This is a genomic window from Frankia sp. AgB1.9 (genome assembly GCF_016786355.1).
In the GTDB taxonomy this organism is placed as follows: Bacteria; Actinomycetota; Actinomycetes; order Frankiales; family Frankiaceae; genus Pseudofrankia.
Genome location: NZ_JADWYX010000001.1, coordinates 112,322 through 169,992 on the forward strand (window position 1 = coordinate 112,322; position 57,671 = coordinate 169,992).

Genomic DNA, 57,671 nt, shown 5'->3' on the forward strand with positions numbered 1-57,671 from the left:
GTGACCGACGGGGCAGTGAAACGCGGTCACAGGGAAGCTGGCGCCACACCGGCATGAACCCCGTGGTGCCGGCCTCTGGCCCCTCACTCGACCCCGGGCCGTTTCGGGGCTCTCCGTGGTGCTCAGGGGATTTGCGCCGGTCGTGGCGCTGACCCGTTCGGTGTCGCCAACCGGTCCGTCGAACAGTCCCAGCTGTGCCAAGACGGTCACGCGGCCTCGCCGAGATGCTCGTCGACGGCGGGCTCGAACTCGGGGAACGACGTCTGCACCGTCACGGTCTTGGTGGCCTTCGCCGCGGTGGCGGCCAGGTGGCGCAGGTCGCGGGGATGAACCCGCCGGGCGCAGCACGGGCCGATCGTCAGCGCGATCGACCTGTACGCGGTGAGCGGGTGCGAGCAGATCCGGCACCTGGGGCGGCCGTCTGGGGGTTCGGCGGTGGCAACGGCGGTTCGCATTGGGATCACTCCTGTGTTGCCGCGTGCGCGGCGGGGATTGGGGGCTCGCCGGCGAGGCGGGCGAGCTTGGCCCGGTGGGCCTCGGCGCGTGTAAGGCGGCGACGGGAGGCAGAGACGACCAGGGCGGCGACACGTTCCGTGATGGCGGTGCCGACGCCGGGCGGTAGCTCCGAGACGGTCCCTGCGGGCACCCGATGCGGTATCCCCAACGGCGCCGAGAACTGCCGCCGACCGGGAACTTGCCGGGCTTGCCGACCCTCCGGAGAATCCCTCGTGTAAGGGCTCTCAAGGGCGTTTTTCCAAGGGGTCGGCAAGCCCGGCAAGTTCCCCGATTCGCGCAGGTCAGGCAGCATCCGCGTGACCCACCATGTCGTCCGCAGCGAGGCGGTAGCGGACTCCGACCCACACCCGGTACTGCTTGCCGGGTGTCGTCAGGTACACGCCGCCGCCTCGGGTAACGAGTCCTGCGAGCAGGTCGCGCCGTGTCGTCCGGGCCTGCGTGACTAGCTCCGCCCGGGTCCGATCGTGACCCTCGAAGCGGGGGACGAACAGCTCCTTTGACCACTCCGTGTGACCGTTGGTCTTCAGCCACGAGTTGAAGTGGTCAAGCAGGTCCCTCGATTCCACCGCGGCGCCGGGCTCCGCGACCAGACACTCGTTCCAGAAGCCCATGACCCGGTCCGACTGCGATCTCCAGTGGTAGGTGTCCAGCTCCACGGACTTGGGCAGGGCCATCGCCGATGCTGACGGCTCCTCCCCGGCGGAGTTCGCATCTTCGATGGCCTGGAGCGACTGGTAGCACCGGAGAGCGCCAGCGACTGCCCAGGTGACGGCCGCGTCATGCTGCCCGCTCCCGTTGCCAGCCACCCGACCCTTCAGCGTCGGATCACCGCGCCGGTCGTTCGGACCGACCAGCGCCAGGCCCGGCTTCCGGAACGTGAATGGGAAAACCACCAAGGCGAGACGCCGCCACGTGCCGTGGTCCACCTCGGTGATGACCGGGGTGTAGTTCGTCGTCGCGAAGATCGAATGACTCGCGCGGAAGGTCATGTTGTTCTCGTGGGTTCGCCGAGCCGTGATCTGGCCGACGTCCTGGACCCGCTTCAGCGCCGTCACGTCGATCGACCGACCCTCGGCGACCTCCTCGAAGATGACCAGCCGACGGCCGCGAAGGTCCGCCTGCTCCGTCGAGTGCTCTGTCTTCGAGCCGGTCAGCAGCTTCTGCGACGCGACCGAGGCGTAGTCGCCGAGCGCCGGCAACAAACCGTCGGTGAACAGCAGGCTCTTACCGTTCTCGCCCCCGCCACGCAGGATCGGCATGATCCCGTCGGTGGTGGTGTGGCCGGTGATGGCCTGGCCCACCCGGACCTGCATCCACTTCATGACATCGGTCGGGAGCACCTGGAGTACCCGGTCCCAGTCGGGATGGGTGTAGCCTGGCCGGTACGAACCGCTGGTCATCTTCGTCATGAGCAGGTCGGGATCGTGCGGCAGCGCCTTGCCGGAAGGCAGATCGACCACGCCCGCCGGAGTGTTGAGCAGGTCGGGGTCTGCGTCCAGCTGCGCCTCTTTCACCAGCAGCATCCCGCGCGCCAGCTTCACCACAGCCTCGATGCGCCCGCGGCCGAGAAACGACCGCCACCCGTCCAGCGCGTTCTGGTTGCCGCCCTGACCCCGGTCGGTACGTATCCCGTTGAGCGCTTCCTCGAACCGGGTAACGACGTAGCCGCGGACCGCCTCTATGACCACGGCGTCGGGTACCGGCTCCCAGAGCTTCCCAGTCCATGCGAGCCAGTCAAGGCCCTTCGTCCATCGGAACGACTCCTCAAGCAGGTCCGCAGTGACGGTCTCAGCCATGTAGGCGTCCGAGAAGGAGCCGTCGGCGGTGTCCGTGTTCGGTTCGGTGGTCGTGCCTGCCGCGCGTAGCTCGTCGAGGGAGCCACCGGCTCCGAAGTAGTCGTCTGCGCCCTTGACCGTCTGGCCGTTCACCGTGCCGGGCACGATCAGGTAGGTGACCCGCCGGACGCCCTTCGGGCCTTTCAGCCACCGACCGAAGCGGACCATCGCGCGCAGCACGTTCATGTTTGTTGTGGCGTCGTGGTCAAAGCAGATGACGACATCGCGACCTCGAAGCGGGACGTCCTCCCAGTCTCCAAGGGTGCCGAGTTGGGAACGCCAGTTATAGACGCCCGACACGGCGAGCGTGCATGCGCCCCGCGATGTTAGCGAGTCGGCTTTCTTGATCCCCTCGACGACCCAAAGCTCGACATTGGGATCGGCGACCCGGTTCCGGTTGCGGGGATGGCAGTCGATCCGGCTGGCCTGTCCGCGTGCCGAGGCATACTTCCGGGGTTTGCCGTCCTTTCCGACGACTGGGGTGCGCGGCTTCCAGCTGTGGGTGACCAGTTCGCCCGTGGGCCCGAAGACCGGGATGAGCAAGCCCGGGAAGTAGCGGTCCTCCTCATACGCCCACTTAGGGATGTTGAGCCGGGCCAGCTTGCGACGCTCGCGGTCGTCACCCGGTGTTGGCCGCCCGACGGAGGCATAGCCGCGTTCGGCGGCAACGGCGGCGTCGATGGCCGACTGCTCGACCAGTTCGCGCCGGTGCCCGTCAAGGAGGAACGGGGCTCCTGGTGGCTGCCTCGCCCTGCTCGCGGTTGGGGACTCGTCGATCAGGGTCACGCGGTCGCCTCCCGGGCACGCGGCGGACGGGGCCGGCGCTCGATGACGGTTGCGCCCAACCGGTCGGTCAACAGGTCGATGGCCTCGGCCTCGGTCGGCGTCGGCTTGCTGACGACGACGCCCAACCCGGCATCTCGCAACTGGCGGACCACGCCAACCGCGGCCTCGGCCGGGCCGGTCAGGCAACCGCGCAGCACCCGGCGGACGATGTCCACTGCGTCGGGGGCGGATTCGACGGTTGCGTTGCCGCCGTCGAGGTGGACCAAGACCAGGGCGCGCCCATCGGTGCAGGCATGCGGGTCGACCAGCGGTGACCCGGTCGCCCACGACGGGGTCACGGTCAGCTCGGCGCGACAGTGCGCGCAGATGTGTGACCGGGCGCCGGTCGGCGGTTCCGGTGGATCGACCACCATCTTCTTGGGTAGCATCAAGGAACTCCTGTGGACAGTGGAGCTTGTTCTGGGGGTCCGGGGTGGTGCCCGGGGTTGTCCTGGTGAGGGACGGTGTTCGGCGGCGGGTCGGGATGGCGATCCCGACCTTTCGCATGTCCAAGGGGTTTTTCAGCCGCTCGCGGCGGCGGGCTTGCGGGTGCGCGGGCGGCCACGACTGGCCAGCCCGCCGCGACGGCCCGAAGCGGCCATCCACTTGGCGCGGACCCGCGCGGCGAGCAACGTCCGGGTCTCCTCGGGCAGCTCACTCAGCGGGTCGAGGCAATCCACCCAGTAGCGGAGGGTCCCAGGCGCGTCGGCCATGCTGATCTCGGTCACAGGGCCACCCTGCGCCGAGATCGCGACAAACGGTCTTCGATTGTCATGATCCGCTCAGCCGGAGAAAGGCCAGGTCGCGGCGAATGTCGCGACGCTTCGAGTGCGGCCCGGTCCCGTAAGCGCTCTTGGGCCATGCGGGCAGGCCGAGGATGTCCCGCTCGGCCTGTAGCGCCTCAGCGGGTGGGGACAGCCGGCCGCCGGCCTCAATCCTGAAGTCGGCCGCATCGACACCGGGCCACCGGGCGAGGACCTGGCGGACAGCCTCACGGCGCCGCTCGGCGTCCAGCTGTTGCGCGCCCGGTGTTCGCTGTGAGACCCCGGCGTAGGGCGCCTGCGGAACCGGCGAGCCGGCGACCCAGTCTTCAACGGCGATGATCCACCGGTCGAGGGCCTGGCGGGTATGCCCGCGCAGCCCCGGCCGGATCCGGCTCTCCCCGGTTCCGGCTGCCCACACCGGGTCCACCGGCTGGAGCAAGTCGGCGAGCACCGCCGGGGACTCGTCCCACGGCATCCGGTCGGCACGCAGCACCGCGAAGGCGATGGTCGCCAAGTCGCCCGGCCACAGAGGGGTGGGCAGCACCCCGGCCGCGGCGAGCTTCACCCCGACGACGGTGGCCAAGTCGCGGAGGCGGACCGCCTGACGAACGGCCCACCACCACACGCCGAAGTTGACCCAGCGGTCGAGGTCCAACCAGTCCGTCATCGCGGCGGCCTCGGCCGGGGTCGTGCCGACGCCGCTGCCGAACACGCGGTAGGCCAGTTCGAGCGCCTCGACGTCGTCGAGCGCGGCCAGCGGCCCCGGGTCGCCCAACTGGTCGGCGGCATCTCGAATCGCGTCCTTGGTCGCGGGCTCGCCGATCCACCCGGCCACCGACGCGGCACCTGCCGAGGTGGTCACGGGCGCCTCTTTCTCGGGTCGCCCGACCGGCCGCTGCGGGGGCCGCGGTTCGACTTCTTCGGCGTGTCCTCCTGCGCGAACAGGAGGCCGTCCGACGTCGTGAAGCCGTTGCGGACCATCGCGGCCTCAAAACCCACGCGCCCGCCGAAGCCGGCGAAGGCGTTCCGCGTCGCGGTCAACGCGGCCGGGCTGAGACCTCGGCCCAAGCCGAGGCGGCCCTCAACAGCCAGAGCCATGTTGGCGAACGCCCGAACGTTCTCCATCCCGAAGTCCATGAGCTGGTTACAGCCGGTCTCCGTCGCCTCGTACTCCAGCCGGACACCGGCGAACGTTTCGAGAGCGCTGCTCCGGTGCCACACGTAGTCGACCGGGCGGGCAGACCAGGTGTTGCCGTCCCGCTCCGCAAGCGCCGCATGGTGCCGTGCGGCCAGGTCGACGATGAGCAGATCCGACGCGTACACACCGGAGGCGCTCGGCATGGTGTCCGGCCGGGCAAGCCACGCATGCGTCATGGTCTCCGTTTCGACCATCTCGACTGCGCCGCGCATGCGAACGGGGCCGACCCACGCGTGTAGGGCGCCTGCCTGCATCGTCCATCGGCTGTCGCCGGTGAGCCGCAGCATCAGAGCCCAGGCGAGAGGGGTGTAGAGCGAGCACATCCCGACGCCGTCGGACTCGGTGATGTCGGTGATGACCTGGTGGGTGGCCTCGGCGATGGCGGCCTGCGTGGCCGGGTCGTCGATGTCGACGCGAGGCTTCGTGACGTCGAGCTGGTCGTCGAAGGCGGTGGTCATCGTCACGCCGCCGGGTTCTTCGCGACGTCCTCGATCCCGAGCAGGGCCAGCAGAGGCCGCGTCGGGATCAGCCAGCGATCACCGCTGTGAATGGTCCGCGTCGGCCAGGACCCGTCGCGGATCATCTGTCGCGCCTTGGTGAGGCCCATGTCCATGATCGACGCGCCGATCTCGGCGTCGATCAGAGCGGGCAGCGCCAGCAACTGGGCTTCGGTCCAGACCCCCTTGCGGGCCCGGATCTCCACCACGCTTAGCCGGCCGCTGGGCGCCACCTCGCGGGTCCGGAGGTCGGTGTTCGCTGCCACCAACCGCGCTGTGTCCATCGAACGCACCTCTTCGATCATCCGTCGCACCGTGCGTGCGTCATACGCAGAGTACCGCGTAGAGTCGGTTTAGATCCGGTGGGGGGTGGCCCAGGCCCAAAAGGGATCGGCGAGGGGCCTTACTGTGTCCGCATGACGCAGCCTGGATGGGCGGAGAGGCAGGTACGAGTGATCGCAGGTGAGGTGCGGCGGCACCGCCAACGGCTCAAACTCAGCGCCCAGCAGCTGGCCGATCGGACCGCGGAACTTGGGCACCCGCTGAGCCGGGACGTGCTCACCAACCTGGAGAACGGCCGCCGACCGGCAGTGAGCACGGCCGATCTGGTCGTGCTCGGCGCGGCACTTGAAGTCGCACCGGTGCAGCTGCTCTTCCCCGTCGGTCGGGTCGAGACCGTCGAGGCGCTACCTGGTCGGACCGTGCCCCCGTGGGACGCGCTGCGCTGGTTTTCCGGCGAGCGGGACGTCGAAGGACTCCCCGATCGACCGGTGGTCACCGCGCCGGAATTGTGGCGTCTCCACGCTGCTCACGTCGGCAACGTCGTGTCGGCGCGGGTCGGCGTGGACAGGGCCGTCGCCGCCATGGCCCGTACGGAGGCGGACCGTGCGGAGGCGGAGCAGGCCAAGGCCCAGCCGGGCTGGGAAGAGGAAGACGAGCCGTCGGCGCTGAGGCTGGCCCGGATGGGCATGACGCAAAAGGTCGATCTACAGGTGTGGCAACAGGCTGTGAGCCGACTGGATTTGGCTGAGCAGGCGCTTCGCGCCTTCCGTGGCGATCTGCGGCGACTAGGTTTCATCGCCCCGCAGCTCCATCCGAACCTGGCGGACATCGACGAGCCTTCCGAAGGCCAGGGTGGCGCGCGGTGAAGCCGACGATCAAGCATCTGTGCGGCTGCCGTGACCCGGAGACCAAACGCGGCTACGCCCGTGGCACCTGCCCGAAGCTGTCCCAGCGGGGACACGGGTACTGGGAGTGGAGAGTCCGGGTACCCAAGGAACTGGTCGCCCTCGTCGGCAAGCCAGAGGTGAAGGGGCGGGAGAAAGGCAAGAAGGCTGCCGTGTCGGCGGCCGAGAAGGCGATCAGCGAGATCCGCGCGGGCCGTCAGCATGTCGCCGGTCTCACCGTCGGCCAGTATCTCGACGAATGGCTCGAAGCGAAACGTCGCCTACGGCCGACGGCCCGCCGCGGATACGAGTCGAACATCCGGCTGTACCTGCGCCCGCTGATCGGTGAGGTGCCGCTCGCCGGGCTTCGCAAGAGTCACCTCGACGCGATGTATCGGCGGATCGAAGCTGGCAACGCGACCCGCCGCCGACCGGTCGGCCCGTCGACTATGGAGAAGATCCACGGCACGCTGCGCGCGGCGCTGAACGACGCGCGAGACAACCGGATGATCGAGTTCAACCCCTGCGCCGGTGTCGAGCTGCCAGAACGGACCTCGGCCGATGTCGACCCCTGGGACGCCACCGACGTCGGACGGTTCCTTGACGAGGCGGCCGACGACAGGCTTGGTGCTCTCTATGAGCTGGTCGCCATTCACGGGTTGAGGCGCGGTGAGGCATGTGGGGTCCGGTGGGATGACCTCGTCGTCGACCCGCGCACCGTAGGCGACGAGGACGGCCCATCCGGGCTGCTGTGGGTCCGCCAGCAGATCACCGACTCGGGTGGCGTGCTCGGCGTGTGGGCACCGAAGACCCCGGCGAGTCAGGCGAAGGTCGACATGGACCCGACCACGCTCGGGTCGCTCATGGCCTGGCGGCTCACCCAAGAACAGGAACGCGAGGATGTCGGGCGCTCTTGGAATAACGGCGTGCTACCCGACGAGTCGGGCAAGGACGTCCAGTTGTCCGGGCTGATCTTCACCCGGCCGGACGGCCGGCACCTGGCGCCCGAGTACGTGACGGCCCACATGTGGCACCTGGCGAAGCGGGTGGGGCTGTGCGCGTGGCTGGTGCGTGATGCGGAGCCCGGGGCGACGTCGGTCGTCGTCGGAAAGCGGCACGCCGAACCGGAAGGTGTCTGGACGCTCTACATCGACCGTGAGCCGATCGGCGCGGTGACCGTGACGGGGTGCGTGAGGCGCCGCGGTGCCGGTGCTGTGCTCACCCTCGCCGAACCGCTACCGGACGGACTGCCAGTTGGCGCCGAACTCGGCCGGGACCTGCTCTCGCGCCGGCGGCTTCACGATCTTCGCCATTCGTCGGCCTCTATCCAGCTGGCGGCGGGCGTGGACATCACGACGATCAGCAAGAGGCATCGTCACTCTTCGCCACACATCACGGGCACCCTCTACGCCCATCTGCTGCGCCCAGCGGGTCAGGCAGCGGCTCGGAAGGCGTCGGCGGCGGTGCCTCGCCGCGCGCGGTGTGCCCAGCCTGTGCCCAGCAAGGGCGCCGTGAGCGGTTCGGCAGGGTTGGACAGCGCGCCCGGTAGTGCAAACATGCAGGTCACAGACCTGTGAACGGGTGGGCCGCCAGGGATTCGAACCCTGAACCCGCCGGTTAAAAGCCGGCTGCTCTGCCAATTGAGCTAACGGCCCGCTGGCTGATCGTACCCGGGCGCGCCGGCCTGCCGGTGGCTTCACCGTGTGCCTGGAGCCGGGTGACGCTGATCAAGATCGGTAGCCGGGTCGTGCCCGGCCGGGGCGGGGTTGACACCACGATCTGTGCCCGGCGAGTCACCCGCGTGGGGCGGATCCGGTTAGTACATGGAGCCGGGGGCACCGACCGGGGTGAACCGATGCGGAGGGAGCGACCCATGACCGCGACCGGAGATACCGGATACAACCTAGCCAGAGGAACCTGGCGGATACCTCGCAGCCGCGGCGCGATGGCCGGTCTGCTGCTGATGGCGCTGGGCGCATGGGGTGCGCTCATCCCGTTCATCGGACCTGCGTTCCACTTCGGGTTCGGCGGTAGCCAGACGTGGTCGTGGACGGCCGCTCGGTTCTGGCTCGAGGTACTGCCTGGCATCGCCTGCTTCGTCGGTGGCGTCATGCTGACGTTCAGCGCCAACCGCGGTGCGACGATGCTTGGCGCGTGGCTGGCCATGGCGGCCGGCGCCTGGTTCATCATCGGCCCGACTGTGGCTGGACCGCTGCACCTGGGGGACCTGGGCTACCCGATGGGCGGGACCACCCGGATCACCTGGACCTGGCTGCTGTTCTTCTACGGGCTCGGGGCGGTGATCCTCTCCGTCGCCTCGATGGCTCACGGCCGGCTCAGTGTGCGCAGCCTGCGGGACGTCGAGCACGCCACGATGCGCGCGCGCAGCAAGCAGCTGGCGCGGCAAGGCGGTGGGCTGTTCGGCGGCGGCGGCGGCGGCGGCCGTGGCCGCGGCGACCGGGAGCGGGAGCCGGCGCGGCAGAACTCCGGCCGGGATGACCGCCTGGACCGCGCCGAGCGCGACTCCCGGGACCGCGACTCCCGGGACCATGCGCCTTACCCGACCGATACCGCTCACGCGGACCGTGCTGGAGGCCCGACCGCACTGCCGGTCGACAGCCGGAGTCGGGGGGACGTCCACGGGTCGGAGCAGGGCCTTCGGGACGAGAATGCCGGCCGGCGCGGGGAGACGACGACCACCGTCTACCCGAGCGAGACCGAGAGCGTGCGGTCGAGTTCGACGGAGACCCAGCGCGGTCGGCATGAGGCCGGGCACGAGGGGTTCAGCGAGAAGATCGGGCACTTCGAGAACGCGATCGGCCGCACGCTTGCCAAGCACGGCATCGGTGGCAGCAAGCAGGACCGCCGGTAGCTTCAGCCGGTTGAGCCGCGGAACCGCATCGTCGGCGGCGGCCAGGGGTTTGTCCCCTGGTCGCCGCCATTCTGATCAGCGGCAGGCCGATTTGGCTGATTTGGGCCCGGAGGTCACAGGACGCCCTTAACGTTGCCGAAGTGGTCGCCGGCGGGGGTGGCCGGGGCGAAGTGGGGGCGACGTGACCACACCCGTGCGGGAAGGGCGCGGCGGGTGGCCGTCGGACGGCCGCGGCGGCACGATCAGCGCCGACGGCACCGGATTCGGCCCTTACTACGGCGTCGGCGCGGGGCAGCGAGCCCCGGACGGCAGCGCGGCCGATGACATCGCGGCGGTGAAGGGCGGCGTCAAGGCGATCCAACGGGCGTTGAACTGGCACCAGGCCACGAGCAAGCCCATCCCGACCGACGGCGTCTTCTCCCAGACGACCCGCAGCGCGCTGATCGCCTTCCAGCAGCAGAAACAGCCCACCATCAACCGGGACATGTACATCCCGGCAAACGAGCGCAGCCCGCTCGGGCTGGTGCACAAGGAGACGTCCTACGCGCTGTTCATGCCGATCGCCGACCGTTACGCGATCAAGTACACCGTTCCACGCGGTCTCCTGCGCGGCATCACGACGATCGAGAGCAACTGGGACCCGGGCGCGATCGGCTACTACACAAACTCCGACTTCGGGCTGTGCCAGTGGAACACCACGTTGCCCGACATCACCAAGGACAACGCCCTCGACCCATTCTGGGCGCTCGACTCGACCGCGCACATGATGCGCACCCGGATCGACGCGACAGACTGGGGCAAGAACTGGATCTACGTGATCGCCGCGCACAACGTGCCGACCTGGGCGCTGCAGTGGGCCCAGGGAAAGCTCGTCCCCGGCAGCGCCGACGATCAGCCCAAGCTCGACCGTATGACCGGCTACGTCACCAACGTGCTCGCCCGCACCTGGTAGAGCGGGCGGTCGCGGCTGGCGTCAGAGGCGGGCGCTGAGGTTGTCGAGCACGGCGGTCCAGAGCTTGCGGACACCAATCGGGGCGAACCGGCGCTCGAAGAAGCCGCCGACGCCGCCCGCGCCGGTCCAGGTCGTCATCACCGTGACGTGGCTGCCGTCGCCTTCGGGCCGCACCCGCCAGACCGTCCGCAGCGTCGAGTTCTGGTCGGCCTCGACGAGGGACTGGGCGTCGGGCGCCGAGACTTCCGCCGCGACGTCGCGGATGCGCTTCTTCGTCGCGTGCAGCCGGTAGCTGATCCGGGTGCCGGGACCCTTGCCGCCGGCGAGCACCTGGTAGTCGGTGATGTTCTCCGGCCACAGCTGCGCCCGGGTTCCGGCGTAGTCGCCGGCCAGGTCGAGCACCCGGTCGGGCGGTGCTGGCAGCGATCGCTGGGTCACCACGTTGATCTGCCCCATTGGTCCCGTCCTCTGTTCGTCGGGCCTTTGATCGGTTCCTCCGGCTCTTGGCAGACGTTAGTCAGCGGCCACGAAGAGCGCGCGGACGGTGGTGGTCGACAGTCCGCCTCGCCGTCGCAACGTGATTGAGAGAATGCGGAGAGTGATTGAGGCGGCTATGGTGCCGGCATGGACTCCGGCGGCGAGCGGCTGATCGACAGCGACGCCGAGGAAGATCCAGGCTACGACCCCGAGCCACCCAGCCAGGCCGAATACAGCGAGGCCGAATACAGCCAGGTCGAACCCGGCCAAGCCGAATACGCCGACGACGGTCACGACCAGGCCGACTACGACTACACGCCCGGGTACGACCGCGGCGTCGACACGGCGGAACCGGGCAGGACCCGGCGCCGGGTGCTACGCCGGCGCCCTCGGCGGTCGGGTGTCGGCGCCCGCCGGACCGCGGTGAACCTGCTGATCGGCTGCACCGGGGCCGACCATCGGGCGGTCACCGAACGGGACCGGTCGAGATACGCCAGCGCGGGCGCGCTGATGCTGTTGACCGCGAGTCTCGCCGCCTACGCGGGGGCTTCGGTCGCGGCGTTCGGCTTCGGCACGTCGACGCTGGCCGCACTGCCGTATGGCTTGTTCTACGCGGCCTTCATCTTCTTCATCGATCGATCGGTGCTGCTGACGATCCGGCCGCTGCGGCTCGCCGGGAAAGGCGACAAGGAGCGCATTCGGCCGCGTCGGCTGTTGCCGACCGGCGTCGTCCGGATCCTGATCGCGATCATCGGAGCGATCCTGGTCGGCGAGTCGCTGCTGCTGCGTTTCTTCGACGCCTCGATCGAGCCGCGGGTCGCCGAGCTGCGCCAGCAGGAGCTCGCTGGCGTGATGTCGTCCTGGGATGCCGGCCAGCGAACCACCGAGGCGGGTCTCGTCGCCGCCCTCGATGACCAGCGGAACCAGCTGGCCTCCGCCGAGAACCTGGTGACCTCGAAGACCGGCGAGGTCGACTGCCAGCTGACCGGTGGCGACGGCTGCCTGGGCGGCCGCGGGCCGATCTACCAGGTCAAGCTCGGCGAGCTGCAGGCCGCGGCCGCGCAGATACCGGGCCTGCGCACCGCGCGCGACGCCGCACAGAACCGGCTGGACTCCTTCCGGGTGACCAGGGACCAGCGCCGCGCGCAGTACGCCGACACGGAATGGCGCTCGATCGGGAACGCCAACGACCTCCTGATGCGCGAGAAGGGATTCTGGCGGCTCACCGCGGCGGACAACTCCGTCAAGGTGTGGCGAATACTGATCAGCCTGCTGATTCTCGGTATCGATCTGGCGCCGCTGCTGTTCAAGCGCAACCTCGACCGCACCGCGTATGCCCGGCTGGAGCGCGGCGCGCTCTGGGAGGGTGAGACCAACGAGGAGGTCGACGCCTTCCAGCTCGATCGCAATGCGAGGGCTCGGCGAGGCAAGGCCGGTGAGGTCGCCGAGCGCATGGCCGCGCGGTACGAGGAGTACGCCGTCGCCCGCGAGGAGCTGAGGCTCGCGGCCTCGCTGGACGAGGACGCGGGGGCCGCCGCGCTGCGGCGCGACGAACGCCGGCTCGGCAACGACAGGCAGGCCGCGGACCTGCGCCGGGCCTACCGGTTGCCCGCGCCCCTCGCCACGCCGCCGCCCCGCGGCGCGGCCACAGATGGTACTGGCTCGCATACCCCGGGTTAATCACCGGCATGCCGGGCATCGACCTCCCGGTCGTCTCCTGAGGCCACACCAGACAGGGAGGCAACATGACGAGGTCGCAACGGTCGACGACGACCGGCAGGATGCCTCCAGACGCCGCGGAGCGCGCGTTCCCGGACGATCGTCTCGACGGCACGACGACGGTGGTAACCGAGAAGACATCGGCGCATCCCGCGTCCGGTGATGTCGTAAGTACCGGGGAGAACCGGTCGGACGTCGGAGCGATGGGTACCGCGAAACGGCGCCATTTCGCCGGTACCACGAACCGCCACGGACTGCATGACGACGAGCCATCGTCCGTTGACAAGCGGACAGTCGTGACAGCGCCGCACACGGACGGCCAGTTCGACGACGGCTTGGACGTCTATCCGGAAGGCTCCGCCCGTTCGACGAGATCCGGGCACGACACCTTCCGGGACGACCGCCACGAGGCACGCGGCGACCGGGATCCTCGGGGCGTCGGCGGCGGCATCGACACCTTCCCGGAGACCTCACGTACGGTCCGGCCCGTCTCGACGACGTCCTCGGTGACCGGCTCGACCGGACGTAACTGGTCCGACGAACCGATCATCACGCGGGCCGGTGAGACTCCCGCCAGCGTCCGTGCGGCCGCGGCACCGCCGGCCACCGCGCAGACAACCGCCTCGCGCACGATGACCGCCGACCGGACCGCCACCGCTGGTCCAGGCACTCTCCCCGGCGGTCGGAAGGGCCGCCGGGGCGCCGGGGCGCTGGTGTCCGAGGTCGCGAGCGACATGTCGATGCTGGTGCGCCAGGAGATCGACCTCGCCAAGGCGGAGGTCCGTCAGTCGGCGGTCCGGGCCGGCAAGGGCGCCGGAATGTTCGGTGGCGCCGCCGGTGCGGGCGTTTTCGCGGTTCTCTTCCTGCTGCTCGCGGCTATGTTCGGCCTTTCGGAGGTAATGGCGCTCGGTTGGGCCGCTCTGATCGTCGCCGCGCTCCTCATCGTGTCGGCCGCGGTCTTTGCGCTTCTGGGCCGGGCGAACGTGAAAAAGGCACATGCCAAGCCGGAACAGACCGTCGAGACGCTGAAGGAGGACATGCAGTGGGCGCACGGCCTGAGGAAATAAGGTCAGAAATCGAGGAGACCCGCGACCGGATCACTGCCGAGATCGACGAGCTGACCGCGCGGTACAGCCCGGGCCGGGTCGCCAGTCGAAAGGCGAATGGAGCACGTGACGCGGCGACATCGATGCGAGCGAAGGTCGGCTCCGGCGCGACGGGCATGAAGCAGCGCCTGGCCCTGCGCTCCAGCAGCCATCACGAGCATTCCAGCACCTGCGGCCATCTCGGCGAGGGGCAGGCCGGCACGGGCCAGGCGCTCGACGTCGGCGCGAGCCAGGCCGCGGCCGAGCGGCGCGGCGAGGCACAGCGCCGGGAGCGCGGCGGCCGGTTGCGCCGACACCGGCAGCACGATGACCAGCCACCCGCGCCTTATCCGGCTGATACGGCGCGGCGGGCCGACTCCTCCTCGTACGACACCGCTTCGAGGCCCGGCTCGGCAGACTTCCGGCCACCGAAACGGCAGGCCGAGGCCGGGGGCCCATCTCATGATCCGTCCGCCTACCGGGCCGACGACCACGTGACGTACGCCCGAGTGCGCAAGCACCTGTCGTCGTTCCCCCGAGGACATCACGGCCACGGTCACCGGCCAGCCGACGAGCAGCGATCTGACGAGCAGCGATCTGACGAGCGGCGGTCGAGCGCTGCGGCCGGCGGGTCGCGGCCGGGCGGCGGGCGTGGGCGCAAGCGCGACCTCGGCCTCGCGGGCGCCTCGATCGTGATCGGTGCGCTCGGCGCCCGGACGGTGCGTCACCCGGGTCGCCGCGAGAGGGACCTGCTGGAGGCGGCGAACAGCAAGCGGCCGTACGCGTCGTCCGGCCCGGCCGACAGCGAGGCGCACGGCGGCTCGCGGGCCGGCGCGATGTCCGGGCTGACGTCGGCTGCGGCGCGGGCGGCCCTGAAGAAGAAGCCGGCCGCGAAGAAGGAGTCGGCTTCGAAGAAGGCGACAGCCTCGAAGAAGGAGCGTCGCGAGACAGCGTCCTGAGACGAGATCGCGTCCTCAGGCAGCACGGCCACGATTCGACCAGGCGACCCACTCGCCGCCGGTTCCGCGGGAACGGAACCGGCGGCGAGTTTTGTCTCTGCCCGGCGAAGCGCCGTCAGACCGCAGCCAGGGACCTGCGGTCAGCTCGCAGCGTCACGCCGGTTTCGGCATCGAACAGGTGCAGCCGGGCGGCGGTGACGTAGAACGGCAGCCGACTGCCGGCGCTGACCTCGGTCCGGGCGTCGAGCGCCGCTGTGAACCGGTGTCGGTCCGGGTCCGTGGGTAGTCCGTCATCTGCCGTGGTCAGCGCGTGCGCGGCCTGGGCCGCGGCCCCGCTCACCGCGCCGGTGACCATCTCCCCATGCACGAGCGTCTCGGTCCCGAGCCGTTCGACCAGGTCGACGTCGACCTCGAGGGTGAGCGCCGCGCCGTCCGGTGGCCGGGTCTCCACGTCGTGGGGCCGCACGCCGACCAGCACCTCCGGCGTAGTGGCGGCGGTGACCGCGGCCGCGAGCTCGGCCGGCAGCACCAGCGTCTGGCCGCCGACCCGCAGCGCCGTCTGCCCGTCCGCCGTGGTCAGCGTGCCGGGAATCAGGTTGGTGGCTGGGCTGCCGATGAAGGCGGCGACGAAGACGTTCGCCGGCTGGGAGAACAGCTCATCGGGCGTGCCGAGCTGCTGGAGCCGGCCCTCGTGCAGCACCGCGATCCGATCGGCCATGGTCATGGCCTCGATCTGGTCGTGGGTGACGTAGAGCGTCGTAATCCCAAGGTTGCGCTGGATACGACCGATCTGTGCGCGTACCTGGGTGCGCAGCTTGGCGTCCAGGTTCGACAGGGGTTCGTCCATCAGGAAGGCCCGGGGTTCCCGCACGATCGCCCGCCCCATCGCGACCCGCTGGCGTTGCCCGCCGGACAGTGCCTTCGGTCGACGGTCGAGCAGCTCGGTGAGGCCGAGGATCTTCGCGGCGCGTTCGACCCGCTCGTCGCGCTCCTTGCGGGAGACGCCGGCCAGCCGCAACCCGAACGCCATGTTGTTGCGCACGGTCATGTGTGGGTACAGCGCGTAGCTCTGGAAGACCATCGCCAGGTCACGCTCCGCCGGCGGGACCCTGGTGACGTCCTCGCCGCCGACGAGGACCTGGCCGGAGGTCGGGCTCAGCAGGCCGGCGACGATCCGCAGCGCGGTGGTCTTGCCGCTGCCGGAAGGTCCGACGAGCACCAGGAACTCGCCGTCCTCGACGGACAGGCTGATGTGGTCGAGGACCGGGCCGACGCCGTAGGTCAGCGAGACGTCACGAAGCTCGATCGTGGACATGGGCTCCCTCTTCCCTTCCACCCCCGGCGGGCTCGGCGCCGGGCGCGCATGCGAACGATGCGCCGGGGTCCGGCGCGGCCCGTCAGCAGGCCGCGCTGGTCAGACCGATGGCTGGACGGTGAGGGAGGGAGTCCCCAGTCGTCCCGGTCTGACGGCGTGCCGCAAAGGGTGACACGGCGGGTCCGGCCGCGTCCAGACGATGACGGGATGTGCGTTAGGTAGTCGACCGACGCCTGAAAGTGCGCGAGACATCTCTGGGCAACTGGCCCTTGACACCAGCGCAACCACGCATCACAGTTCCGAAGCCATGAGAGCGCTCACACGCGATCAGTGCGGTGGGCGTGAAGCCAGAGGGAGGGCTTCATGAGGGCACAACGCGGTCGCTTAGCGGCCATGACCGGGGCATTCCTGGTCACGGCGCTGGTGGCGACGGCCTGTGGCGGCAGCAGCGACAACGGAGCAGGAGGCGGCAACAAGAGCACGACACTCGTCGTCAACGACTTCAGCACGTTCGGCTACAAGGACGCCGGTCTGTACGCGGCGTTCGAGGCCAGCCATCCGGGCGTCAAGATCGTCGAAAACATCAGCGAGTACAACACCCACCACAACAACCTGGTCAAGCACCTCGCGGCCGGGTCTGGCGCGGGCGACGTCGAGGCCGTGGACGAGGGCTTCATGGCCCAGTTCAAGGCGACCCCGGACCAGTTCGCGAACCTGAACGACTACGGCCTCGGCAGCCGCAAGGCCGACTACGGCAGCTACAAGTGGACCATGGGCGAGTCGACCGACGGCAAGTCGCTGTTCGGCCTCGGTACCGATGTCGGCGGCCTGGCCATGTGCTACAACACCCAGCTCTTCCAGAAGGCCGGCCTGCCCACCGACCCGGCCGCGGTCGCCGCGCTGTGGCCGACCTGGGACGCCTACTTCCAGACCGGCCAGAAGTTCAAGGCCGCCAACACCGGCGCGACCTGGTTCGACACCGGAACCAACGTCTACAACGCCCAGGTCTTCCAGCTCAAGGAGAGCTACTACAAGCCGGGAACCGACGACGTCGAGGTCGGCACCAACCCGGGCGTGAAGGCCGCGTTCGACTCGACCGCGGCGGCGATCCAGGGCGGCCTTTCCGGCGGCCTGGTCTCCTTCTCGGACGACTGGACCAAGGCGATCGCGAACGGCGCGTTCGCCACCCTGACCTGCCCCGCCTGGATGATGGCGAACATCCAGCAGGCCAAGCCCGGCGAGGGCATCTGGAATGTCGCCGCGGTCCCGGGCAAGGGCGGTAACTGGGGCGGCTCGTGGCTGACGGTCCCGGCGCAGAGCAAGAACAAGAAGCTCGCCGCCGAGCTGGTCGACTTCCTGACCAAGCCGGAGAACCAGGTCAAGGTCTTCAAGTCGATCGGCAACGTGCCGTCGACCGTCGCGGGCGTCAACGACCCGACGGTCCAGAGCTTCACCAACCCGTACTTCCTCAACGCGCCGACCGGCAAGATCTTCGGCGAGTCCGCGCTCTCTCTGACCCCGCAGTACCAGGGGCCCAAGCACGGCGCCATCCGGGCGGCGATCGAGGCGCAGATCCAGAACATGGAGCAGAAGCACACCGATCCGGCGGCCGCCTGGACAGCCGCCGTCTCGGACGCCGAACGGGCCGCACGCTGACCCGCTGACCGCCTGACCCGGGCCGCCGATCCCCGCCGGCCGGCCGCGCGCACCCCGCCCCTGGTGCGCGCGGCCCCCGGCGCGGGGCGTCAGCCCACACGATTTCCGCACCACCGACCCACCCCGGGAAAGCCCGTCGCGCGGAGCCCCCAGACCGGAGGAATCCCGGTGACCACCCTCGTAACCCCGGCGTCCACCGCGGACGTCGTGCCACCCCGGCGCCGCCCGAGCGCGGTCCGATCCGGAATCCGGCGAGTGACCGGCGTGACGGCCCCGTACGGATTCGTCGCCCCCTTCTTCCTGCTCTTCGCGGTGTTCGGCCTCTTCCCGATGCTCTACACGTTCTGGGTCTCACTGCACGACCGCAGCATGCTCAGCTCGCACAGCGGGAAGATGATCGGGCTGCGCAACTACACCGAGCTGATGGCCGACCCGTACTTCTGGCACGCGGTCCGCAACACGTTCCTGTTGATGTTCATGTGCACGATTCCCCAGCTGGTGCTTGCACTGGTGCTGGCGCACACGCTGAACTCCAGAATCCGGGGCCGGACGTTGTTCCGGATGGGTGTCCTGCTGCCGAACGTCACCTCGATCGTCGCGGTGACGCTCGTGTTCGGGCAGCTCTTCAGCTTCCACTACGGCCTGTTCAACTGGGCGCTGCACACGGTCGGCCTGCCGCGGATCAACTGGGAGGCCGGCACCTGGAGCTCGAAGATCGCCATTTCCTCGATGGTGATCTGGCGCTGGACCGGCTACAACGCGCTGATCTACCTGGCCGCGATGCAGGCGATCCCGAAGGAGCAGTTCGAGGCGGCCGCGATCGACGGCGCCGGTACCTGGCGCCAGCTGTGGCACGTCACGCTGCCGGCGCTGCGCCCGACGATCGCCTTCACCGGTCTGGTCTCGATCATCGGCCAGATCCAGCTGTTCACCGAGCCGCTGCTGTTCGAGACGACGCCCGGCAGCGTCACCGGTGGCACCAGCCGGCAGTTCCAGACGCTGGCGCTCTTCATGTACGAGGAGGGCTTCCACCTCTATCACTTCGGCTACGCCTCGGCGGTCGCCTGGCTGATGTTCCTGCTGACGGTGCTGCTCGCCGGCGGCGCCTATCTGATCACCCGTGGCGGAGCGCTGGTCGGCGGCGCCCGGCAGGCCGGCCGCGGCCGCCGCGTCCGGCGCGTACGGGCGGACGACACCCCGGGAGGGACTCGATGAGCGTCGCGACCCAGGAGCCCGTCGGCGCCTCGGTGCCCCCGACCGGCCCGCCGGGGCCGGTCGCCCGCGGCGCGCGCCGCCGCCGCAACGCCGACCCGAGCGCGCGGCGCCCCGGCCTGCTGCGTTACCCGTTCCTGATCGTCATCCTGCTGATCTCGGTCTTCCCGGTCTACTGGACGTTCCTGGTCCCGTCACGGACGAACGCGGACGTCGCGAAGGTCCCGCCGCCGTTGACCCCGGGCCCGCACTTCTTCGAGAACCTGCGGCGGGTCTTCAACACGGTCGGGTTCGGGAAGGCGCTGACCAACTCGCTCCTGGTCGCCACGTCCATCACGCTGTGCACGCTGCTGTTCTGTTCGCTGGCCGGGTTCGCGTTCGCGAAGCTGCGGTTCCGCGGCCGTAACGCGCTGCTGCTCATCGTGATCGGAACGATGATGGTGCCGGTTCAGCTCGGCGTCATCCCGCTCTACATCGAGATGCACAAGTTCGGCTGGACCAACCACCTGATCTCCGTGATCGTCCCGACCGCGGTGACCGCCTTCGGCGTGGTCTTCATGCGTCAGTACACCGAGCAGGCGATTCCGGACGAGCTGCTCGAGGCCGGCCGGATGGACGGCTGCTCGACGCTCGGCCTCTACTGGCACGTCGTCCTGCCCGGGCTGCGCCCGGCGATGGCCGTGCTCGGCCTGCTCACCTTCATGCAGGCCTGGAACGACTTTATGTGGCCGCTGATCGCGTTGAGCCCGCAGAACCCCACGGTCCAGGTCGCGCTCAGCAGCCTGTCCGCGGGCTACTACCGCGACAACACGCTCGTCCTCGCGGGCACGGCGATCGGGACGCTTCCCGTGATCGTCGTCTTCATCGTGTTCGGCCGTCAGATCATCAGTGGAATCATGGAAGGCGCGGTCAAGGGATGACGATCAGTACTGCCTCGGCGATCGGGGCGGCGGGTACGCCCGAGACCGACGAGCTCGCCGCCCGGATCGTGACCGGCCTGCCCGGGGACTTCGTCTGGGGCGCGGCCACCTCGGCGTACCAGATCGAGGGCGCCACCACGGAGGATGGCCGCGGCCCGAGCATCTGGGACACCTTCGCCCGCACCCCGGGCAAGACCCGCAACGGGGAGAGCGGCGCGGTCGCCGTCGACCACTACCACCGGTATCGCGAGGACATCGCGCTGATGGCCGACCTCGGCCTCGCGGCCTACCGGTTCTCGGTGGCCTGGCCGCGGGTCATGCCGACCGGGTCCGGGGCTGTCAACCGGGCCGGGCTCGGCTTCTACGACCGGCTGGTTGACGAACTGCTCGCCGCCGGCCTCGATCCCTGGCTCACCCTCTACCACTGGGACCTGCCACAGCCGTTGCAGGACCTGGGCGGCTGGGCCAGCCGGGAGACGTCCCACCGGTTCGCCGACTATGCCGACCATGTGGCGACCGCGCTGGGCGACCGGGTGAAGCACTGGTCCACGCTCAACGAGCCCTGGTGCTCCGCGTTCGAGGGTCATCTGACCGGTCGGCACGCGCCCGGCGTCCAGAGCGCGCATGCGGCCGTCCGGTCGGTACACCATCTGCTGCTCGGGCACGCTCTCGGCGTCGAGGCCCTGCGCGCCCGCGGGGTCGGCGACGTCGGCATCACCCTGAACCTCATCCCGGCCGAGTCGCCCGAGGACTCGCCTGTGGCGCGGGACCTGGTCCGGCTCGTAGACGGCCAGACGATCCGGCTCTGGCTCGACCCGCTGCTGCGCGGCAGCTACCCCGAGGACGTCGTCGCGGACCTCGCCAAGGTGGGCGCCGAACTGCCGATCGAGCCCGGCGATCTCCTGCGCATCGGCGCGCCGCTCGACTGGATCGGCGTCAACTACTACGCCCCGCACATCGTCGTCCCGGGACCGGATCCCGACCCGGAACCGATGCCGTTCGTCGGCGGCGCCGACCTGACCAGGGTGAAGTCGACCGACGATGTGACCGCGCTGGGCTGGCCGATCCGGCCGCGAAGCTTCGCCGCACTGCTGCGTCGGCTCGACGCCGACTATCCGGGCACCTCCTGGTACATACACGAGAACGGCGCCGCCTTTCTCGACGAGCCGGTGGCCGACGGCGACGTGCCCGACCCGGGGCGGCTGCGCTACGTGGCCCAGCACCTGGACGTCGTGCGGGAAGTCGTCGGAGACGGGGTGGATGTCCGGGGATACTTCGTGTGGTCGCTGCTGGACAACTACGAGTGGTCTGAGGGATACAAAATGCGGTTCGGCGTGATCCACGTCGACTTCGAGACCCTGGTCCGCACTCCGAAGTCGAGCGCACTGTGGTACTCCCGCCTGATCCGCGACCACCGCGCCGCAAACGGGACAGCGTGAGCCCGGAAACCGGCGTACGAAGGCGGCCTCGGGCCGGGTCGCGGCGGCCGCGACGAAGGGGGGATCGATGAGCGGGGCGATCGGCCTGGCCGATCCGAGCGGGACCTCCGGCGAGTCGCGCGGCGCCGGCCCGGCTCCGCGCCGGGCGCCGACGCTGGAGGAGGTCGCGGAGCTCGCCGGGGTCTCGCGGGCGACCGTCTCGCGGGTGGTCAACGGGTCGTCCCGGGTGTCGCCGGAGGCCCTGGCCTCGGTCACCGCGGCGATCGCCCAGCTCGGCTATGTGCCGAACCGGGCCGCCCGCAGCCTGGTCACCCGCCGGACCGACACCCTCGTGCTGATCGTCCACGAACGGCCGGACACCGTGTTCTCCGACCCGTTCTTCGCGAGCGTGCTGCGCGGCGTCAACCGGGCGCTGAGCCCCACCGATCTGCAGCTCGTCCTGCTGCAGGCGCAGGGGGAGGCCCAGCGGGACCGGGCGCTGCGCTACGTCGGCAACGGTCACGTCGACGGCGTGCTGCTCATCTCGCTGCACGGCGACGACATCATGCCCAACGCGATCGCGGCGGCCGGAGTGCCGCTCGTGATGGCCGGGCGGCTGCTGACCGGCCGGATGGTCGACTACGTCGACGCGGACAACGTCGGTGGCGCCCGCGACGCCGTCGGCCACCTGCTAGCCACCGGCCGCCGCCGGATCGCGACCGTTGCCGGCCCGCCGGACATGAGCGTCGGCGTCGACCGGCTGCGCGGCTACACCGAGGCGGTGCGCGCCGCCGGTGGTGACGCGGCGGCGGGGTGGGTCGTCGTCGGCGACTTCACCGAGGCCAGCGGGCAGGCCGCGACCGAGCGGCTGCTGGCCGAGCACCCGGACCTGGACGCCGTCTTCGCGGCGTCGGACCTGATGGCGCTGGGCGCGCTGCGCGCGCTGCGGGCGGCCGGGCGGCGGGTGCCGGACGACGTGGCGGTCGTCGGCTTCGATGACGCGGCGCTGGCCGCCTACGCCGACCCGCCGCTGACCACCGTCCGCCAGCAGGTCGAGTTGATGGGCCAGGAGATGGTCCAGCTCCTGCTGGCCCGCATCGCGGACCCGGACGGCGAACCCAGAGAGCTGATCCTGCCCACCGAGCTCGTCATCCGAGCCTCGGCTTGACCTTCTCGTTCAAGAGGAGGTGTCAGGATGCGCGACAGGTGCTGGGGGTCTGGCGCGGCCCGGTGACGCTGTGATTCGAGACAGCCTTCTCGTCCAGTCCACTAAAGCCCGAAGAAATCGATATTTATCACGTCGCGTACGCCGCATCCTCCTTTCGTTTGAATAGGAGAAACATCATGCAGAACGACACTGTCGAAGACATAAAGGCTATCTAGCGGCCGTTTCAGAAATCGCTTAGCCAGAGGGCGACCATCCTCCGAGTAGACTCTGGACTGGCCACCACGACAATCACGGTCAATCAAATGTATCGCAAATATGTCATTGCCGTCCCGATGTATACCCTCTGGAGTCGGAAACCCCATCGCGCCGGGTCGCGCGGTGATTCGAAATTGATGAACCTCCACTCTCCAGAATCGCCTTGTCGGGAAAACCGCGCGGACAACTGCAGCGTCGGTTGCAATAAGAAGCAACAAGGACGGGTTCTGTCGGACCGTCGGTTCCAGTTCGTCAAAATATCGCCTGACATCACCTGCATAGGAATTGTATCTCCTAGCCTGCACGAAAGGTGCAGAAGGCGCATCCGCGAGCTTACCTTCGATATCCAGAAAAAATCGCCCGTACCGCCGCCGGCGAAAGTCTGCGCCTTTCGCGAGATAGCGGTCGACTGGGAGATCTCTGAAGCTCGCAGCAAGTTCCCTCCAGTAGTTTGATGCTAGCAGGGCCTCACCATAGAAGGAGCCGCGGACAAATTCGAAACCAGAGTCGCTGACCCTTCCGGCGACCTCCACTACGGAAGCGGGCGCGATATCCGGATAAAACAAGGGTGGGTTGACCTCTAGCCATCCCCTCGGCTGTTCATAGACCAGTTCTAATCCGGCAGTCAAAACTATCAATCTTCACCTCCGTCCGTATCTCTCTAAAATTCTCAGCCTAGAGCCGCTTTAAGGAAGGTCGCTGCCACAACAGGCACCGACGAAGGATGGATCTTTAGAAACAAGTTCGGTTCAACAAGTTCGAGTTCCGCGACGAGAGGAGTCTTGTCGGGTCCGTCTATGAGATCGACTCGCGCATAAAGAGGAACCTCCGCGTCTGGGACTGCCGACAGCGCTTTCTCGGCAGTCGCTATCTCGTGGGCGCTCGGTGCCCATGGTTCGACACCTGGATGAGCCTCTCGAGAGTGATCATCATATTTTCCGTTTGGCGTCAGCACAGCTTGTTTACGGACCGCGTGAAGAAAAACGCCCCGAAGAAAGACTAGCGCGCGTTCTCCGGTCGAGTCAATCTCGTGAATATAAGGTTGTACGAGAGCCGTTAGATTACGCATGTGGAGGTCGCGAATGTGAGATTCAGCTGCCGTCTTGTCTGATGGCACATAACGCGCGGCAAGTTGCGATCCGGCGCCGACCGCCGGCTTAACTACGTACTCATAATTTCCAGGGAGTACTATACGGTCGCCGGGAGCGAGATAACTTGTTGGTACGACTGGCACTGAGCGGCTAGCAAGGTCTTCGAGATAGCGTTTGTCTGCGTTCCACCTCAGTAGCGCCACGGAATTCTCAAGTCTCGAAACACATGCGCACCTAGAAGCCCATGTCAAAAATTCACGCAGTCGCCAGCTGTAGTCCCACGTAGATCGGACTATTGCCAGGTCAAAGCCCGACCAGTCAATCGATGGATCATCCCATGCTGCGACGTGGACCTCGTACGCATGATGCCGCATTTCTTCGCTCAGTAGCGGCATATCTACGTCTTCGTCGACGCCTTGGTAGGAATGAGTGGTTACGAGTGCAATTCTTGGCCCGCCGTCGCGCATGTAGTCCTCAGCCCTTGTCGGATTGGCGAACAGGTCGGCTCGTCATAGCCGTACTTAGCCTCAACTTTACTCCAGGCAGGCAGCTTCCGTGGAGCGGGTGCGCAATCGCTCAATAAACGGTCTTATGCGGCCACGCTGCCGATCATGTTCAATTCTCTTGAGCAAAATTATGGCCTTATAGCGAGGGTGACCGGTACATTGCTCTCATCGACTAATTCATGGGCCGCTATTCAGTCGCCACTGTTGGCGCCAACCGAGGACCGCTAGCGGCTACTCGAGGTTATCTTTGTCATGGCGGTAGGAGAATAGATAAACACCGCCGCCTCCCGCAGCGGCGACTGATCGTGCCGTCGGATGCCATGTACAGCTATGCAGCGGCTGCGCGACGCGAAGAACGGCAGAGCATTTACGTGATTGTATGTCCCAAATGCGCAACATCCAGTCGGAGCCAGCGGAAGCAAGAAAAAGCCCGTCTGGAGAAAAGGCGCAGGATCTTACCCAGTCGGTGTGACCCTCCAGAGTATCGATGGCCTCGCCGGTGTCGGCATCCCATATCTGCAGAGTTCCGTCGGCGCTTGCCGAGGCAAGGATGTGGCCATCGGGGGAAAAGGCGCAGCTTGAAACCCAGTCCGTATGTTTCTCGAGCGTGAACAGGCGCCGATGTGTAAGGGTATCCCAAATTCGAAGAGAGCCGTCTGCTCCTCCGGAAGCGAGGCGAGTCCCATCGGAGGAGAAGGTGCACGCCCAAGTGCCCCCCGCGTGCCCCTCCAACGAGGCGTCCGTAGCCCAGGTGTCTGTGGCTCGAACTCGAACCTTTTGATCCGTACCACAGGAGAGAAGAAATCGACCATCTGAAGAGAAGGTCGCGTTCCAGGTTCCTCCCGCGTGCCCTTCAAGATCGGCGACTATCTCCGCCGTAACAGGATTCCAGACGCGCAGGGCTCCGCTGCTGTATCCGACAGCTAATAGACCTCTCGGAGAGAATCCGCACCCCTGCGCGCTGCCGCTAGCCCAGTCGAGCATCCTGAGTCTACGACCGGACTGAACATCCCATATCGATACGATGCCGGCATCGTCGGTGGATGCGATGGTTTTGCCATCTGGCGAGAATGCACAGCTGCGTGCTGCTGTGGCGATCTTCGCCGAACCGGTCATGATGATCTGGGATGTCTGGGTTGCCACGTCCCAGATACGCACGGTCTTGTCCGCACTAGCGGACGCCACGGACTGTCCATCTGACGAGAAGGTGCATTGCCGAACGAACCCCTCGTGCCCCTGCAGGACAGCAACAAGCTCCTGTGAATCGACGCGCCACAAGCGGATCGATTTGTCGTCGCCGGCGGTTGCTAAAAGTTCACCGCCGGGGCCAAATGTGCAGTCGTTCACAACGCCATTGTGCCCTGTCAAACTACCGGTGAGTTGCCAGGCCGATGTATTCCACAAATTTACGCTGCCGTCACCGCAAGCTGAAGCGAGACGTTCACCATTGGGCGAGAATGCACACCCCCAGACCGCCGTGGCGTGGTCACCTAGAGCAGCGACGAGGTCGCCGGTTTCGGAATTCCAAATACGAACGTTTCGGTCGGCACCACCCGACGCCAAGAATCGCGAATCTGGCGAGAAGACACATTGGTAGACGCCTCCAGCGTGTCCGCTCAATGGCTCCCTCGATTCTTCCAAGGAAAAATCCCAGATTCGAACCAGGCCGTCGGATCCCGCCGAGGCGAGATATCGACCGTTAGGTGAGAATGCGCAGCTCCAAACGCCACCACGGTGTGCCTGCAGGAAGGTGGGACTCGTGTTCTCCGTGATGTTCCATAGGCGGACCAATCCGTCGCCGCCTGCGAACGCGAGCAACTCGCCATCTGGCGAGAAGACGCATGTTCTCACTCCGCCTGTGTATCCATCTCTGGCCGCAACCTCCCGGTGGGCCGCCAGATCCCAGAGACGTACCGACCCGTCTTCCCCAGCAGATGCGAGTAGGCGATCTTTCGAAGAAAAGTCGCAAGCATAGATGCCGCCTGCGTGCCATTCCTGACGGATGGACGGGTCGAACTCCAACCTGTCCGGCAAAGGCCAGATATTCTCGATCTTGGGATTCGGCAACTGCCTGCTGTAAGATAATACGGCCTGCTCGAGGCCATCTACCGAGGACAGTCGGCTTGCTAGCGTTGCTCCGAGGCCCGTGGATGGTGTCATTGGATTGAGCAGTGCAGCGTTGGATTTGAGAGATCGACGCAGGGTATTGGCGAGGCCGTTTTGCACAGTGGCAAGGTCGGCCTCTGCCGGGACAGGCGAACCGAAATGTGCAGTCTTGGCTTCGACCCATTTGAGATCGCAAACCAGTTGCGCCAATTCGTCGATCTGGCCAGACTCCTTGAGGTGGTAAGAAAGGTGTCGCCAAAAATATTCGGCGCTAGCTGGCAGTTCCCACCACGGGAATGTATCGGTTTCAGGATTAGGTGTTCGTCTGATGACTTTGCGCGCGGCATCCAAGAGCGCGGCGTTCGCCGTCGCGCGGCGTTCTTGGGATGTGCAGTGCCGGAGGTATGTGCGTACGACGTCATGCAGGTGGATGGCCGGTGCGCCCGCCTCCCATCGTCCGAAGGCGAGGCTGAGCCGTACTATCTTGGCGCGCAGGCGTTCTGCCTCGATGGCAGTTAGACCACCTGTCTCGGCCCAGAGTAGTACCAAAACATCGCGTGGAATGTAGGTATCTTCGCTGAAGATTGCTAAGTCGAGATAGCGCTCGCGCTCCGTTGTGGTTAATAGTCGGAGGCTCGCATCGACAGTCGCGGCAACTGCGTGGGCTCTGCTTTCAGGGTCATCTAGATCAAGTGCTGTTGGCCCACTTGTCGTGAGTTCGGTTATCGACCATTGGGCGGCGTCGGCAGGTTCGGCGCCGTCCTTGATATATTCAACAAGCGCGCGGTTGACTAGCCCGAGAAGCACCGGCCAGCGCCCAGTCAAATGTACTAGTTCCTCAACTGATCCGTCTGGCAGGCCGTCGATTCCGGCAATAATGAGGTTGGTCGCCTGGTCGGCCGTCATCGCGTCTACAAGGATTGGTAGATTCCCTCGGGGCACAACATTGCGATTCCGGGTCGTGATCAGGCGGCGGCATTGCGCGCCACCGATAAGAAACGGCTGAAGCTGTTCGTATGACCAGACATCGTCGACTACCAATAGTATTGGGGGGCGGGTATCAAGGAGCTCTCCGAGACGCGCTCCAGCGACGATCGGATCTGATGAGATCATCTGTTCACCCGAGAGGATCTCAAACATACTGCCGATTACCGCGGCGAGATCTGCGCCCTTTCGTTGCTCACCTATAGTTGCCCACAGAAGGCCGCCGGGAAATCTCCTCTTCACCTCGTGGTCTTGACAGATCATAGCAGCCAGAGTGGTCTTTCCGAAGCCTCCGGCGCCCTCCAGGGACGCTGTAATGGCGACGGCTGAGGAGTCGTCCGCGAGTACTCTTGTCAATACGCTCTGGGCCAATGCGGGTCTTCGAACTAATTGTCCAGGAACTACGGGCGACATCCATGGACGGCGGTCGGTGCCTCCGGTATCTGAAATCGGCAGAGCGGACTGAGTTACCCGGACCTCATTTAGGGCGTGGAGAATTCCTGCTTCTAGAGCATCTGCATTGGCGAACGTCTGAAGAATCACGTTTGAATCGCGGAGTTGCTGGCGAAAGGCTTCAACTCTGTCTCTGTCTCTATCGACAAGACGAGGAGGAAATGGGGCGTCATCGTCTAGAAGGAAGATTAACCTGGGGATCCCGGCGGTCGTTGCTGTACTAAACTCTAGTTCTACATAGGAGATCGAGTCGACGGTATCTGGAACGATAGATCCGTACCGAAACCCGATGATTCCAATAAAGATTTGAGACTTCCGGACGAGTTCTTCACAGTAGCTGGCCGGAGTTCCGTCCCGTGCCGAGAAGTACGCCATATCCACCGGCCTGTGGCCGGCGCGTAGGATCGCCTCGGAAGCTGCTTGGATGAACGTTCGGTCCTGCGGAAATGAGGCCGTGTCCGAAGCGTGGCTGATGAAAACGTCACTCACACCAGGCGAGCCTAGTAGGCTCCGTCTCCTCTGGAGGCTGATCGGACCAAGTCGCGGGACGATTCTGAAAATTCCAGGTGAGTCGCCGCCTTTCTGGAACCGCTGGCGCGGCCGGCTGCGCCCTGTTCCATCTTCTGGCTGGCATGATTGCGGCAACCGGCGCTCTGGATGGATGTCTCGTCATCCTGCTCGTGTGCATCGGCGGCCTAGAAGGCTTGGTCGGGCGAAGCCGTCAAGGATGGGTCAAGTTCGTGGCCTGTGGGTCAGGCCGCGAGGCCTGCCTGTCGGAGGAGTCGGTCGAGCGCGGAGTCGTAGGTGTCGGCGGCCTGACGTAGTGCGGGGGGATCATCGGTGCGGGCGAGGTCGTCGAGGCCGGTGGTGATGACCCTGTGGTGGAGGCGGGTCAGGAACATCGCGTGGCGTCGGCCGTGGAGGGTGACCTGGTAGCGATGGCTGCCGGGGATGCGTTCGATGATTCCGTGGAGGCGTAGGCGGCGGAGGTCGTAGCTCATCTGTCCGCTGGTGATGGTGCTCGGGTGGCGGCCGAGCAGTAGCGCGAGGTGCTCGTGCAGGTCTCGGTTGGTGAAACCGTCGGGTAGCAGGCGGAAGACGAGGATCGCGGTCAGGAGCGCGTCGACGCGGGGGTCGGTGAACCGCATCCCGGCGACGCGCCGGCCGGTGGTGGTGATGACCGGATCGGTGATCGCTGTCAGTGCGGTGTGGCCGTTGATCGGGTCGTGGCTGATGGTCTGGACGTCGAGGAGACGCCGGTTGGCCTTGAAGCCGACCTGTCGGAGCGCGGGCAGGTTGATCAGCCGTTTCCCGATGCCGAAGTCACGGGTGTCGTTGATGGTCGTTTCGGTGCGCAGGGCCTGGTTCTCCTTGTGGCACTGCTTGATCGTGGCGTGCTTGTAGTCGACGTGCAGGCTCGGGACGACATTCGCGGTAATCACGCGGGTGCGGAACCGGCCCGGGGTGGGCCGTTTCCCGCCGCGGCGTAATTCCCGGTCGAAGATGAGGCTGACCTGGTCGGGGCGGCCGAGGTCGAGGTTGTCGCGGATGACCTGCTCGAAGAACACCCGCCCGGACAGGGGCCGGTCGAGGGTGTGGGTCAGGAAGAACGGTCCGAAGTCGGCGTCGACGCAGTAGACGTAGAACTGGTTGACCAGACCGGTCGTCTTCACGATCCACGGGTAGGTCTTTCCCTCGCGGTCGCGGCGCTTCTCGGTCCGGAACAGCGGGACCTTCTCCTGCGCACGGCCGATGAACAGCACCCGTTCGTCGCCGGTCAACCGGGCGAGGTGTTCGTGCATCACGTCGTCCTTGCGCTGGCCTCGGGCGAAGTCGACGATCGGGATCTCCCGGTCGGCGGCGAACCGGCGGATCGCGGTGACGAACCGGTCCGTGATCGCCCCGAGCGGGGCAGTCGAGGCAACCCGCATCCCGAGCTGGCGGTTCAGATAACCGACGATCCCCTGGGCGAACTGGAGTTGCGGGATGTAGACGTTCAGGTACATCCGGTCGATGCACTCGACCTCGAAGCGCACATGGTCAGACAGGACATCGGCGACAGTGCGCGGTAGCGTCATCGTCAGTTCCGGTCCGGGACGGTCAGCCCTCGGGCCACCGCCGCCGATCAGCGCGGCACCACAACGGGTTCATCGTCAACCCGTCACACCGCCCGGCCGGAGCCCACGATCACAGCCAGACCACAGACACATGCCTCGTCGGGCTGGGGCGAAGCCCCGTTAGTGCTACAGCCGTCGTCTTGTGATCAGTTGGGTTGGTTGCCTCGTAGGCGGTAGTGGTCGCCCGGTCTTGGCATCGACTTGGTGACGACGCCGCTACCAGGTCCGGTCTCCTAGGCGTGGTTCTGGCAGCATTTACGGAGCGACGCTGATCCAGGAGCAGGGCCTCTGGTCAGGGTTCGCTTCGCGTTGCGAGGCATTGGTATCCCCCCAAGGGGCCTTGTGTCGGGACCAGGTGAGGTGTGTTGGTCGCTCTGCGGGCCGTACAGCCGTACGGGATTGATTACCTTGAGTAGTTTCTCGTGGCGGGCGCGGGGGTGGCGCAGAACGGGCGTGTGGGGGTGGTGGGCACTAGCCTTTCGGGACGTGCTGCCAGTGACGAACGACGCGGGACCGGACTCGGCGCAGGCGATTGAACACGTTCCGTGTCGATATCGGGCGCGCGCCTGGTGGGATGGACGGCTGGTCGCCGAGTCGACGGCCGCCGTCCGGGTGAGCGAGCCCGGACGGTCGCCCGAGCTGTACTTCCCGACGGCAGACGTCCGGTTCGAGCTGGTCGGAGCGGCGGGCGGCCAGGCCGTCTGCCCGGTCAAGGGCACGGCCCGGCTGTGGACGCTCGACGGGAAGTCGCCGGCGCCGCGGCCCGAATGGCAGGACCCGGAGCAGGCCGGCGGCGACGGGCTGGTCGACGGCCAGGCTGCGGTGTGGAGCTTCACCGAACCGGCGCCCGGCCTGGACTGGCTCGCGGATCTGGTCGCCTTCGACCATGACAGGGTGCGCGTCGAGATCGTCGACCTCGTCGCGGGTGAGGACCCCCGCGAGGCGTCAGTGAAGCAGTTCCCGAACTGGGGCGACGCCGCCGACCTCATCGACATGATGGACCTGCGGATCGTCGGCGAGCGCCGCCAGGTGAGCGCCATCCGGCCGTTCGCGGCCCGGTCGGTCGTCGAGGCGAGCCAGATCCTCGGCCAGGCGATCGTCGCCGCGATGCGGCACACCGGTGGCCGTCGCGTCGTGTCGGCGCAGCTGGTGATGTACCGGGTCGCCGACACCAGGATTCCCCTTGAGTTCGACCTCGAGGACCTCAGCTCCGGCCGGACGTTCAGCGCGGTGCTGGTGCATGTCAGCCAGGAGGGCAGGCGCCGGGCCAGCGTCAACATGCTGCTCGACGTCACTGCGGCCGACGTCTTCCGGTACGAGGAGCCGACCCCGCCGGTCGCAGGACCGTACGACGCGGTTCCCTATGACATGTCGGTCACCGGCCGTGATCTGCGCGTCGTGGACGCGGCGTACAACAACGACTCGAACGCGCCGGTCGGCCCACCGACCCTCGACGCCTGGGTGAAGTTCCGCGAGGTACCGGCCGACCCGGCCCTGCACGCCGGCCTGCTCGCCCAGTTCACCGGACACATGTCGCTCGCCGCCGCGATGCGCCCGCACGCCGGCTTCGGCCAGGACCAGGCCCACCGCACCCTGTCGATGGGCATCAGCGCGATCGGGATAGCGCTGCACGCCGACATCCGGGCCGACCAGTGGATGCGCTACCACCACCACTCGACGTTCGTCGGCGACGGGATGGCGCACGCGGAAAACCGGGTCTACACCGAGGCGGGCGTCCTGGTCGCGTCGTTCACCGTTGATGCGACCCTGCGGGGCCTTGAGGCCAAGTTCCATCACAGCGACAAGACCGCCATCTGATGGCGTTCGCGACCGTCGACGGCCTGCGGGTCGCCTACGAGCTGGTCGGCGCCGAGAACGACGGGCCCTTGTGGGTGATCACGACGGGTGGGCGGTTCACCAAGGAAACCCCCGGGGTGGCCGATCTGGCCGCGGCGCTGGCCGGCGACGGCGACCGGGCCCTCGTCTGGGACAAGCCCAACTCGGGCGCGTCCGACGTGTGCTTCGCCGGGGCGAGTGAGCCCGAGCTGCATGCCGACACGCTCGCCGGGCTGCTGACCCACCTCGACCTCGGGCCCGCGGTGCTGACCGGCGCGACCGTCGGCACCCGCGTCTCGCTGCTGACCGCGGCCCGGCACCCCGCGGTGGCCGCGGGCCTGGCGCTCTGGTGGATCAGCGGTGGCCCGCTGGGCCTCATGCTCCTGGGAAACGTCTACTACACCGCCAGCCTCACGGCGGCCTGGACGCGGGACCTGGCCGCCGTCGCCGACCTGCCCGAGTGGGCTGGGACGATCGCGGCCAACCCCGGCAACCGTCAGCGGATCCTCGACACGGACCGGGCCGAGTTCCTGGAGACCCTGCAGCGCTGGATGACGGCCTACGCCCCCAGGCCGGACGAACGGGTGCCCGGCCTCACCGACGCCGAAGCCCGCGCGGTCACCGTGCCGGCGCTGATCTTCCGCGGTGGGGCCAGCGACCCGTTCCACCCGAGGGCGACCTCCGAGGCCGTCGCCGACGTACTCCCGAACGCCCGGCTGGTCGAGCCACCGTGGGGCGACCGCGAGTACCTGGAACGCCAGGCCGAGGCCGCGACCGCCGGCAGCGCCTTCACCCGCTGGCCCCTCCTGGTCCCAACCCTGCGCAAATGGGCCCAGGAGGCGCTCAGCCAAGAGCACCCCTGACGACGCAACCCAGCCAAGAACCCGACCCAGATTCCGCTCGTCCCCGGATCTCCGGGCGCCAGGAAATCAAACGTTGGGAGGGCGCTCAGCGCCCGAGGCAGAGCGTCCCGCGGGCGCTCAGCGCCCGTTCGGGACGATCGCCCCTTAGTCCGTGCGCTCCTGCGGGGAGGAGTGTTCCCAGTCGGCGAGGATCGTGCGGATGCCGGTGACCAGCAGGAGCGGCTGGTCGAGCATGACGTGGTGGCCGGCGAGCGGGATCTCGATCACCGGGGCGACCCGGCCGAGCAGGTTGTACATCTGGTCGCCGATGTCCGAGGTGACCAGCCCGTTCTCGGCCCGGAACAGCGCGACGCGGCAGTGAACCTTGTGCAGCGCCTCGGGCGCCGGGGTCCGGTTGCCGAACACGTTCGGGTCGAACTTCCAGGTCCAGCCGCCCTCGACCGAGCCGATCGAGCCGCGCGCGATGTGCTCGATCACGTAGGGCAGGGTGTGCGTCTGCTGCGGGACCGTGCGGAACCGGGCGAGCGCGTCGGCGGCGGTCGTGTACACCCGCAGCGGCCCGAACGCCGTCCGGTCGCGCGCCGCGGCCTCCTCCGGCGTGAACTCGGTGACGGGCGAGTCGATGAGCACGATGCCGGCGACGCGGTCCGGGTGCTCCGCGGCGGTGGTGATCGTCACCCAGCCGCCCATGCTGTGCCCGATGACAATCGGCGGTGAGCTGATGCCCGCGTCGTCGATCACGCCGATGACCTCGGCCGCCCACATGGACAGCGTGTAGTCGTCGCGGCGGTCGCTGTCGCCGTGGCCGGAGAGGTCCAGCGCGACGACCCGGTACTCGTCCGGGATCAGCGGGGCGATGTGGTCCCACCAGCCGGCGTGCGCGGCACCACCGTGCACGAGCACGATCGCCGGCAGCTCGGGTGGTCCGCCCCAGCATCGGTAGGTGATCCGCGCGCCCGCGACCTCGACCTCGAAGTGCTCGGGCCGGTCGTCCAACGCGTGGTCGTACCAGGGCGGCGCTTCCTCGTTCATCTCCCGCTATCCGCCTCTTCGGCTTGTCGACTGCCCGCGCGCTGCTAGGTCTGCTGGAAGGCCCGGGTGGGACCGAACCATCCTGCCTGGTGAGCCTAACGCCGCCAAGGCATGGTCAACACCTTCGTGGGCAGTCGCCTCAGGGACGTGCGGGAGAGGCCGCCGGCCGCCGGTCCGCGAGTAGGCCGCGGTAGAGATCGGCATGGGCGGCCGCGGCCGCGTCCCAGCTGTGCCGGGCGGCGAGCGTGAGGCCGGCCGCGCGACGGGCCGGATCCGGGGCCGCGAGGGACGCGGCGAGCCCCGCGGCGAGCTCCGCCGGCCCGTCGGCGAAGCGGACGGCACCGGCGAAGACCTCCCGCAGCACCGGCAGGTCGCTGGCCACCACCGGCACGCCGGCCGCCAGCGCCTCCAGCGCGGCCAGGCCGAAGCCCTCCTTGACGGACGGGAACGCGAACACGGCGGCCGCCGCGACCAGTGACGGGAGCTCCGCGTGGTCCACCGGGCCGAGCAGCACCGGCCCGACGCCCAGCTCGGCGGCCCGGGCCAGCACCCGGGCGCGGTAGTCCCGGTAGTCGAACAGCGTCTCGCCGCCCGCGACGACCAGCGGCGGCACCGGCTCACCGGCCGGGAGGCGGCCACGCAGCAGGGACATCGCCTCGACGAGGTCCGCGGTGCCCTTGCGCGGTTCGATCCCGCCGACCGCCAACACGTATCGGCCGAGCCGCCCGCGCCACCGGGCCCGGGGCGCGGCCCCCGCGGGGCCCGCCGCCGCGGCGCACCGGGGCGCCGCGCCGCCGTTGGGGGTCACGCGTGGCGCGCTGCCCCCGCCGGCCGCGCGCGCCGCCGCCCCCCCCGCCGCCACGCAGACGTGCGCGTACGGCCGGCGCAGCGCCCGTTCGTGACAGGCGACCAGTTCCGGTGTGGTGAACGCGTCGAGGTGGTGAACGGTCCGTATGCAGTCCGGCGCCGCGTTCGCGCTGATGCAGTCCTGCGCGTGGACGACGTCATACCCGCCGGCCGCATCGTCACCGCCGGCCGCGGGGTGATGGCCACGGAAGGCGGCGCCGAGGACCTCGATCGAGCGCAGCACCCGGTCTCCGACGGACTCGCCTGCCCGGTCCGGGAACGGCACGGCGCGGACCGTCACCCCGGCTTCGACCGGCCGGAAGAAACCGCCGTCACCGCCGCGGGCGAGAGTCCACACGTCGACCCGGTGGCCGGCGCGGGCAAGCGCCTCGGCCAGGCAGAGCGTGGCGACCACCCCGCCGCGCGCCTTCGTCGAGTACGTCAGCAACGCGATCCGCAGCGGGCCGTCGCCGGGGGCGGTCCAGCTCACGGTGACCGGTCTGGCGCCTGGCTGCCGCCCGCGCGGACGAGCGCGGCCTCTGCCGTCGCGACGAGGTCGGCGTGGCTGGGCCCGGGCGCCGGCGTGGGGCGCCAGCCGGAGGCCTGGACGGCGCGGACCCGGGCGACGATCCCCGGGTCGGCGAGCACGTCCGAGGGCTGGGCCAGCAGGTTCTGCAGCCGGGTGAACGCGTGCCAGACGACCGGGTCGCGGGTCGCGGCGAGGAAGGCCTCCCCGTTCGTCACCGCCTGCTGGCCCGCGCCGCCCGGACCGACCTCGTCCGTGCCGGCACGGTCCGTACTGGCATCGTCCGGGCGGCGAGGAGCAGGGGCGACGGCGGTGGACGGGCGCCAGCGGGCGAGGCGCGCGGCGTCCTGGGCAAGGGAGTCGTGATACCAGGGCAGTGCCTCGGCCCGCATGGTGGCGTCGAGGCGAAGCGCGCGCTCGGCCGGGTCGGGCGTGCCGGTGACGACGTCCGTCAGCCACCCGGCGGTGAGCGCGGCGAGCGTGGTGCCCCGGGTATGGGCCGGATTGGTGATCATCGCGGCGTCGCCGATGGGCAGCAGGCCCAGCACCGCCGGCTGGCCGTCGGCGACCCAGGGGTGGAACCGGTTGTGCAGCCCGGCCATCGCGGCGACCGCGCCCAACGGTTCGACGGCCGGTTCCCTGGGGTCGCCGTCCCTGGGGTCGCCGTCCCTGGAGTCGCGGTCCCTGGGGTCGAGGGCCGGCTTCACGTCCAGCCAGGGCGCGACCGGGCCGATCGCCCGGACCGCCGCGTCGAACGCGGCGCCGTGCCGCAGCACCCGCAGCTCCGCGTCCTCGGGCAGCACGCCGAAGGTCACCGAGAAGACGTCGTTGTCGGCCGGAAAGACCAGGCAGGAGTAACGGTCGAAGGACGCGCCCGCGGTGTGGCCGCGGTTGAGCTCGGTGGCGAGCGAGCGGTCGCCACCCCGGGCGTAGAACCGTGAGTAGTAGGTGATACCGCACGGCGCCTCTAGCCCGGCCGGCAGCAGCGCGCCGGTCGCCGCGAGCAGGTCCCGCAGCGGCGAGCGCCGCCCGCCCGCGTCGACGACCAGGTCGGCCGCGACGCTGGTCCCGTCGGCGAGGCGCACGCCGCGTACCCAGGGCACCCCGCCGGCGGAGGCCGGGGTGGTCACCAGGCCGGTGACCCGGCACCCGTCCTGGATCGTGACCCCCGGCTCGGCCAGCGCCGCGGTGCGCAGCACGTCGTCGAGCAGGGCGCGCCGGGCACCGAGCACCACCAGCTCGTCCGTGTCCGCCGACAGCAGCGGGGCGCCGGTGCCCGGCCCGGTCGGGGCGGTCACCAGTGAGCGGCGGATCTCGGCGGGAGCGGTCTGCGCGAGCGAGATCTCGCGCGCGCCCGCGGCCAGCAGCCTGGCCAGCAGGTCCGGCGCCCGCTGCGTGAGCAGCGCGCGGAAGCGGGCCAGGTAGGCGTGTGAATGGCGCGCCTGTGGCACCCCCGGCCGGGGCTCGTCCGCTCCGGGCGGCGTGGCGGGGTCCCGGTCGAGGACCAGGACCTGGCGGCCGGCGCGGGCGAGGAACACCGCGGCCAGCAGACCGGCGGCGCCGGCGCCGACGATCACGACGCGTTCGGTGGCCGCGAAGGTCATGGCGGACATCGTCTCCCTGCGGGCATTGGGTCAGCCGGTAAGCGGGTCAGCCGGTAAGCGGGTCAGCCGGTGCGGGCCGGCGGGACGAGCCGGGGCGGCTGGCGCAGCAGCGGCTCGCCGGCCAGCAGGCACTGGGTGTCGTAGGCATCGGGGCGCCGGTCGCGCAGGTGGTTCAGGCCGCGCCGGGCGACGAACAGCGCCTCGTCGACGTCGAGCTGGGCGACGGCCAGCCCTGGCTCCTCGCCGGTCGCGGCGAGCTCCGTGCCGTCGGCGTGCAGGATCTTCGAGTTGCCGACGAACGTCAGCGTCCCGAACCGGCCGACCTGGTTCGCCGACACGAAGACCACCTGGTTCTCCAACGCGCGGGCCACATCGAAGGTGTCGAATCGGAAGCGCCAGCGATCGCCGGCCGGCGTGTCGGCCGGCTTGGTGCGCGCCATCGGCCAAGCTGACAGGCAGACGATGATCTCGGCCCCGTCGAGAGCCAGGCCGCGAGCCGCCTCGGGGAAGACCTTGTCGTAACAGATCATCATGCCGATCCGCCCGAGCGGCGTGTCGAACGCGTGGAATCCGGTGCCCGCGTCGTACGAAGAACCCTCGGACAGCGGCAGGTGCACCTTGCGGTAACGCCCGAGCACCTCGCCGCCGCCGACGCAGACGGCGCTGTTGTAGCGGCGCGCTCCGGCCCGTTCCGAGTAGCCGATGCAGACGGTCATGTCACCGGCCAGCTCGACCAGGTGGGCGATCTGCGGCCCGTCGGCCGCGAGCAACGGCGCCGGCTCGCCGACGCCGGGGTCGTCGGTCGAGCCGAGCTCCGGCAGGTAGCCGCCGAGCGCAGCCTCCGGCAGCGCGAGCAGCTGGACGCCCCGCGTTCGGGCCTTCTCGATGTAACGGGCTACCTGTTCGAAGCACGTGGCCAGGTCCCGCCCGAACGAATCGGACACCACCCCGATGGTCATGACGCTCATCCGCAGGTCCCCTGCCCCCCACCGCTGTCTGCAGCCGACCACAAGCGGTCGAAGGTCGGCTGTCTCGTTCCCAAACCCGGGTCCCGTCCGGGCTCTGGCTCTGGATCATGCGGGCCCCATCCCGGTGACGTGGCCACCGAGAACGGGGGTCCGCAGGCCGTCCGGCCACAGCAACGAGACGCCGGAGCCGGGCACCAGCCGCCCGCAGCAGGCCGAGACGGCCTGCGACATCGCGGGCATCGGCCGCTCCAGGACGTCCGCCGTGACCATGGCGAAGCCGGGAAAGCAGGTCAGCCAGTCGCCGGCCGGTACCCCGGCCGGCCGGGGCACCCGCGCCACGTCGAGCTCGGCCGAGCAGCCACTGGCCTCGGCGAGCATGCCGAGGGTGCCGACGATCCCGGCCATGCTGACGTCCTTGGCGGCGACCGGCCGGTGGCGGACGGTGAGCGAGAGCATGCCGCGCAGCTCGGCGGTCCGCCGGGTCGAGGTCGAGTCCCACTGCCGGCCGGTGTAGCCGGGGCGCCAGCCGCCGGCCAGGTCGGCGGTGACGGTGATGACGTGCCCCGGCAGGCCGGCGCCGGCCCGGATCGGCTCCTCCGCCCGTCCGACAGCGGTGACGGCGAGCGACGACGCCACTCCGAGCTGGCTGTGCCCGCCGAGGATCGGCACCGCGAACGCGTCGGACGCCGCCCGCAGCCCGGCCAGCACCCGGCTGACCCGGGACTCCGTCGGCCCGGCGACCGCGTCGAGCAGCCCGAGCGGCTGGGCGCCCATCGCGGCCAGGTCGTTCAGGTTGACCAGCACCCCGCACCAGCCGGCCCAGAACGGGTCCCGGTCGACCATCGCTGGCAGGATGGCGTCGCAGGCGGCCACCATGTCGGTTCCCGGCACCGGGGCGCCGTCGTCGCCGACGAAGCCGGTACCGCCCGGACGCAGCCCGCCGAGCAGCGCACCCAGCGGTGCCTTGGTGATCGCGGCGAGCATGGCCACCCGGTGGATCGGCCAGCGCATCAGCGCGTGCGGGGCGCTGTTGACCGTCGTCGGCCCGACCGTCATCCAGCCGAGCCGGCCGAAGAACCGTTCCCGGCTCTGCTGGACGGTCGCGTCGAACCGCAGCGCGCCGGCCGCCTCCGCGTGCGCGCACGCGGCCCGGACCAGCGCGCCGCCGACGCCGGCATAGCGCTGGCGGGCGGCGGCCCGGACGGCGAGCCGTCCACCCTGCCACCAGCCGATGTCGGGGCCCGGCCAGGCCGTCGTCGGGCCGAGCCGGACGCCGCCGATCACCTGGCCGTCCTGGGGCCCGCCGAGCGCCCGGGCGACCAGCACCGTCGTGCGCGGATCCTCGTCGGTCTCGTCCAGGTCGCCGGTCGGCCCGTCGGCGAACAAGCCCTGTTCGTCGACGAACACCGCCCGGCGCAGGCGGTGGTAGGCGGCGATGGTGGTGGCGTCGTACGCCCGCTCGATCCGGTAGGGCGGGCGGCGGCGCAGCGTTCCGGGATCACCCCAGACGGCGAGCGTGTCCACCGGCCCCGGCCGCCCGGCCAGGCCGACCGGGGAGATCGGGGCGGCCGGGATCAGGTCACCGGCGAGCAGCGCGCCCACCATCGGTCCTCAGCCCCCCGCCTCGGGCAGCGCCGAGCACGCACCGCAGGCGGCGCAGCCCGCGGTCTGGTCGGCCCCGCGCATCCCGGCGGCCCGCAGGGCGGCCGCGACGCGGCGGGTCACGTCCGCCACGACCGCCTGGTCCGGTGCCGTGGCGCCGTCGCGGGCGGCGAGGGTGCCGGCGATCGGGCGGAACGGGACCACGAACGGGTAGACGCCCAGGCCGATGAGCCGTTCGGCACCGGCGACGAGCTCGTCCGGGTCCTCACCGAGACCGATGAGCAGGTAGGTGGAGACCCGGTTGCGGCCGAAGACGCGGACCGCCTCCGTCCACGCTGCCTCGTAGGCGGCCAGCGGGACGGTCGCCTTTCCGGGCATCCAGCGGGCGCGGACGGCGTCGTCGAGGGACTCGACGTGGATCCCGATCGCGCTCGCTCCGGCCTGGCGTAGCTCCCGGATCGCCGCGAGGTCCGCCGGCGGCTCGCACTGGACCTGGATCGGCAGGCCCGGAACCGCCGCGAGCACGGCTCGGACCGCCTCGACCAGCAGCCGGGCGCCGCGGTCGGGCGCGGCGGTGCTGCCGGTCGTCATCACCAGCTGCCGCACGCCGTCGAGGCGTACCGCGGCCTCGGCGACCTCGGCCAGCTGGGCCGGGGTCTTCAGCGCGGTGGTGGCCCCGGCGCGCAGCGACTCCTCGATCGCGCAGAACCGGCAGCGGTCCGCCTCCTGGTAGCGGACGCAGGTCTGCAGCACGGTGGTCGCCAGTACGTCGGCGCCGTGCAGCCGGGCCAGTTGTTCGTAGCGGATGCCGTCGGCCGTCGTGAGGTCGTAGAACCGGGGCCGGCGGACCGGCTCGACGGGGATGCCGAGGTCGGTGCCCTCGAACAGCAGCCGGTCGCCGCTGACCTCGTACCGGCTGGTCGCCACGATCGGCAGCGCGACGCCGCGGCCGCCGAGCACGACGTGCCCGTCGTCGCTCGGACCGGCTCCGGCCCGCCGGCTCACCGGGGCGGTGAGCCGCACGCCGTGGACCGCGAGGCCGACCCTGGTCTCCAGGCTCGCCGGCCGGGGGGCCGAGGCCCGTGAGCCGGTGTCGAGGTCGGCCGTCGCGGTGAGGGCCGCGCTGGCCTTGTCGGTCGTGAGGTCGGTCGTGAGGTCGGGGGGACGGGCCTGGCCGGCCGTCGCGGAGCGGGGGGTCGCGGCCGTGGGGCCGCCGCCTGCGTTGACGCTCGCCGCGGAGGGGGTGGGCGGCAGCGTCATCAGAACATGTAGGTCGAGTTGATGACGGCGCCCTTGCGGGCGTAGTGGATCACGCAGTCCTGGATGTCCAGCGGATGCGCCGGGATGACGCCCTCGATCAGGTCTTCCTCGCGCAGCCCGTGCAGGGACAGGCCGAACCGGCAGACGTAGACCTTCCCGCCCTCCTTGATGAAGGTCTCCAGCTGGTTGTTGATGTTGTGCTCGCCGGCGAACGCGGAGTCGCCGGTGTGCGGGAAGCCCCGGGTCGCCATCGCGTTCATCGCGCCCGGCCCGTAGAAGTAGATGACCGACTCGAAGCCCTTCCGCAGGGCACGGGTCGCCTGCAGGATCGCCACGAAGCTCACCGACGACTCGTGCGCGATGCCGTGGATGAGGGTCAGGTAGCTCTCGCCGTTCTCGGCCTGGTAGTCAGGAAAGATCTTGGTTGAGCCGTACAGGTTGCTGCCGGGTGGCAGTGACGGGTGCGGGACCTCGGCGATGCTCTGCTGCTCCAGCTCGGTCAGCTCCATCGGGGGGCGACTTCCCTTCTACTCATCGGCCTGGGTAGTTCTGATCCTTCTGGCACGGTTCAACTGTGAAGTGGAGATCGCCCACCGGTCTGTGATCCCGCTGTGGGCCTGATGGTCGGCCGGTCGGCCCTCGGCCGGTGATCGTCGGTTGGAGCCTCGGGGGCGGGCTTGTCAGGGCGAGTGGCAGCCGTAGAGGGTGTCGAAGTTGTCGGTGAAGACGTGCCGGGCCAGCTCCCCGTCGCCGACGGCCGCCGCGAGCCGGGCGAGCTCCCCCGGGTGGTCGCCCCAGGGCTCGTCGCTGGCGAACAGCAGCCGGTCGTGGCCGAGGCCGCGCCGTTCGATCTCGGTGGCCAGCCAGCGGGGCGCGAAGCCGACCGCCCAGCTGGTGTCGGTGTAGACCCGCTTGCCGGCGGCGATCCAGTCGAAGAACCGGCCGCCGATCAGCTTGATGTGCCCGCTGACGCCGCCACCCAGGTGCACGAGGTGAATACGCACGTCGTCGGCGTACCGGTCGACGAGGTGCCCGACGACGTCGATGTCGGAGGCGGCGCCCGGCGAGGTGTGGACGTGCACCACCAGGTCGCGCGCCGCCGCTGTGGCGAAGATCGCGTCCAGCTGGGGTGCGCAGTCGGCGGCGTCGGCGCGGCCGCCGAGCAGGAAGCTCAGCTTCAGCGCCGCGACGCCCCGTTCGTCGGCGAGCCGGAGCGCCTGCTCGGTGAGCGCCGCGTCCGCGGGCCGTGGCGACACCCACAGGCCGGCCCGGATCCGGTCGTCGGCCTGGGCCGCCTCGACGCACAGCTCGTTGAAGCCGAAGGTGACCGCGACGTCTGGGACGCCGTAGTTCGGGATGACCAGCGCCCTGGCGGTGCCTTCCCGGTCCAGGTCGGCGCGCAGCTCGGCGAGGGTGCCACGGGCCGAGACATCCGGCGTCACCGGCGGCCCGCCGTAGAAGGCGAAGGCGGGAAGTACTCCGAGATGTCGGTGCGCGTCGCGCACCTCTCGCAGCGGCACACCTCACAGTGAAGCAGACAATCGTTTCCGTGAGGCAGCTGAGCGAACACAGTTACCAGATGGTGACCCGAAGGTGCCATCGACGATCTGTTCGGGCGCGTCTAGCTGCTGGAATTCCAGATGTGGGTTGGCGAGAGCGGAACTCGTGTTGCGGAAAGTTGTCGCACCAATTCGGAGCGTAGAAGTAGTACGTCCGCCTAGAGGTAAAAGTAGAGACTTTGGTCCCATCCACCTGGACGTTCGGGGGACGTAGTGTGAAGCCACGCCCCGATGGACCGGATCTCCTGCGTTCCCCCCGTACGTCAGGAGTAAATGGACTGTCGGGGCGTCCACATTTTTGCGGACTTTTGTTCGCTTCTGCGCATTCTCGAACTTCTACGCGCTATTGCCGCCGGTTAAGTCAGATCGGCCGGACCGCCCCTCGCTCTCGCCTTTCCTGGCGGCGGTTCTTTTTGTTCTCGTGAGGCCGTTTTCGGCCGAGGTGTCGGGAAAGGGCCGGAGCAAGCCAAACGGTCCGGCAAAGTCGGGGCTTCTGGATCTCGCGCGACGGATACGACGGGCCGCAGTGGCCGAGAGCGGTTAACGTCTGCTGACGGTGCCGGTGCCGAACGGGGGCGGATCGCGGATCCTCCGGGCGATGCCGCGCCGTCGGCGATCCGGGCGGTCGGCGGTCCGGGGGCCTAGGAACCTGGCCGGCCGCGAGCACCCGAAATCGGTGCGAGGCGCGATCGGGGAGACAGGGGGAACTGGTGCAGGTGCCAGCGGCGAGAATCGTCTTCTCCGAGGCGGACCGTGCCGAGATCGCGGCGGCGACGGCCGAAATCCTGGCCACCGGTCAGCTCACCCTCGGCCCGTACACCCGTGAGTTCGAGGACGCCTTCGCGCGGACGCACGCCGCTCCGTTCGCGATCGCGGTGAACAGCGGGACGGCCGCCCTGGAGATCATCCTGCGGGCCGTGGACGTGGCGGGGGCCGACGTCGTGCTGCCGACGAACACCTTCGCGGCGACCGCGTTCGCCGTGCAGCGCGCCGGTGGGCGGCCGGTGTTCGCGGACGTCGACCCGGACACCTTCGCGCTGTCGGCAGAGACCGTCGCCGAGGTGCTGACCGAGCGGACGAAGGCCGTCGTCGTCGTCCACGTCGGCGGGCTCATCCCGGCCGGAATCGGCACGCTCCAGGCGCTGTGCGGCGAGCGTGGGCTGGCCCTCGTCGAGGACGCCGCGCACGCGCACGGCTCCCAGCGCGCCGGCCAGTACGCCGGCCAGTTCGGCGTCGCCGCCGCCTTCTCGTTCTACCCGACGAAGGTCATCACCAGCGGTGAGGGTGGCATGATCGTCACCTCCGACGATCGGATCCGGGATGAGGCGCTTCTTTACCGGGACCAGGGGAAAGCGGGTTTCCTGGGCAACGTCCACATTCGCCAGGGTTACGCGTGGCGGATGAGTGAGATCCATGCCGTCACCGGGCTCGTACATCTGCGCCGACTGCCGGAATTTCTCGGGGTCCGGGCTCGGATTGCCGCCCGCTACGACGCGGCGATCGACGCGAACCCCGGCCTGGACCGGCCGCGGACACCACGCGCCGACGTGAACAACTACTACAAGTACATAGTGCTGCCGAGTTCCGGTGTGGACCGGACATCTCTGCGCAAGGAGCTCAAGGAAAAGCATGGAGTGGGTCTTGCCGGCGAGGTCTACGAGGCCCCGCTGCACCAGCAGCCGGTCTTCGAGAACCTCGCCGCGGGGGCGCTTCCCGTCGCCGAGGACGTCTGCGCCCGGCATATCTGCCTGCCCATCCATTCGGATATGACGGACGCCGAGGCCGACCACGTTCTCACCGGCCTCTCCGGGGCGCTGAGAGCGCAGTTGCTGACCGGCTGAGGAAACTCCAGGCTTTGTCCTCGCCGACCGGCGGCTCGACGCGTGACGCACGTCCTCGGCCGTCGCGAGCGGGACTTCTCCCGTCTCCCCGCGCAGATCCGCGAGCCGTCGCCGTCGCGGTCGTTCTCGTCCGGCCGTCCCGGCGGAGGTTCCCCCGTTTGGAGCACTGACATGCGAGTTGCTGTTACTGGCGGTTCCGGCTTCATCGGCGCGCACGTGGTCGACCGGCTGCTCGACGCGGGCCACGAGGTACGTGCGCTGGACCTGGCCGTGAACGGCGCCGACACGCGGGCCGACCACCGGGTCGTCGACGTCCTCGACCTCGAGGCCGTGGCCGGCGCGTTCGACGGCTGCGACGCGGTCTTCCACATCGCCGGCATGTCGAACGTCGACCTGGCCTTCGCCGACCCGGTCGGCACCGTGCGGCTCAACGTCGAGGGCACCGGCAACGTCTGCGAGGCCGCCCGCCGGACCGGGGTGCGCCGGGTGCTGTTCGCCAGCACGGTCTGGGTCTACGGCGCCGTGCCCGACGCCGACGGGAGGCCCGAGGTCGGCGCGGCGGGCGGCGAGGGCCTGACCGAGGACTCCGTCATCGAGCTCGGCCGGGCCGGCCATGTCTACACGTCGACCAAGCTGGCGGCCGAGCTGCTGCTGCACAGCTACCGGGAGACCTACGGCCTGCCGTTCACGATCCTGCGCTACGGGATCCCGTACGGTCCCGGGATGCGCGACGAGCTGGTGCTGGCCCGCTTCGTCGCCCGCGCGGTCGCTGGCGAGCCGCTCACGGTCGCCGGCGACGGGCAACAGTTCCGTCGGTACGTCTACGTCCGTGACCTGGCCGACGCGCACGTCCGCGCGTTGACCGCGCCCGCGGCGGAGAACGAGACGATCGCGCTGGAAGGCGCCGAGCGGATCAGCGTCCTCGACATGGCTGAGGCCGTTCGGGCCCACTTCCCGGGCGTCGAGATCGAGCACGTACCGGCCAGGCCCGGCGACTACCGTGGCCGCGAGGTGTCCGCCGAGCGGGCCGCCAGGCTGCTCGACTGGCGGCCGACGACGACCTTCCACGACGGGGTGCGCCAGTACGTCGACTGGTACCGCGCCAACCGGGCCGACGATAAGACGGACAAGCAGGCGGAACAGGCGGGCGTCAAAGGGTCGCCGGCCGGACGGCCGCGCAGGCCGGCCGCGCCCAGCGACGACGCGACCGCCCGCAAGCCCAGCCGGCAGGACGGCGCGCCGGCCACGCCGTCGGCACGCCGCGCCGGCCTGGCGGCCAGCCCGGTGGAGCGGTGATGGCCGCCGAGTCCGCCTGGCCCGCCCGTGGCGCCCGGATCGGGGACCCGGCTCAGGTCCCGACCGTCCCGTTCCGGCCCGAGGACGTGCCGACCCTGCCTGACCCGGGATCCGGTCCCGGGCGGGCGGGCCAGGCCCGGTCGGCCGGTGGCCCGTACCCCGGGGTGCGCGGGTTCGACGTCCCGTTCGCGCGCCCGCGCCCGAGCGGCGGCGCCCTGCTACTGACGGGCTCGCTCGGCATGGGGCACCACGTGATGGCCCAGGCCTGCGCCGCCTCGCTGGAGGCCCGCCAGATGCGGGTCCGCACGCTGGACAGCCTGCGGATGCTCGGCGGGCCGGGCGGGCGGCTCGGCGAGGCGGTGTTCCGCGGGATGCTGGAGGTCCCCGGCCTCTACGACGCGTTTCACTTCAACCAGTTGCGGACCGGCGGCCGGGTCGCGACCGCGATCGACGCCCTGTCCAGCCGCTTCCTGGTGCCGCGGATGCGCGACGAGCTGACGCGGGAGCCGGTGAGCGTCGTCATCTCCGTCTTCGCCACCGGCGCGGCCGCCGCCAGCCGGGTCAAGGCCGACTTCCCCGGCCTGGTCACGGTGGTGTTCTGCACGGACGTCTGCCCGCATCGGCTTTGGGTGCACCAGAACACGGACCTCTACCTGGTCACCTCGCCGACGGCGATGCGCTACGTCCGTCGGTTCCACCCGCGCGCCGAGATCGCCGTCGTCCCGACGCCGGTGCGGGCCCCGTTCTACGAGGCGCCGACGCAGCGGGACGCCCGGCTCGCCTTCGGCATCCCGCTGGAGGCGCGCTGCGTGCTGCTGATGTCCGGCGCCTGGGGCCTCGGCCCGCTCGTCGCGGCGGCCGAGGCGATGGCGGCGGCCGGCGTCTGGGTCTTCGCCGTCGCCGGGCACAACGCCAAGCTGGCCCGCCGGCTCGCGGCGCTGGCCGAGCGGGAGCACCGGGTGATCCCGTTTGGCTTCACCGACCGGATTCCCCAGCTCATGGCGGCCGCCGACCTGGTCGTGACCTCGTCAGGCGACACCTGCAGCGAGGCGCGGGTCGTCGGGCGCGACCTGCTGCTGCTGGACGTCGTGCCGGGCCACGGCCGGGACAACCTGCAGGGGGAGCTGGAGAAGGGCGGCGCGGAGATCGCCGGCCGCGACCCGCGTGCCCTCACCCGCTCGGTGCTGGCCGCGCTCGACGGGGTGCGGCCGCCGACCACACGGGTAACCCGCGGGCCCCGGGAGTGGGAAGACGCCTTTGGCAAAGCGTTGGCCGTCGTCGGCCTGACCCCTGGTCGGTGATCGACGCTTCTCGCGGGCTCGGTGGGGGAGGTCGGTGAGCGCGGCAATCGGGTACGGGCTGCCGGCGACGATCGGTTCGGCGGCGTTGTACGGGGTCGCGCCGTTGGTGCAGGCGAGGGCGGCTCGTCGCGAACAGGCCGGCCGCGGGCTCGGGCTCGGCCTGCTCGCGCGGCTCGTCCGTCGGCCGCTGTGGCTGGTCGGCCTCGCGGTGGAGACGGCCGCCTTCCTGCTGGAGGTGTACGCGTTGTCGGTCGCGCCGGTGGCGCTGGTCGGCCCGGTGATGGCACTCGACATGATCGTGTTCACCCTGCTGGCCGGTCGCGCGCTGCGTGAACACCTCAGCCATGCCGGGGCGGTGGCGATCTGCCTGATGGTCGCGGGAGTCGCGCTCCTTGCCTACGCGTTCGCGCGGCACGGCGGTGTCGGATCGATGGCCAGCACGAGGGTTCTGCTGCTGTTCCTGTCCATCGGGCTGGTGTTCGCGCTGCTGGCCGCGCTCGGCGCGAACCACGCCGCCCTCGGCGGACGGGTGACGACCGCGGCGTTCGGGTTCGGTGTCGCGGCCGGGGTCGCCTACGCGATCGCGACGCTCGCGACCCGCCAGTTCGGACTGGCCCTCGACGAGCGCCGCTCCAGCGGGGAACTCATCGCCTCCTACGCGTTGGATCTGCTGAGCGGGCCGGCCTTCTACCTGCTGATCGTGTTCTCCGTGCTGGCGATCGGCCTGGAGCAGCGCGGCCTGCAGGGGCAGGCCGCAGTGATCGCCTTCCCGGTGACCAGCGGCATCTCCGCCTTCCTGCCGGTGGTGCTGGGCCTGACGCTGTTCGACGAGCCAGTCCCGACCGGCCCGCACCTCGTCGCCTTCGTCGCCGCGCTGGTGCTCATCGCGGCCGGGATCGCGGGCCTCGCGCGGGACAGGGTGGCCGCCGTGGCCGAGAGCGACGGACAATCGGCCGGTATGCCGCGTCCTGGGGGCACCCGTCGCGCAGATGGCACGCCGGCCACCAAAGCGTGACCGGCCGTGTGCTTACTGTTATCAATGGTTCAGGCCGGCCGCCCGGGTTCACCCCCCGATCGCCCGGGCGCCCGGCCGTCCACCCGTTGCCCCGACTGTCTGCCGCCCCCGCTGTCGATGCGGTGTCGGGCGCAGCATCGCCGGATGCAGCAGCGGCGCGGCGCCGAGGCGGAACAGTTCGGCGGGCCGGCCGCCGTCCACCCGGCTGGTCTGGCCGGTGGGGACGAGAAACCCGGCCGACGACGTCACCTTGCGGTGAAAGTTGCGCGGGTCCAGGCGGGTGTCCCAGACCAGCTCGTAGACCCGGCGCAGCTGGGCGACGGTGAACTCCGGCGGGCAGAACGCGGTGGCCACCGGGCTGTATTCGATCTTGGAGCGGGCCCGCTCCACCCCGTCCCGCAGGATCTCCAGATGGTCGAACGCCAGCGCGTCCGGCTGGCTGCCGCCCGCGAGCAGCGGGCTGACCGGGGCCCAGTGGCTGGCGGCCGCGTCCGTGCCGGCAACCGGGTTGGGCAGGTCGGGCGCGAGCGCCAGGAACGCCACCGACACCACCCGGCCGCGCGGGTCGCGGCCCGGGTCGGCGTAGGTCGCGAGCTGCTCCAGGTGGCCGGGCTGCTGGTGGACCCCGGTCTCCTCGGCGAGCTCCCGGGTCGCGGCGTCCCGCAGCTGCTCGTCCGGGCCGACGAATCCTCCGGGCAGGGCCAGCCGGCCGGCGAACGGCGGGTACGCGCGCCGGACGAGCAGGGTGCACAGCTCGTCGTCCCGCAGCGTCAGCACGACGAGGTCGACGGCCATCAGCACCGGTGCCGGGGGCTGCACTGTCATGGAACCGACCCTACCGCTCCATCTCGTCACCTTGACGATAACGGACAAACCCGGTTATCGTCGCCATGACGAAAAGGGGTGGCCACATGGCCGACATCAGCCGGCGACCGTTGCTGAACCACCTGCGGGGCACGCCGACCACCTATGTGCGCTTCGTGCGCGGCGGTGCCGTGCGCCGGGAGGGCGTCGGCCAGTCGTTCTGGTACCGGCCGCGCACCGCTGTCCTGTCGGAGGTCCCGGTCGACGACCGGGAGCTGCCGCTGCTGTTCCACGCCCGCACCGCCGACTTTCAGGACGTCGCCGTCCAGGCGACGATCACCTATCGGGTCGCCGACCCGGGCCTGGCCGCCACCCGGTTGCCGTTCGACATCGACCCCGACCGCGGCGGCTGGCGAACCGGTGTGCTGGAGCAGGTCGCCGGCATGATCACCGAGACCGCCCAGCAGTACGCGGCCGAGCTGATCGCCCGTGAGCCGCTGACCTGGGCGCTGGTCGACGGCGTCGGCGCGGTGCGCGAGCGGGTCGGTGCCGGGCTCGTCGGGGATCCGCGGCTGGCCCAGACCGGGCTCGCCGTCGTCGGCGTGCGCGTGGTCGCGATCCGGCCCGAGCCGGAGCTGGAGAAGGCGCTGCGCACCCCGACCCGGGAGCAGGTCCAGACCGACGCCGACCGCGCGACCTTCACCCGCCGCGCCCTGGCCGTCGAACAGGAACGCCGGATCGCCGAGAACGAGCTGCAGAACCAGATCGAGCTGGCCAAGCGGGAGGAGCAGCTCGTCATCCAGCGCGGCGCGAACGACCAGCGGCGGATGACCGAGGAGACCGCCGTCGCGCGGATCAGCGCCGACGCGGAGGGTGAGCGCAAGCGGCTGACGGCGACCCTCGACGCGGAACGGGTGCGCACCGATGCCGCCGCGCGGGCGGACGCGCTGCGCGTCGTCGGCGCCGCCGAGGGCGCGGCCGAGGCCGCCAGGGTCGAGGCGCTGCGCGGCCTGGACCAGGCGACGCTGGTCGTGCTGGCGGTCCGGGAGCTCGCCGCGAACCTTCCGGAGATCGGCGCGCTGACCATCACCCCGGACCTGCTGACCCAGGCGATCGGCAAGCTCGCCGGCGCGACCGGGCCGGGCGGCGGCGCCGCGTGAGCACGCTGCCGCCGCGGGTGGTGGTCGTCCATCGCCGGTCCGAGTACGACGAGCTGCTCGACCGGCACGGCACCGCGGGCCAGGCCGCGTTCTTCCTCGCCGGCCGCGGCCGGGACCTCGCCGACGTCGTGAGCCGGCACGAGGCGCAGCTCGCCGCTCGGCGGGCCGTCGCGGCGGCGGCCCCGCCGGCCTGGCGGCGCGGCGAGGTCGAACGGGCCGACCTGGACCGTTTCCTGTTCGGCCCGGAGGACATCGTCGTCTGCGTCGGCCAGGACGGGCTGGTCGCCAACGTCGCGAAGTACGTCGAGCATCAGCCGGTCGTCGGGATCAACCCGGAACCGGGCCGCAACCCGGGGGTGCTGGTCCGCCACGAACCGGGGCAGGCGGGGAGCCTGCTCGCGGCCGCGGCCCGGCTGCTCCCGCCCGGCGCCGGGCCGGCCGGGCCACCTCCGTTGACCATGGTCGAGGCGGTGGCGGACGACGGGCAGCGGCTCGTCGCGCTCAACGAGATCTTCGTCGGCGACGTCAGCCACCAGACGGCCCGGTACCTGCTGACGGTTCCGGCCGACGGCCCGACCGTCCCGCCGGGCCGCGGCCAGGCACCGACGGCCGAGCGGCAGGCGTCGTCCGGGGTGCTGGTCGGCACCGGGACCGGCGCCACCGGCTGGTGCGGGGGGCCGGGGGGGGGGGGGGGGGGGGCGCCGCCGCCCCCCCCCCGACGCCCTACGCAGACTTCTCCTGGCGGGTGTTTCGCTTGGCCGCGCTGATGTCGCGGGGCACCAGGGTGGGGTTGACGTGCTCCAGGACGACCTCGCGGGTGACGACGACGCGGGCGACGTCCTTGCGGCTCGGGATGTCGTACATGACCGACATCAGCACCTCCTCCATGATCGCCCGCAGGCCACGGGCGCCGGTGCCGCGCAGGATCGCCTGGTCGGCGATCGCCTCGAGGGCGTCGGAGGTGAAGTCGAGGTCCACGTTGTCCAGCTCGAACAACCGCTTGTACTGCCGGACCAGCGCGTTCTTCGGCTCGGTCAGGATGCGGATCAGCGCCTCCCGGTCGAGGTTCTGCACGCTGGTGAGGACCGGGAGGCGGCCGATGAACTCCGGGATCATCCCGTACTTGAGGAGGTCCTCCGGCATGACGTCGCCGAACACGTCGGCCGCGTCCGGGTCGTCCTTGCCGTGCAGCACCGCGCGGAAGCCGAGCGACTTCTTGCCGATCCGCGACTCGATGATCCGGTCGAGCCCGGCGAACGCGCCGCCCACGATGAACAGCACGTTCGTGGTGTCGATCTGGATGAACTCCTGGTGCGGGTGCTTGCGGCCGCCCTGCGGCGGGACGCTCGCGGTGGTGCCCTCCAGGATCTTCAGCAGCGCCTGCTGCACACCTTCGCCGGAGACGTCCCTGGTGATGCTGGGGTTCTCCGACTTCCGGGCGATCTTGTCGACCTCGTCGATGTAGATGATCCCGGTTTCGGCCTTCTTGACGTCGTAGTCGGCCGCCTGGATCAGCTTGAGCAGGATGTTCTCGACGTCCTCGCCGACGTAGCCGGCCTCGGTGAGCGCCGTCGCGTCGGCGATCGCGAACGGGACGTTGAGCATCCGGGCCAGCGTCTGGGCGAGCAGGGTCTTGCCGCAGCCGGTCGGCCCGAGCAGCAGGATGTTGCTCTTCGCCAGCTCGACGTCGGCCTTGGCGCTGTCGCTCGGGGCCGAGCCGCCCGCCTGGATCCGCTTGTAATGGTTGTAAACCGCGACCGACAGGGTCTTCTTCGCGGTCTCCTGGCCCACCACGTAGCCGTCCAGGAACTCGTAGATCTCCCGGGGCTTGGGCAGCTCGTCCCATTTGAGCTCGGAGCTCTCGGAGAGCTCCTCCTCGATGATCTCGTTGCAGAGATCGATGCACTCGTCGCAGATGTAGACGCCGGGACCGGCGATGAGCTTTTTCACCTGCTTCTGCGACTTCCCGCAGAACGAACACTTCAGCAGGTCGCCGCCATCACCGATGCGTGCCACCGAGGACTCAGTCCCTTCGTCCAGACGATGGGGTCGCCTGCAAGTCGGGGGCGGCTCGCACCGCCCGGTCGTCGCGTGCCGAGACTGTCACTGGCCTTGCCAGGTGCCCACCGTGGCCGGCCCCAGGGCCGGCGCTCCAGCTCGGGCGCCACTCAGGCGGGGCCGGGAGGTCGCCCTCCCGTGCCTGGCCTGTCCTGCCTCGTACCGCCCCTTCGGGGGACGGTACCCCGCCCGGCCGCCCGGTGAGAGCCCTATCGCGCGGCTCATACGGGTCAGCCTACGGTCGTCTGTCCCGTCAGCGGGCAGCCGACAGGCGGGACGACTTACGGGTCTTGATCACCTCGTCGATCAGGCCGTACTCCTTGGCCTCATCGGCAGAGAGAATCTTGTCCCGCTCGATGTCCCGGCGGATGTCCTCTTCGGCCTTGCCGGTGTGGTCCGCGAGCATTTTCTCCAATAGCGAACGCATCCGGAGGATCTCACGAGCCTGGATCTCGATGTCGCTCGACTGGCCCTCACCGGAACCGGACGGCTGGTGGATGAGGATGCGGCTGTTCTGCAGCGCGAACCGCTTGCCCGGGCTCCCTGCGGCCAGCAGCACGGCCGCGGCGGACGCCGCCTGGCCCATGCAGATGGTCTGGATGTCGGGGCGGACGAACTGCATCGTGTCGTAGATCGCGGTGAGCGACGTGAACGACCCGCCAGGCGAGTTGATGTAGATCGAGATGTCGCGGTCCGGGTCCTCGGACTCGAGGAACAGCAGCTGCGCCATGACGTCGTTGGCCGAGACGTCGTCGATCTGGACGCCAAGGAAGACGATCCGCTCCTTGAGGAGCTTCGAGTACGGGTCCATGCCGTACTCGCCACGGGACGTCTTCTCGATGATGTTCGGCAGCACGTAGCGGCCGGTCTGCTCGTAACGGGACATGTTCATGCCCTCCCGGAGGTGCGGTGGTACGGGGCCGACGAGAGTGGGAGCGCCGACGAGATCACTGGCCGGACGGGGTGCCACCGGGCACCTGGCGCACCCGCTGGACGACATGGTCAACGAAGCCGTAGTCCTTCGCCTCTTCGGCGGTGAACCAACGGTCGCGGTCGGAGTCCCGCTCGATCTGGTCGATCGGCTGACCGGTGTGGAAGGCGATGCGCTCCTGCATCATCCGCTTGGTGTAGAGCATCTGCTCGGCCTGGATCGCGATGTCGGAGGCCGTACCACCGATGCCGCCGGACGGCTGGTGCATCATGATCCGCGCGTGCGGCAGCGAGTACCGCTTGCCGGCGGCGCCGGCGCACAGCAGGAACTGGCCCATCGACGCGGCGAGGCCCAGCGAGACGGTGGCGACGTCGTTCTCGACGAACTGCATGGTGTCGTAGATCGCCATGCCGGCGCTGACCGAACCACCCGGCGAGTTGATGTACAGCCAGATGTCCCGGTTCGGGTCCTCGGCGTTCAGCAGCAGCAGCTGCGCACAGATCGCGTTCGCGATGCTGTCCTCGACGACGGTGCCGAGGAAGATGATGCGCTCCCGCAGCAGCCGGTTGTAGACCTGCTCGTCGAAACCTGGGCCGCTCTGGCCCGCCGACCGGAGGCTGGGGCCACCCGGCGCGGCCAGACTCGGCACTGCGAACTCACTCACGTTCGACTCCTCGGCTTCACTGACCTGCTGGCTTCACTGACCTGGCTTCCGTACCCGCGAGGTTCCGGTACCCGCGAACGCCCCCACGACGGTTGCGTGCCGGGACGGTGCCCACGAGCGACGACAGCTTGACCGGCTCGACACTATCTGTGACCCGCGCCAGTTCCGGCCCATCCGGCTCGATGTTCGCGCTAGGCAGAGGGCCGCGCGATCCTCCGTGCACCGGCCAGGCCGATGGAGTGAGCAATGCAAACAGCTCGGCCCCCGCGGGGAAGCCGCGGGGGCCGACGGTCCTGCCGGGGCGAACCCGGCAGGCAGGAACGTCCAGGGCGAGCCCTGGAGCCAAGGTCACGCCCTAGTGGTTGTGGCCTTCATGGTCATGGCCCTCGTGATCGTGGCCCTCGTGGTCATGGTCGTGATCGTGGTCATGACCGTCGTCCTCGAAGCCCTCGAGGTCCGCCGGGTCCGGCCGCTCGGGCAGCTCCAGGGTCACCGCGTTGTCGTCGTCGTCCACGACGGTGGCCTGGCGCAGCAGGTGCAGCAGCGCCTTGTTGCGCATGATGTCGGACATCAGCGCGGTCAGCCCGGCGCCGTTGCCGCCGGCGAGCTGCTGGGCGTACTGCTCGGGCGGAACGCCGGAACGCTGCGCGAGCATGACGATCTGCTCCATCAGCTCGCCCTGGTCGATCCCGACCGACTCGGCGCGCACCACGGTGTCCAGGATGAACTGCGACTTGATCGCCTTCGTGGCCGACTCGCGGACCTGCGCGTCGAACTCCTCGGGCTCCTGCTCAAGGGTCTTCAGGTAGGTCTCGCGGTCGACGCCGTAACGCTCCAGGTCGTGGCCGAGGCGGTGTTCCCGGGCCTCGATCTCCGACTCCAGCACCGAGTCGGGCACCGGGACGTCGACGGACTCGATCAGCTGCTCCAGCAGCTTCTCCCGCGCCTGGTTGACCTGCTCGAACTTGCGGGTCTGCTCCAGGCGCTGGCGCAGGTCGGCCTTCAGCTCGTCGAGGGTGTCGAACTCGCTGGCGGTCGTCGCGAAGTCGTCGTCGAGCGCCGGGAGTTCCTTCTCCTTGACGCCGCGCACGACCGCGGTGACCTGGGCGGTCTGGCCCTGCCGGTCGCCGGCGAGCAGCTCGGTGTCGAACGTGCGGCTGTCGCCCTCGCTCGCGCCGATGATCGCCTCGTCGATGCCCTCGATCAGGTTGCCGCTGCCGACCTCGTAGGACATCCCGGTCGCGGTGGCGTCCTCGACAGGCTCGCCGTCGACCGTGGCCGACAGGTCGAGCGACACGTAGTCACCGGTGGCGACCGGCCGCTCGACCGGGGTGAGCACGGCGAACCGCTCGCGCATCGAGCCGAGCTGGGTGTCGATCTGCTCGTCGGTGACCTCGATCTTGTCGACCGTGATCTTGACGCTGTCCGCCTCCGGCAGCGCGAGCTGCGGGCGGACGTCCACCTCGGCGGTGAACACGATCGGGCTGCCCTCGGCGAACTCGGTGACGTCCACCTCCGGCCGCGACAGCACGTCGACGTCCTCGGCCTCGACCGCCTCCGAGTAGAACTGGGGCAGCGCCTCCTGAAGGGCCTCGTCGAGGATGGTCGAGCGCCCGAGGCGCTGGTCCAGAATCCGCGGCGGCACCTTGCCCGGGCGGAACCCGGACACCCGGATCTGCCTGGACAGCTTCTTGTAGGTGGCGTCCAGGGAGGGCTTCAGGTCGTCGAAGGGCACCTCGACGGTGAGTTTGACCCTGGTCGGGCTGAGTGACTCCTTGGTGGCCTTCACGGCGCGGATGTCTCCTGGTACGACGTCGGACGGGGGACGCGCCGAGATTACCGCCACGCGGTGACCCCGGACCGCTTCACGGCCCCCCGGGAAGGTGCAGCAAACGGCAACCCCGGACAGCCCCTCGATCAAGCGAGCTCAACACCGGCGAGCCAAGGCCACTCCGGCATCCCAGCCGAGCAAGCCCGACCCCGGAAAGCGAAGCCACCTCAACCCCCCGATCGAGCGAACTCGACACCAGCGGGCCAGAAGCCACCCCACCACCCCAGCCGAACAAGCCGACCACCGAGAAGCGAAGCAACCTCGACCCCCCAGCCGAGCAGAACTCGACACGGAAGGGCCAGAGGCCAGCCCACCCCCACCCGAGCCGAACAAGCCGACCATCGAGAAGCGAAGCAACCTCGCCCCCCCGGTCGAGCGAAGCTCGACACCGGGGGTCCGGGGGTCGCCCCCCGGAGCAATATCGCGGCCCCCGGGCAGCTGACGAAGTCAGCAAACACGGTGAGCCAGCACGTCGGGGCGGGGAGACTCGAACTCCCGATCTCCTGCACCCAAAGCAGGCGCGCTAGCCACTACGCTACGCCCCGAGGCGTTGCGCCTTCATCCTACGGGCTGGCGCCTCCTCGATCGCGGCCCGGCCCTCACGACCATCGACCACCGTCACCAGCGGCCACACCAACGTCACCACCGGGCAGCCGTCGACGATCACCAGCGTTGGTTCGCTCCTACGCGACGCGCCCGGTTCGCCCCGATCTGTCGCCACAACGTCAGGCCAGAAGAGGGACGACCGCCAGATCGTCGCCGAGACTCGCCCTGCGGTAAGCTTCGGCGCGATCACCATGCGGGTGTAGCTCAATGGTAGAGCCCCAGCCTTCCAAGCTGGTCATGCCGGTTCGATCCCGGTCACCCGCTCCACCTGCGGTTTGACGGCTTCCGCGCCTCAGGCACATTCGGCGCCCGAACCACCTGTGCGCGTAATCGTTTCTTGCCGCCCGCCTCCGAGCCGACCGTGGCCTCCATCACGCCCGCGACCGCGAGACGCCGATAGGACCCGCTCAGGGCCCGATGCCGGCGCCCAGCGGCGCGACCGGGTCCGGTGGCTTGTCGCCGACGGTGCGAAGCTTGGCGGTATGCCGGAAGTAGGAGTGGGGGCAGCCGCGAGCCTGCTGGCCGACCTTGTGCCGGCGAAGGCCGTCGCGGCGGAGACGCGAGTCGACGAGGCGGAGGCGGAGCTGTTCCCCGCCGAGGAGGCGCTGCTCGCCCGGGCCGTGCCAAAGCGCCGCCGGGAGTTCACCGCCGGCCGGGTGTGCGCGCGACGGGCGATGGCGCGCCTCGGGGTAGCGCCCGCGCCGCTGCTGGCCGGGCCGAACCGGGAGCCGCTGTGGCCGGCCGGGCTGGTCGGCAGCATCACCCACTGCGAGGGATACCGGGCCGCCGCCGTCGCGCGGGCCGGGGACGTGCTGTCCATCGGGATCGACGCCGAGCCGAACGGGCCGACGCCGGACGGGGTCCTCGATCGGATCGCGCTGCCGGCCGAGATCTCCTGGGTACGGGCCGCGGCCCGGGTCGAGCCCGAGGTGCACTGGGACCGCCTGCTGTTCTGCGCCAAGGAGTCCGTCTACAAGACCTGGTTCCCGTTGGCCGGGAGCTGGCTGGGCTTCGAGGACGCGCTGATCACCCTCGACGACCGCCCGGACGACAGCGGGCCGACAGGCGACGCGGGACGCACCGCGGGCGCGACACGATGGACCGGCGCCTTCACCGCGAAGCTGCTGGTGACGGGTCCGATCCTGCCGGACGGGCGACGGCTCTCGTCGCTGCGCGGCCGGTACCTGGTCACTCAGGGCCTGATCCTCGCCGTGGTCGCGATCAACCCGGATGACCGGGTGGACGGAGACAGTGCCTGATGAACCGAGGTGTGCTGCCGGCGGCCCTGACCGCCGGGATCGTGATCAACACGGCTCGGCTGCGCCGTCGGCTGGCCGCACTGCCGGTGATCGAGCCCTCGGACGACCGGGTCCACCACACCCACGTCTTCCTGGCGGCCGACGGCGTCCGGCTCGATGACGCCCAGCAGCGGGCCGCGAGCGCGTACGCGTGCCGCCACGGCCTCGACGTCCTGGACCTCGTGCCCGACGAGCTGAGCCCCGACCGGCTGCTCGACCTGGCCCGGCTGGTCGACCCGGCCCGGTACCGCACCGACCGGCTGGCGCCGGGCCGCGGCGCCTACCAGGCCCTGCTGATCGACCGGGACGTGCTGGCCCGCGCGGGGCTGCACCCCAAGGAGGTCACCGAGGTCGGCCTGGTCGCCGTCACCGCGACGCTCAAGCGGTACGCGCCGCTGACCACCGGGCTCGCGGTGCTGCCCGGGCTGCGGGCCGCGCCCCGGACGGGCCAGCAGCGGCTGGCCGTGCGGCAGGCGACGTCCCGCTGGGACCCGGCCCGCCCGCTCGGCCCGATGCTCCGGGACCTCGCGCTGGCCCGTGGGCTGACCCGCGCCCCCCGCTGGACGCTGACGGCGGCGGCGGCCAGCTGGCTGCAGCCCGTCGCCGCAGCGGCGGGCGGGCCGGTCCGGCTGCGCCCCGCCGACGCCCTCACCGCACCGCTGCTGCGCCGGCGAGCCGCCGCCGAGTTCCTCGCCGACGCGTCC

Annotated in this window: 49 protein-coding genes, 3 tRNA genes and 1 pseudogene (1 of these 53 cut by a window edge); 23 read left to right on the plus strand and 30 right to left on the minus strand. The window is 69.7% G+C overall.

All coding sequences use genetic code 11. The features are described from left to right. Window positions 1–206 precede the first annotated feature (206 nt). The 8 genes from I6A60_RS00570 to I6A60_RS00605 all read right to left on the minus strand — a co-directional run bounded on the left by I6A60_RS00570 (window position 207) and on the right by I6A60_RS00605 (window position 5,919). A complete protein-coding gene (locus I6A60_RS00570; protein ID WP_203013197.1) occupies window positions 207–455 on the minus strand; it encodes a DUF6011 domain-containing protein in 249 nt (82 codons plus the stop codon). A 5-nt stretch (window positions 456–460) separates the two neighbouring features. Then, window positions 461–646 (minus strand): hypothetical protein, encoded by a 186-nt coding sequence (locus I6A60_RS00575; protein WP_203013200.1) that lies wholly within the window; start codon window positions 644–646, stop codon window positions 461–463. 151 nt (window positions 647–797) lie between these two features. After that, complete coding sequence (locus I6A60_RS00580; RefSeq protein ID WP_203013215.1) at window positions 798–3,137, minus strand: phage/plasmid primase, P4 family; 2,340 nt, start codon at window positions 3,135–3,137, stop codon at window positions 798–800. Continuing rightward, window positions 3,134–3,565 (minus strand): hypothetical protein, encoded by a 432-nt coding sequence (locus I6A60_RS00585; RefSeq protein ID WP_203013218.1) that lies wholly within the window; start codon window positions 3,563–3,565, stop codon window positions 3,134–3,136. Before I6A60_RS00585 ends, I6A60_RS00580 begins: the two co-directional genes overlap by 4 nt. A 132-nt stretch (window positions 3,566–3,697) precedes the next feature. Then, window positions 3,698–3,904, minus strand: coding sequence for a hypothetical protein (locus I6A60_RS00590; RefSeq protein ID WP_203013233.1), 207 nt, complete (start codon window positions 3,902–3,904; stop codon window positions 3,698–3,700). A gap of 43 nt (window positions 3,905–3,947) precedes the next feature. Next, complete coding sequence (locus tag I6A60_RS00595) at window positions 3,948–4,802, minus strand: hypothetical protein (RefSeq protein ID WP_203013236.1); 855 nt, start codon at window positions 4,800–4,802, stop codon at window positions 3,948–3,950. After that, window positions 4,799–5,602, minus strand: coding sequence for a hypothetical protein (locus tag I6A60_RS00600; RefSeq protein WP_203013239.1), 804 nt, complete (start codon window positions 5,600–5,602; stop codon window positions 4,799–4,801). Before I6A60_RS00600 ends, I6A60_RS00595 begins: the two co-directional genes overlap by 4 nt. Continuing rightward, window positions 5,599–5,919 (minus strand): hypothetical protein, encoded by a 321-nt coding sequence (locus I6A60_RS00605; protein ID WP_203042208.1) that lies wholly within the window; start codon window positions 5,917–5,919, stop codon window positions 5,599–5,601. The genes I6A60_RS00600 and I6A60_RS00605 overlap by 4 nt, the downstream gene beginning before the upstream one ends. Before the next feature lie 132 nt (window positions 5,920–6,051). Between I6A60_RS00605 and I6A60_RS00610 the strand changes: the two genes are divergently transcribed. Continuing rightward, complete coding sequence (locus I6A60_RS00610; protein WP_203013244.1) at window positions 6,052–6,783, plus strand: helix-turn-helix transcriptional regulator; 732 nt, start codon at window positions 6,052–6,054, stop codon at window positions 6,781–6,783. Beyond that, entirely contained in the window at window positions 6,780–8,378 is a 1,599-nt protein-coding gene (gene xerC / locus I6A60_RS00615) for a site-specific integrase (RefSeq protein ID WP_307838633.1), read from the plus strand. The genes I6A60_RS00610 and xerC overlap by 4 nt, the downstream gene beginning before the upstream one ends. Before the next feature lie 5 nt (window positions 8,379–8,383). On the opposite strand, the gene I6A60_RS00620 is transcribed toward xerC, so the two are convergent. After that, a tRNA-Lys gene (locus I6A60_RS00620) sits at window positions 8,384–8,456 on the minus strand. Window positions 8,457–8,674: 218 nt separating this feature from the next. Between I6A60_RS00620 and I6A60_RS00625 the strand changes: the two genes are divergently transcribed. Both I6A60_RS00625 and I6A60_RS00630 read left to right on the plus strand, forming a co-directional pair. Then, a complete protein-coding gene (locus I6A60_RS00625) occupies window positions 8,675–9,673 on the plus strand; it encodes an MFS transporter (protein ID WP_238434501.1) in 999 nt (332 codons plus the stop codon). A 181-nt stretch (window positions 9,674–9,854) separates the two neighbouring features. Next, window positions 9,855–10,625, plus strand: coding sequence for a peptidoglycan-binding protein (locus I6A60_RS00630; protein ID WP_203013259.1), 771 nt, complete (start codon window positions 9,855–9,857; stop codon window positions 10,623–10,625). Window positions 10,626–10,646: 21 nt separating this feature from the next. On the opposite strand, the gene I6A60_RS00635 is transcribed toward I6A60_RS00630, so the two are convergent. Then, complete coding sequence (locus I6A60_RS00635) at window positions 10,647–11,081, minus strand: SRPBCC family protein (protein WP_203013274.1); 435 nt, start codon at window positions 11,079–11,081, stop codon at window positions 10,647–10,649. 168 nt (window positions 11,082–11,249) lie between these two features. Here I6A60_RS00635 and I6A60_RS00640 point away from each other — a divergent pair, with 168 nt between their 5' ends. The 3 genes from I6A60_RS00640 to I6A60_RS00650 all read left to right on the plus strand — a co-directional run bounded on the left by I6A60_RS00640 (window position 11,250) and on the right by I6A60_RS00650 (window position 14,865). Then, on the plus strand, window positions 11,250–12,782 hold the full coding sequence (locus I6A60_RS00640; protein ID WP_203013277.1) for a DUF4407 domain-containing protein: 1,533 nt from the start codon (window positions 11,250–11,252) through the stop codon (window positions 12,780–12,782). A gap of 65 nt (window positions 12,783–12,847) precedes the next feature. Next, window positions 12,848–13,888 (plus strand): phage holin family protein, encoded by a 1,041-nt coding sequence (locus I6A60_RS43245; RefSeq protein WP_307838634.1) that lies wholly within the window; start codon window positions 12,848–12,850, stop codon window positions 13,886–13,888. Further along, window positions 13,864–14,865 carry a DUF3618 domain-containing protein gene (locus I6A60_RS00650; RefSeq protein ID WP_203013280.1) on the plus strand — a complete coding sequence of 334 codons (1,002 nt, stop codon included), beginning with the start codon at window positions 13,864–13,866 and terminating at the stop codon, window positions 14,863–14,865. Before I6A60_RS43245 ends, I6A60_RS00650 begins: the two co-directional genes overlap by 25 nt. A gap of 115 nt (window positions 14,866–14,980) precedes the next feature. On the opposite strand, the gene I6A60_RS00655 is transcribed toward I6A60_RS00650, so the two are convergent. Then, the gene (locus I6A60_RS00655) at window positions 14,981–16,180 is read right to left on the minus strand and encodes an ABC transporter ATP-binding protein (RefSeq protein ID WP_203013283.1); all 1,200 of its coding nucleotides are present in this window, start codon (window positions 16,178–16,180) and stop codon (window positions 14,981–14,983) included. 393 nt (window positions 16,181–16,573) lie between these two features. Here I6A60_RS00655 and I6A60_RS00660 point away from each other — a divergent pair, with 393 nt between their 5' ends. From I6A60_RS00660 to I6A60_RS00680, 5 genes are all read left to right on the plus strand, one after another. Further along, window positions 16,574–17,836, plus strand: a complete 1,263-nt coding sequence (locus I6A60_RS00660) for an ABC transporter substrate-binding protein (RefSeq protein WP_238434502.1) — start codon at window positions 16,574–16,576, stop codon at window positions 17,834–17,836. A 168-nt stretch (window positions 17,837–18,004) separates the two neighbouring features. Then, window positions 18,005–19,051 (plus strand): carbohydrate ABC transporter permease, encoded by a 1,047-nt coding sequence (locus I6A60_RS00665; protein WP_203024929.1) that lies wholly within the window; start codon window positions 18,005–18,007, stop codon window positions 19,049–19,051. Next, a complete protein-coding gene (locus I6A60_RS00670; RefSeq protein WP_203024930.1) occupies window positions 19,048–19,968 on the plus strand; it encodes a carbohydrate ABC transporter permease in 921 nt (306 codons plus the stop codon). Before I6A60_RS00665 ends, I6A60_RS00670 begins: the two co-directional genes overlap by 4 nt. Next, a complete protein-coding gene (locus tag I6A60_RS00675; protein WP_203024931.1) occupies window positions 19,965–21,407 on the plus strand; it encodes a GH1 family beta-glucosidase in 1,443 nt (480 codons plus the stop codon). The genes I6A60_RS00670 and I6A60_RS00675 overlap by 4 nt, the downstream gene beginning before the upstream one ends. 67 nt (window positions 21,408–21,474) lie before the next feature. After that, on the plus strand, window positions 21,475–22,554 hold the full coding sequence (locus I6A60_RS00680; protein ID WP_238434503.1) for a LacI family DNA-binding transcriptional regulator: 1,080 nt from the start codon (window positions 21,475–21,477) through the stop codon (window positions 22,552–22,554). Window positions 22,555–22,655: 101 nt separating this feature from the next. Here I6A60_RS00680 and I6A60_RS00685 read toward each other — a convergent pair whose 3' ends face one another. The 4 genes from I6A60_RS00685 to I6A60_RS00700 all read right to left on the minus strand — a co-directional run bounded on the left by I6A60_RS00685 (window position 22,656) and on the right by I6A60_RS00700 (window position 30,027). Next, window positions 22,656–23,447, minus strand: a complete 792-nt coding sequence (locus I6A60_RS00685) for a 2OG-Fe dioxygenase family protein (RefSeq protein ID WP_203024932.1) — start codon at window positions 23,445–23,447, stop codon at window positions 22,656–22,658. Window positions 23,448–23,479: 32 nt separating this feature from the next. Beyond that, window positions 23,480–24,367: a RimK family alpha-L-glutamate ligase gene (locus I6A60_RS00690; RefSeq protein WP_203024933.1), complete on the minus strand. Its 888-nt coding sequence runs from the start codon at window positions 24,365–24,367 to the stop codon at window positions 23,480–23,482. 270 nt (window positions 24,368–24,637) lie between these two features. Beyond that, on the minus strand, window positions 24,638–28,438 hold the full coding sequence (locus tag I6A60_RS00695; protein ID WP_203024934.1) for an NB-ARC domain-containing protein: 3,801 nt from the start codon (window positions 28,436–28,438) through the stop codon (window positions 24,638–24,640). A 263-nt stretch (window positions 28,439–28,701) separates the two neighbouring features. Further along, entirely contained in the window at window positions 28,702–30,027 is a 1,326-nt protein-coding gene (locus I6A60_RS00700; protein ID WP_203024935.1) for a hypothetical protein, read from the minus strand. 525 nt (window positions 30,028–30,552) lie between these two features. On the opposite strand from I6A60_RS00700, the gene I6A60_RS00705 reads away from it, so the two are divergent. Together I6A60_RS00705 and I6A60_RS00710 are read left to right on the plus strand one after the other, a co-directional pair. Beyond that, the gene (locus I6A60_RS00705) at window positions 30,553–31,884 is read left to right on the plus strand and encodes a DUF427 domain-containing protein (RefSeq protein WP_307838635.1); all 1,332 of its coding nucleotides are present in this window, start codon (window positions 30,553–30,555) and stop codon (window positions 31,882–31,884) included. Next, on the plus strand, window positions 31,884–32,765 hold the full coding sequence (locus I6A60_RS00710; protein WP_203024936.1) for an alpha/beta fold hydrolase: 882 nt from the start codon (window positions 31,884–31,886) through the stop codon (window positions 32,763–32,765). Before I6A60_RS00705 ends, I6A60_RS00710 begins: the two co-directional genes overlap by 1 nt. Before the next feature lie 144 nt (window positions 32,766–32,909). Here I6A60_RS00710 and I6A60_RS00715 read toward each other — a convergent pair whose 3' ends face one another. The 8 genes from I6A60_RS00715 to I6A60_RS00750 all read right to left on the minus strand — a co-directional run bounded on the left by I6A60_RS00715 (window position 32,910) and on the right by I6A60_RS00750 (window position 42,123). Then, entirely contained in the window at window positions 32,910–33,797 is an 888-nt protein-coding gene (locus I6A60_RS00715) for an alpha/beta fold hydrolase (protein ID WP_203024937.1), read from the minus strand. A gap of 139 nt (window positions 33,798–33,936) precedes the next feature. After that, window positions 33,937–35,133 (minus strand): MSMEG_0565 family glycosyltransferase, encoded by a 1,197-nt coding sequence (locus I6A60_RS00720; RefSeq protein ID WP_203055532.1) that lies wholly within the window; start codon window positions 35,131–35,133, stop codon window positions 33,937–33,939. Continuing rightward, window positions 35,130–36,773 carry an FAD-dependent oxidoreductase gene (locus I6A60_RS00725; protein ID WP_307838636.1) on the minus strand — a complete coding sequence of 548 codons (1,644 nt, stop codon included), beginning with the start codon at window positions 36,771–36,773 and terminating at the stop codon, window positions 35,130–35,132. The genes I6A60_RS00720 and I6A60_RS00725 overlap by 4 nt, the downstream gene beginning before the upstream one ends. 62 nt (window positions 36,774–36,835) lie before the next feature. Beyond that, entirely contained in the window at window positions 36,836–37,741 is a 906-nt protein-coding gene (locus I6A60_RS00730) for a carbon-nitrogen hydrolase family protein (RefSeq protein WP_203024940.1), read from the minus strand. 105 nt (window positions 37,742–37,846) lie between these two features. Continuing rightward, a complete protein-coding gene (locus tag I6A60_RS00735) occupies window positions 37,847–39,346 on the minus strand; it encodes an MSMEG_0567/sll0787 family protein (protein WP_203024941.1) in 1,500 nt (499 codons plus the stop codon). A gap of 6 nt (window positions 39,347–39,352) precedes the next feature. Further along, window positions 39,353–40,603 (minus strand): MSMEG_0568 family radical SAM protein, encoded by a 1,251-nt coding sequence (locus I6A60_RS00740; protein ID WP_203024942.1) that lies wholly within the window; start codon window positions 40,601–40,603, stop codon window positions 39,353–39,355. Continuing rightward, window positions 40,603–41,112 (minus strand): MSMEG_0572/Sll0783 family nitrogen starvation response protein, encoded by a 510-nt coding sequence (locus I6A60_RS00745; protein WP_013427987.1) that lies wholly within the window; start codon window positions 41,110–41,112, stop codon window positions 40,603–40,605. The genes I6A60_RS00740 and I6A60_RS00745 overlap by 1 nt, the downstream gene beginning before the upstream one ends. Before the next feature lie 171 nt (window positions 41,113–41,283). Continuing rightward, complete coding sequence (locus I6A60_RS00750; RefSeq protein ID WP_203024943.1) at window positions 41,284–42,123, minus strand: amidohydrolase family protein; 840 nt, start codon at window positions 42,121–42,123, stop codon at window positions 41,284–41,286. A 749-nt stretch (window positions 42,124–42,872) separates the two neighbouring features. Between I6A60_RS00750 and I6A60_RS00755 the strand changes: the two genes are divergently transcribed. The 4 genes from I6A60_RS00755 (at window position 42,873) to I6A60_RS00770 (ending at window position 47,615) form a co-directional block, all read left to right on the plus strand. Next, a complete protein-coding gene (locus I6A60_RS00755; protein ID WP_203024944.1) occupies window positions 42,873–44,003 on the plus strand; it encodes a DegT/DnrJ/EryC1/StrS aminotransferase family protein in 1,131 nt (376 codons plus the stop codon). Between the two features lie 171 nt (window positions 44,004–44,174). Continuing rightward, window positions 44,175–45,299 (plus strand): NAD(P)-dependent oxidoreductase, encoded by a 1,125-nt coding sequence (locus I6A60_RS00760; RefSeq protein WP_203024945.1) that lies wholly within the window; start codon window positions 44,175–44,177, stop codon window positions 45,297–45,299. Continuing rightward, a complete protein-coding gene (locus I6A60_RS00765; RefSeq protein WP_203024946.1) occupies window positions 45,299–46,600 on the plus strand; it encodes a glycosyl hydrolase in 1,302 nt (433 codons plus the stop codon). The genes I6A60_RS00760 and I6A60_RS00765 overlap by 1 nt, the downstream gene beginning before the upstream one ends. Before the next feature lie 34 nt (window positions 46,601–46,634). After that, window positions 46,635–47,615, plus strand: coding sequence for a hypothetical protein (locus tag I6A60_RS00770; protein WP_203024947.1), 981 nt, complete (start codon window positions 46,635–46,637; stop codon window positions 47,613–47,615). A gap of 48 nt (window positions 47,616–47,663) precedes the next feature. Here the strand turns inward: I6A60_RS00770 and I6A60_RS00775 are convergent, their stop codons facing one another. Continuing rightward, the gene (locus I6A60_RS00775; protein ID WP_203024948.1) at window positions 47,664–48,440 is read right to left on the minus strand and encodes an NUDIX domain-containing protein; all 777 of its coding nucleotides are present in this window, start codon (window positions 48,438–48,440) and stop codon (window positions 47,664–47,666) included. 86 nt (window positions 48,441–48,526) lie between these two features. Here I6A60_RS00775 and I6A60_RS00780 point away from each other — a divergent pair, with 86 nt between their 5' ends. Both I6A60_RS00780 and I6A60_RS00785 read left to right on the plus strand, forming a co-directional pair. Then, the gene (locus I6A60_RS00780; protein ID WP_203024949.1) at window positions 48,527–49,579 is read left to right on the plus strand and encodes an SPFH domain-containing protein; all 1,053 of its coding nucleotides are present in this window, start codon (window positions 48,527–48,529) and stop codon (window positions 49,577–49,579) included. Further along, window positions 49,576–50,292 (plus strand): annotated as a pseudogene (locus tag I6A60_RS00785) (hypothetical protein); the annotation flags it as partial. The gene I6A60_RS00780 and the pseudogene I6A60_RS00785, both read left to right, overlap by 4 nt. 10 nt (window positions 50,293–50,302) lie before the next feature. Here the strand turns inward: I6A60_RS00785 and clpX are convergent. From clpX to I6A60_RS42615, 6 genes are all read right to left on the minus strand, one after another. Next, window positions 50,303–51,595 carry an ATP-dependent Clp protease ATP-binding subunit ClpX gene (gene clpX / locus I6A60_RS00790; RefSeq protein WP_013423122.1) on the minus strand — a complete coding sequence of 431 codons (1,293 nt, stop codon included), beginning with the start codon at window positions 51,593–51,595 and terminating at the stop codon, window positions 50,303–50,305. Window positions 51,596–51,890: 295 nt separating this feature from the next. Beyond that, the gene (locus I6A60_RS00795) at window positions 51,891–52,523 is read right to left on the minus strand and encodes an ATP-dependent Clp protease proteolytic subunit (protein WP_305038752.1); all 633 of its coding nucleotides are present in this window, start codon (window positions 52,521–52,523) and stop codon (window positions 51,891–51,893) included. 61 nt (window positions 52,524–52,584) lie between these two features. Further along, a complete protein-coding gene (locus tag I6A60_RS00800; protein WP_013423120.1) occupies window positions 52,585–53,232 on the minus strand; it encodes an ATP-dependent Clp protease proteolytic subunit in 648 nt (215 codons plus the stop codon). 355 nt (window positions 53,233–53,587) lie between these two features. Continuing rightward, window positions 53,588–55,021 (minus strand): trigger factor, encoded by a 1,434-nt coding sequence (tig, locus tag I6A60_RS00805; protein ID WP_203023844.1) that lies wholly within the window; start codon window positions 55,019–55,021, stop codon window positions 53,588–53,590. Between the two features lie 514 nt (window positions 55,022–55,535). Then, window positions 55,536–55,608: transfer RNA gene (locus tag I6A60_RS00810), tRNA-Pro, on the minus strand. After that, on the minus strand, window positions 55,599–55,730 hold the full coding sequence (locus tag I6A60_RS42615) for a hypothetical protein (RefSeq protein WP_255545395.1): 132 nt from the start codon (window positions 55,728–55,730) through the stop codon (window positions 55,599–55,601). The genes I6A60_RS00810 and I6A60_RS42615 overlap by 10 nt, the downstream gene beginning before the upstream one ends. A 132-nt stretch (window positions 55,731–55,862) precedes the next feature. On the opposite strand from I6A60_RS42615, the gene I6A60_RS00815 reads away from it, so the two are divergent. From I6A60_RS00815 to I6A60_RS00825, 3 genes are all read left to right on the plus strand, one after another. Further along, a tRNA-Gly gene (locus I6A60_RS00815) sits at window positions 55,863–55,936 on the plus strand. Window positions 55,937–56,151: 215 nt separating this feature from the next. Beyond that, complete coding sequence (locus I6A60_RS00820) at window positions 56,152–56,928, plus strand: 4'-phosphopantetheinyl transferase (protein WP_238434504.1); 777 nt, start codon at window positions 56,152–56,154, stop codon at window positions 56,926–56,928. Beyond that, window positions 56,928–57,671: the start of a class I SAM-dependent methyltransferase gene (locus I6A60_RS00825; RefSeq protein ID WP_203042385.1), read on the plus strand. It continues 1,158 nt past the right edge of the window; the window shows 744 of its 1,902 coding nt (coding positions 1–744); its start codon is at window positions 56,928–56,930; the stop codon falls past the right edge of the window. The genes I6A60_RS00820 and I6A60_RS00825 overlap by 1 nt, the downstream gene beginning before the upstream one ends.

Coding starts and splice junctions, on each gene's coding strand:
- I6A60_RS00570 (WP_203013197.1), bottom strand. CDS start 455: ATGCGAACCGCCGTTGCCACCGCCGAACCCCCAGACGGCCGCCCCAGG.
- I6A60_RS00585 (WP_203013218.1), bottom strand. CDS start 3,565: ATGCTACCCAAGAAGATGGTGGTCGATCCACCGGAACCGCCGACCGGC.
- I6A60_RS00605 (WP_203042208.1), bottom strand. CDS start 5,919: ATGGACACAGCGCGGTTGGTGGCAGCGAACACCGACCTCCGGACCCGC.
- I6A60_RS00610 (WP_203013244.1), top strand. CDS start 6,052: ATGACGCAGCCTGGATGGGCGGAGAGGCAGGTACGAGTGATCGCAGGT.
- I6A60_RS00625 (WP_238434501.1), top strand. CDS start 8,675: ATGACCGCGACCGGAGATACCGGATACAACCTAGCCAGAGGAACCTGG.
- I6A60_RS00635 (WP_203013274.1), bottom strand. CDS start 11,081: ATGGGGCAGATCAACGTGGTGACCCAGCGATCGCTGCCAGCACCGCCC.
- I6A60_RS00640 (WP_203013277.1), top strand. CDS start 11,250: ATGGACTCCGGCGGCGAGCGGCTGATCGACAGCGACGCCGAGGAAGAT.
- I6A60_RS43245 (WP_307838634.1), top strand. CDS start 12,848: ATGACGAGGTCGCAACGGTCGACGACGACCGGCAGGATGCCTCCAGAC.
- I6A60_RS00655 (WP_203013283.1), bottom strand. CDS start 16,180: ATGTCCACGATCGAGCTTCGTGACGTCTCGCTGACCTACGGCGTCGGC.
- I6A60_RS00660 (WP_238434502.1), top strand. CDS start 16,574: ATGACCGGGGCATTCCTGGTCACGGCGCTGGTGGCGACGGCCTGTGGC.
- I6A60_RS00670 (WP_203024930.1), top strand. CDS start 19,048: ATGAGCGTCGCGACCCAGGAGCCCGTCGGCGCCTCGGTGCCCCCGACC.
- I6A60_RS00675 (WP_203024931.1), top strand. CDS start 19,965: ATGACGATCAGTACTGCCTCGGCGATCGGGGCGGCGGGTACGCCCGAG.
- I6A60_RS00680 (WP_238434503.1), top strand. CDS start 21,475: ATGAGCGGGGCGATCGGCCTGGCCGATCCGAGCGGGACCTCCGGCGAG.
- I6A60_RS00690 (WP_203024933.1), bottom strand. CDS start 24,367: ATGCGCGACGGCGGGCCAAGAATTGCACTCGTAACCACTCATTCCTAC.
- I6A60_RS00700 (WP_203024935.1), bottom strand. CDS start 30,027: ATGACGCTACCGCGCACTGTCGCCGATGTCCTGTCTGACCATGTGCGC.
- I6A60_RS00710 (WP_203024936.1), top strand. CDS start 31,884: ATGGCGTTCGCGACCGTCGACGGCCTGCGGGTCGCCTACGAGCTGGTC.
- I6A60_RS00715 (WP_203024937.1), bottom strand. CDS start 33,797: ATGAACGAGGAAGCGCCGCCCTGGTACGACCACGCGTTGGACGACCGG.
- I6A60_RS00725 (WP_307838636.1), bottom strand. CDS start 36,773: ATGACCTTCGCGGCCACCGAACGCGTCGTGATCGTCGGCGCCGGCGCC.
- I6A60_RS00730 (WP_203024940.1), bottom strand. CDS start 37,741: ATGAGCGTCATGACCATCGGGGTGGTGTCCGATTCGTTCGGGCGGGAC.
- I6A60_RS00735 (WP_203024941.1), bottom strand. CDS start 39,346: ATGGTGGGCGCGCTGCTCGCCGGTGACCTGATCCCGGCCGCCCCGATC.
- I6A60_RS00740 (WP_203024942.1), bottom strand. CDS start 40,603: ATGACGCTGCCGCCCACCCCCTCCGCGGCGAGCGTCAACGCAGGCGGC.
- I6A60_RS00745 (WP_013427987.1), bottom strand. CDS start 41,112: ATGGAGCTGACCGAGCTGGAGCAGCAGAGCATCGCCGAGGTCCCGCAC.
- I6A60_RS00760 (WP_203024945.1), top strand. CDS start 44,175: ATGCGAGTTGCTGTTACTGGCGGTTCCGGCTTCATCGGCGCGCACGTG.
- I6A60_RS00765 (WP_203024946.1), top strand. CDS start 45,299: ATGGCCGCCGAGTCCGCCTGGCCCGCCCGTGGCGCCCGGATCGGGGAC.
- I6A60_RS00775 (WP_203024948.1), bottom strand. CDS start 48,440: ATGACAGTGCAGCCCCCGGCACCGGTGCTGATGGCCGTCGACCTCGTC.
- I6A60_RS00780 (WP_203024949.1), top strand. CDS start 48,527: ATGGCCGACATCAGCCGGCGACCGTTGCTGAACCACCTGCGGGGCACG.
- I6A60_RS00795 (WP_305038752.1), bottom strand. CDS start 52,523: ATGTCCCGTTACGAGCAGACCGGCCGCTACGTGCTGCCGAACATCATC.
- I6A60_RS00820 (WP_238434504.1), top strand. CDS start 56,152: ATGCCGGAAGTAGGAGTGGGGGCAGCCGCGAGCCTGCTGGCCGACCTT.